General features: G+C 41.6%; 55 protein-coding genes and 3 pseudogenes (2 of these 58 cut by a window edge). 3 read left to right on the top strand and 55 right to left on the bottom strand.

Annotation, left to right across the window (positions count from 1 at the left end; all coding sequences use genetic code 11):
* From CKV62_RS03880 to CKV62_RS03745, 28 genes and pseudogenes are all read right to left on the bottom strand, one after another.
* Window positions 1–121 carry the start of an NCS2 family permease gene (locus tag CKV62_RS03880; protein ID WP_231968375.1) on the bottom strand. 1193 nt of this gene lie to the left of the window's left edge, so the window shows 121 of its 1314 coding nt (coding positions 1–121); its start codon is at window positions 119–121; its stop codon lies beyond the left edge, outside the window.
* Window positions 122–367: 246 nt separating this feature from the next.
* Window positions 368–1540, bottom strand: a complete 1173-nt coding sequence (locus CKV62_RS03875) for a phosphopentomutase (RefSeq protein WP_095065774.1) — start codon at window positions 1538–1540, stop codon at window positions 368–370.
* Window positions 1541–1666: 126 nt separating this feature from the next.
* On the bottom strand, window positions 1667–2200 hold the full coding sequence (locus CKV62_RS03870; RefSeq protein WP_095065773.1) for an NUDIX hydrolase: 534 nt from the start codon (window positions 2198–2200) through the stop codon (window positions 1667–1669).
* 8 nt (window positions 2201–2208) lie between these two features.
* Window positions 2209–3834, bottom strand: a pseudogene (locus tag CKV62_RS03865) (methyltransferase regulatory domain-containing protein).
* Window positions 3835–3973: 139 nt separating this feature from the next.
* Complete coding sequence (dut, locus tag CKV62_RS03860) at window positions 3974–4423, bottom strand: dUTP diphosphatase (RefSeq protein WP_038114706.1); 450 nt, start codon at window positions 4421–4423, stop codon at window positions 3974–3976.
* A 10-nt stretch (window positions 4424–4433) separates the two neighbouring features.
* Window positions 4434–6503 (bottom strand): polyribonucleotide nucleotidyltransferase, encoded by a 2070-nt coding sequence (locus CKV62_RS03855; protein ID WP_095065772.1) that lies wholly within the window; start codon window positions 6501–6503, stop codon window positions 4434–4436.
* Window positions 6504–6656: 153 nt separating this feature from the next.
* Window positions 6657–6923 (bottom strand): 30S ribosomal protein S15, encoded by a 267-nt coding sequence (gene rpsO, locus CKV62_RS03850; protein ID WP_095065771.1) that lies wholly within the window; start codon window positions 6921–6923, stop codon window positions 6657–6659.
* Between the two features lie 130 nt (window positions 6924–7053).
* Window positions 7054–7851, bottom strand: coding sequence for an ABC transporter ATP-binding protein (locus CKV62_RS03845; protein ID WP_095065770.1), 798 nt, complete (start codon window positions 7849–7851; stop codon window positions 7054–7056).
* Window positions 7852–7861: 10 nt separating this feature from the next.
* Window positions 7862–8734, bottom strand: coding sequence for an ABC transporter permease (locus CKV62_RS03840; RefSeq protein WP_095065769.1), 873 nt, complete (start codon window positions 8732–8734; stop codon window positions 7862–7864).
* A gap of 11 nt (window positions 8735–8745) precedes the next feature.
* Window positions 8746–9726: an ABC transporter substrate-binding protein gene (locus CKV62_RS03835; protein ID WP_095065768.1), complete on the bottom strand. Its 981-nt coding sequence runs from the start codon at window positions 9724–9726 to the stop codon at window positions 8746–8748.
* Window positions 9727–9753: 27 nt separating this feature from the next.
* Complete coding sequence (locus CKV62_RS03830) at window positions 9754–10731, bottom strand: ABC transporter substrate-binding protein (RefSeq protein WP_095065767.1); 978 nt, start codon at window positions 10729–10731, stop codon at window positions 9754–9756.
* A 140-nt stretch (window positions 10732–10871) separates the two neighbouring features.
* Window positions 10872–11249 (bottom strand): hypothetical protein, encoded by a 378-nt coding sequence (locus tag CKV62_RS03825; RefSeq protein ID WP_095065766.1) that lies wholly within the window; start codon window positions 11247–11249, stop codon window positions 10872–10874.
* Window positions 11250–11302: 53 nt separating this feature from the next.
* The gene (locus tag CKV62_RS03820) at window positions 11303–12694 is read right to left on the bottom strand and encodes an aminopeptidase (RefSeq protein WP_095065765.1); all 1392 of its coding nucleotides are present in this window, start codon (window positions 12692–12694) and stop codon (window positions 11303–11305) included.
* A gap of 123 nt (window positions 12695–12817) precedes the next feature.
* Entirely contained in the window at window positions 12818–13804 is a 987-nt protein-coding gene (locus CKV62_RS03815) for a 3'-5' exonuclease (protein ID WP_095065764.1), read from the bottom strand.
* Between the two features lie 9 nt (window positions 13805–13813).
* Complete coding sequence (locus tag CKV62_RS03810) at window positions 13814–14854, bottom strand: glycosyltransferase family 9 protein (protein ID WP_095065763.1); 1041 nt, start codon at window positions 14852–14854, stop codon at window positions 13814–13816.
* Entirely contained in the window at window positions 14854–15876 is a 1023-nt protein-coding gene (locus CKV62_RS03805; protein WP_095065762.1) for a glycosyltransferase family 9 protein, read from the bottom strand. The genes CKV62_RS03810 and CKV62_RS03805 overlap by 1 nt, the downstream gene beginning before the upstream one ends.
* 45 nt (window positions 15877–15921) lie before the next feature.
* A complete protein-coding gene (locus CKV62_RS03800) occupies window positions 15922–16419 on the bottom strand; it encodes a D-glycero-alpha-D-manno-heptose-1,7-bisphosphate 7-phosphatase (protein ID WP_095065761.1) in 498 nt (165 codons plus the stop codon).
* Window positions 16419–17384, bottom strand: a complete 966-nt coding sequence (gene rfaD, locus CKV62_RS03795; RefSeq protein WP_095065760.1) for an ADP-glyceromanno-heptose 6-epimerase — start codon at window positions 17382–17384, stop codon at window positions 16419–16421. The genes CKV62_RS03800 and rfaD overlap by 1 nt, the downstream gene beginning before the upstream one ends.
* Window positions 17381–18859, bottom strand: coding sequence for a D-glycero-beta-D-manno-heptose-7-phosphate kinase (gene rfaE1 / locus CKV62_RS03790; RefSeq protein WP_095065759.1), 1479 nt, complete (start codon window positions 18857–18859; stop codon window positions 17381–17383). Before rfaE1 ends, rfaD begins: the two co-directional genes overlap by 4 nt.
* 22 nt (window positions 18860–18881) lie before the next feature.
* Window positions 18882–19451, bottom strand: coding sequence for a D-sedoheptulose 7-phosphate isomerase (gene gmhA, locus CKV62_RS03785; RefSeq protein ID WP_095065758.1), 570 nt, complete (start codon window positions 19449–19451; stop codon window positions 18882–18884).
* Window positions 19451–20377: a dipeptidase gene (locus CKV62_RS03780; RefSeq protein WP_095065757.1), complete on the bottom strand. Its 927-nt coding sequence runs from the start codon at window positions 20375–20377 to the stop codon at window positions 19451–19453. The genes gmhA and CKV62_RS03780 overlap by 1 nt, the downstream gene beginning before the upstream one ends.
* Window positions 20378–20442: 65 nt before the next feature.
* Window positions 20443–20934: a transcriptional regulator NrdR gene (gene nrdR, locus CKV62_RS03775; protein WP_004692976.1), complete on the bottom strand. Its 492-nt coding sequence runs from the start codon at window positions 20932–20934 to the stop codon at window positions 20443–20445.
* 190 nt (window positions 20935–21124) lie between these two features.
* Entirely contained in the window at window positions 21125–24571 is a 3447-nt protein-coding gene (locus tag CKV62_RS03770; protein WP_095065756.1) for a pyruvate carboxylase, read from the bottom strand.
* Window positions 24572–24761: 190 nt separating this feature from the next.
* Window positions 24762–26123, bottom strand: a complete 1362-nt coding sequence (locus tag CKV62_RS03765; protein ID WP_095065755.1) for a M18 family aminopeptidase — start codon at window positions 26121–26123, stop codon at window positions 24762–24764.
* Window positions 26124–26360: 237 nt separating this feature from the next.
* Window positions 26361–27761: an anion permease gene (locus tag CKV62_RS03760; RefSeq protein WP_095065754.1), complete on the bottom strand. Its 1401-nt coding sequence runs from the start codon at window positions 27759–27761 to the stop codon at window positions 26361–26363.
* A 240-nt stretch (window positions 27762–28001) separates the two neighbouring features.
* A complete protein-coding gene (locus CKV62_RS03755; protein ID WP_038114649.1) occupies window positions 28002–28835 on the bottom strand; it encodes an Mrp/NBP35 family ATP-binding protein in 834 nt (277 codons plus the stop codon).
* A gap of 227 nt (window positions 28836–29062) precedes the next feature.
* Window positions 29063–30256: an aminotransferase-like domain-containing protein gene (locus CKV62_RS03750; RefSeq protein WP_095065753.1), complete on the bottom strand. Its 1194-nt coding sequence runs from the start codon at window positions 30254–30256 to the stop codon at window positions 29063–29065.
* Between the two features lie 114 nt (window positions 30257–30370).
* Window positions 30371–31108, bottom strand: a complete 738-nt coding sequence (locus tag CKV62_RS03745; RefSeq protein WP_095065752.1) for a TVP38/TMEM64 family protein — start codon at window positions 31106–31108, stop codon at window positions 30371–30373.
* A 202-nt stretch (window positions 31109–31310) separates the two neighbouring features.
* On the opposite strand from CKV62_RS03745, the gene CKV62_RS03740 reads away from it, so the two are divergent.
* Window positions 31311–31703 (top strand): thioesterase family protein, encoded by a 393-nt coding sequence (locus CKV62_RS03740; protein ID WP_095065751.1) that lies wholly within the window; start codon window positions 31311–31313, stop codon window positions 31701–31703.
* Window positions 31704–31909: 206 nt separating this feature from the next.
* Here CKV62_RS03740 and CKV62_RS03735 read toward each other — a convergent pair whose 3' ends face one another.
* The 21 genes and pseudogenes from CKV62_RS03735 to CKV62_RS03640 form a co-directional block, all read right to left on the bottom strand.
* Window positions 31910–32932, bottom strand: coding sequence for a branched-chain amino acid aminotransferase (locus CKV62_RS03735; RefSeq protein WP_095065750.1), 1023 nt, complete (start codon window positions 32930–32932; stop codon window positions 31910–31912).
* A gap of 167 nt (window positions 32933–33099) precedes the next feature.
* Complete coding sequence (locus CKV62_RS03730) at window positions 33100–33597, bottom strand: methylated-DNA--[protein]-cysteine S-methyltransferase (RefSeq protein WP_095065749.1); 498 nt, start codon at window positions 33595–33597, stop codon at window positions 33100–33102.
* A 17-nt stretch (window positions 33598–33614) separates the two neighbouring features.
* Complete coding sequence (locus CKV62_RS03725; RefSeq protein WP_095065748.1) at window positions 33615–34466, bottom strand: SIR2 family NAD-dependent protein deacylase; 852 nt, start codon at window positions 34464–34466, stop codon at window positions 33615–33617.
* A complete protein-coding gene (locus tag CKV62_RS03720) occupies window positions 34438–35217 on the bottom strand; it encodes a protein-ADP-ribose hydrolase (protein ID WP_095065747.1) in 780 nt (259 codons plus the stop codon). The genes CKV62_RS03725 and CKV62_RS03720 overlap by 29 nt, the downstream gene beginning before the upstream one ends.
* Window positions 35218–35326: 109 nt before the next feature.
* The gene (locus tag CKV62_RS03715) at window positions 35327–36094 is read right to left on the bottom strand and encodes a putative quinol monooxygenase (RefSeq protein ID WP_095065746.1); all 768 of its coding nucleotides are present in this window, start codon (window positions 36092–36094) and stop codon (window positions 35327–35329) included.
* Between the two features lie 13 nt (window positions 36095–36107).
* On the bottom strand, window positions 36108–36593 hold the full coding sequence (locus CKV62_RS03710) for a prolyl-tRNA synthetase associated domain-containing protein (RefSeq protein ID WP_095065745.1): 486 nt from the start codon (window positions 36591–36593) through the stop codon (window positions 36108–36110).
* Between the two features lie 107 nt (window positions 36594–36700).
* The gene (locus tag CKV62_RS09555; RefSeq protein WP_422821979.1) at window positions 36701–37396 is read right to left on the bottom strand and encodes a hypothetical protein; all 696 of its coding nucleotides are present in this window, start codon (window positions 37394–37396) and stop codon (window positions 36701–36703) included.
* Window positions 37397–37471: 75 nt separating this feature from the next.
* Window positions 37472–37891 (bottom strand): annotated as a pseudogene (locus CKV62_RS09550) (SMI1/KNR4 family protein); the annotation flags it as partial.
* Between the two features lie 43 nt (window positions 37892–37934).
* Window positions 37935–38393, bottom strand: a complete 459-nt coding sequence (locus tag CKV62_RS09545; protein WP_095065743.1) for a glycosyl transferase family 4 — start codon at window positions 38391–38393, stop codon at window positions 37935–37937.
* Window positions 38394–38441: 48 nt separating this feature from the next.
* Window positions 38442–38801, bottom strand: a complete 360-nt coding sequence (locus CKV62_RS03695) for a hypothetical protein (protein ID WP_095065742.1) — start codon at window positions 38799–38801, stop codon at window positions 38442–38444.
* Entirely contained in the window at window positions 38794–39213 is a 420-nt protein-coding gene (locus CKV62_RS03690; protein ID WP_095065741.1) for a bacteriocin, read from the bottom strand. The genes CKV62_RS03695 and CKV62_RS03690 overlap by 8 nt, the downstream gene beginning before the upstream one ends.
* A gap of 28 nt (window positions 39214–39241) precedes the next feature.
* Window positions 39242–40001, bottom strand: a pseudogene (locus CKV62_RS03685) (ankyrin repeat domain-containing protein).
* A gap of 137 nt (window positions 40002–40138) precedes the next feature.
* Window positions 40139–40618, bottom strand: coding sequence for a pyridoxamine 5'-phosphate oxidase family protein (locus CKV62_RS03680; protein ID WP_095065740.1), 480 nt, complete (start codon window positions 40616–40618; stop codon window positions 40139–40141).
* A gap of 14 nt (window positions 40619–40632) precedes the next feature.
* Window positions 40633–41271: a hypothetical protein gene (locus CKV62_RS03675; RefSeq protein WP_095065739.1), complete on the bottom strand. Its 639-nt coding sequence runs from the start codon at window positions 41269–41271 to the stop codon at window positions 40633–40635.
* Between the two features lie 360 nt (window positions 41272–41631).
* Entirely contained in the window at window positions 41632–42048 is a 417-nt protein-coding gene (locus CKV62_RS03670; protein WP_095065738.1) for a polyketide cyclase, read from the bottom strand.
* A gap of 484 nt (window positions 42049–42532) precedes the next feature.
* A complete protein-coding gene (locus CKV62_RS03665) occupies window positions 42533–42718 on the bottom strand; it encodes a hypothetical protein (RefSeq protein ID WP_095065737.1) in 186 nt (61 codons plus the stop codon).
* Window positions 42719–42954: 236 nt separating this feature from the next.
* Window positions 42955–43188 (bottom strand): hypothetical protein, encoded by a 234-nt coding sequence (locus tag CKV62_RS03660; protein WP_095065736.1) that lies wholly within the window; start codon window positions 43186–43188, stop codon window positions 42955–42957.
* Window positions 43154–43525 (bottom strand): oxidoreductase, encoded by a 372-nt coding sequence (locus tag CKV62_RS03655; protein WP_231968370.1) that lies wholly within the window; start codon window positions 43523–43525, stop codon window positions 43154–43156. The genes CKV62_RS03660 and CKV62_RS03655 overlap by 35 nt, the downstream gene beginning before the upstream one ends.
* The gene (locus CKV62_RS03650) at window positions 43476–44150 is read right to left on the bottom strand and encodes a DsbA family protein (protein ID WP_095065734.1); all 675 of its coding nucleotides are present in this window, start codon (window positions 44148–44150) and stop codon (window positions 43476–43478) included. Before CKV62_RS03650 ends, CKV62_RS03655 begins: the two co-directional genes overlap by 50 nt.
* 24 nt (window positions 44151–44174) lie before the next feature.
* Window positions 44175–45053 carry a radical SAM protein gene (locus CKV62_RS03645; protein WP_095065733.1) on the bottom strand — a complete coding sequence of 293 codons (879 nt, stop codon included), beginning with the start codon at window positions 45051–45053 and terminating at the stop codon, window positions 44175–44177.
* Between the two features lie 101 nt (window positions 45054–45154).
* Window positions 45155–45469 carry an ArsR/SmtB family transcription factor gene (locus CKV62_RS03640; RefSeq protein ID WP_044919614.1) on the bottom strand — a complete coding sequence of 105 codons (315 nt, stop codon included), beginning with the start codon at window positions 45467–45469 and terminating at the stop codon, window positions 45155–45157.
* A 186-nt stretch (window positions 45470–45655) separates the two neighbouring features.
* Here CKV62_RS03640 and CKV62_RS09510 point away from each other — a divergent pair, with 186 nt between their 5' ends.
* Complete coding sequence (locus CKV62_RS09510; RefSeq protein WP_231968368.1) at window positions 45656–45820, top strand: integrase; 165 nt, start codon at window positions 45656–45658, stop codon at window positions 45818–45820.
* Window positions 45821–46065: 245 nt separating this feature from the next.
* On the opposite strand, the gene rlmD is transcribed toward CKV62_RS09510, so the two are convergent.
* The 3 genes from rlmD to CKV62_RS03620 all read right to left on the bottom strand — a co-directional run bounded on the left by rlmD (window position 46066) and on the right by CKV62_RS03620 (window position 49020).
* Complete coding sequence (rlmD, locus tag CKV62_RS03630) at window positions 46066–47547, bottom strand: 23S rRNA (uracil(1939)-C(5))-methyltransferase RlmD (protein ID WP_095065732.1); 1482 nt, start codon at window positions 47545–47547, stop codon at window positions 46066–46068.
* A complete protein-coding gene (locus tag CKV62_RS03625) occupies window positions 47547–48215 on the bottom strand; it encodes a TerC family protein (protein ID WP_038114615.1) in 669 nt (222 codons plus the stop codon). Before CKV62_RS03625 ends, rlmD begins: the two co-directional genes overlap by 1 nt.
* A 139-nt stretch (window positions 48216–48354) precedes the next feature.
* Window positions 48355–49020 carry a TerC family protein gene (locus CKV62_RS03620; protein WP_095066699.1) on the bottom strand — a complete coding sequence of 222 codons (666 nt, stop codon included), beginning with the start codon at window positions 49018–49020 and terminating at the stop codon, window positions 48355–48357.
* Between the two features lie 284 nt (window positions 49021–49304).
* Between CKV62_RS03620 and CKV62_RS03615 the strand changes: the two genes are divergently transcribed.
* Window positions 49305–50675 carry an MATE family efflux transporter gene (locus tag CKV62_RS03615; protein ID WP_095065731.1) on the top strand — a complete coding sequence of 457 codons (1371 nt, stop codon included), beginning with the start codon at window positions 49305–49307 and terminating at the stop codon, window positions 50673–50675.
* Window positions 50676–50823: 148 nt separating this feature from the next.
* Here the strand turns inward: CKV62_RS03615 and uvrC are convergent, their stop codons facing one another.
* The 3 genes from uvrC to uvrB form a co-directional block, all read right to left on the bottom strand.
* On the bottom strand, window positions 50824–52656 hold the full coding sequence (uvrC, locus tag CKV62_RS03610) for an excinuclease ABC subunit UvrC (RefSeq protein WP_095065730.1): 1833 nt from the start codon (window positions 52654–52656) through the stop codon (window positions 50824–50826).
* Between the two features lie 109 nt (window positions 52657–52765).
* Entirely contained in the window at window positions 52766–55621 is a 2856-nt protein-coding gene (uvrA, locus tag CKV62_RS03605) for an excinuclease ABC subunit UvrA (protein ID WP_095065729.1), read from the bottom strand.
* A 109-nt stretch (window positions 55622–55730) separates the two neighbouring features.
* Window positions 55731–57671, bottom strand: the 3' portion of a protein-coding gene (gene uvrB, locus CKV62_RS03600) for an excinuclease ABC subunit UvrB (protein WP_095065728.1). Its footprint extends 231 nt past the window's final position; only the last 1941 of its 2172 coding nucleotides appear in the window; its start codon lies off the right edge, out of view; the stop codon is at window positions 55731–55733.

Genomic DNA, 57671 nt, shown 5'->3' with positions numbered 1-57671 from the left:
ATACATAAGAAACACAAAGAAACGTCGTAGCCCCCGCAAATAACTCCCTTGATACGGATGAGCCCCGTTCTGAAATCTTGAATACTTTGTCCCATACACTACCTTGTACTTGTTCTCTCATAATGATTCCTCCTCTCGTACTTACAATCATGGGTGTATTCATACATACTTATATATTTCCACATCTATACAGGAATATCCTTTTTATATACAAAAATATTGTCTATAAAAATACCGCAGCATGGTTAACTCAAATAGAGTCATATATGCTGCGGTATGTTTAATATGTAATTATCCATACAATTTTATAAGGACAATATTATGAAAATATATTCAATTATACATAAGAAATAATTCCTATACAAAGCTACGCTTTCAAAGAATCAAAGAATGACGTTCCGATGCCCCACTGATCTAATCCGAAGTTTTGGAGTACCGTTTCTCCGACATCCGCAAAACTTTGTCGATCTCCTAAAACTAGTGAATGATTCATACTTGGGCTATAAGCAAGTAAAGGTACCATTTCCCTCGTATGATCTGTTCCCTTCCAGGTAGGATCATTCCCGTGATCCGCCGTGATGAGGAGCAAATCATCATCCTTAAGTAAATCTAACAAGCCGCCCAATTGGTAATCAAAATCTTCGATAGCACGCTTATACCCGTCTACATTGCGCCTATGACCGTAAAGGCTGTCAAATTCGACAAGATTGACCATCATAAGTCCCCTTGTAAAACTTCGTCCCAACAGATACGGCACCACATTCATACCGTGAGCATTGGACTTTGTCGGATATGACTCATCCCAGCCGACGTGAGCATAAATATCGCCAATCTTGCCGACTGCCACTGTCGGAATATTAGAGTCTTGTAACGCCTGTTGCACCATTTTCTTTTCAGGCATGCGACTGTAATCATGGCGATTCGAGGTGCGTACAAAATGTCCCGGTGTACCGACAAAAGGTCGAGCAATGATACGTCCTACATAATAATCACCGATACACACCTTATCGCGCGTAATTTGACACATCCGATACAAATCCTCTAATGGAATGACATCCTCATGCGCGGCAATTTGAAAGACCGAATCCGCCGATGTATATACGATAGGCTTGCCGGTTTTTATGTGCTCTTCACCAAGGCGTTCAATAATTTCCGTTCCCGATGCGACCTCGTTGCCCAAAAATCCATAACCCGTTTCTTTTGTGAAAGTATCCATCAGTTCCTTCGGAAAGCCTTCATAAAATGTCGGAAACGGTACTGTGACGGGGTGCCCCATCATCTCCCAATGACCGCTCGTCGTATCTTTACCGGTACTCATTTCAGCCATGCGACCGTAAGCACCGATAACAGGCTCATCGGACTCTGAAATATCAACAATATGGGCTAAGCCTAAACTTTTTAGATTTGGACAGCGTATAGGTCCCGCTACAGATTCAATATGACCCAATGTATTCGAACCTTCATCGCCGAATTTAATTGCATCAGCCGCATGTCCCACACCGACACTGTCCATCACTAATAGAATAATTCGATTATACATATGTACTCCTAAATTCATATGAAATACGTTACCTCATATAATGTAAATATTTCATAGTAAATTACAATCAAGCATCATGACCATGAACTAGTAAAACATTTGACGTAAATCGAGATATGTTTAATACTACTTAAGGTACGGCATAGCAAGCATGAGTGCCGCCAAAGACTTGCTATCCTTGATATTCTCATTTCTGATAACCTCCAGCAGTTCCGGTACCGTGTAGTACTCCAGCTCCACATATTCATCGGGATCCCAATTGGTTTCCCCCAAGGTAAGATCCTTGGCAAGATATAAATGTAATACCTCATTGCAGAATCCCGGACTCGTAGCGATAGCTCCTAACGGAATCCACTGAGCAGCACGATACCCTGTTTCCTCGGCCAATTCCCGCTTAGCGCAGACGATCGGCTCTTCATTGGGATCAAGTTTTCCTGCAGGTACCTCCAGTAGCGGCTGCTGCAAAGCATATCTGAATTGACGCTCCATGACGATCTTATTATCCTCTGTAACCGCCACAATCGCCGTGGCCCCCGGATGATGCACAACCTCACGCCATGCCTCCTTGCCGTTCACATCGGCTATATCATAGGTAACTTGAATCAACTTACCGTTAAATTTCATTTCACTGGATTTCTGTATTTCCTTACTAATTGCCATATGTACCTCTAATCTTCTATTCTATGTAAAAACCCGAGTATTCGGATACGTTGTAAAATTTCCTCTAAATACACTTCATTAGGAACAATAAAGTCAATATTGTCCTGCGTATGACGCTGAACCGTAATATTGTCATCCATAATAGCAAGAATCTTTTCTTTTGTCGTAGGCTCCGCCATTTGCTTTATGATAAAAAGAAACCCGTTATCTATATCTTGTTGCACTTTATTGTACATATCCCCTATACCGATATAGGAGCTGCCTTCTTTTTCCACTATGGTAGCAATAAAATCTATAAATCTTTGCGGTATATATACCTTATTATCCTCAAAAGCGATTCTTTCATATGGTTCAGCATACATATCAAGATTATCTACGATGATCAGATACAGTAGACGAGAGTACACTCTGTCCATTTCTATAATATAACCGGGCAACTTTCTATGTATATGATCCACTATATCCTGAACAGTAAATACATCCCCTCGGTCCATAACCTCTTTAATAGCAATATGGATGCTATCCGTCATATTAGAAGGAATGCCTACATTAACGATACTGCAAAAATACAATTTTGATAATACATCTATACCGACCCGTTCATTACGAATGATGTCGTTACTATGTTTTTCTTTCGTCAATAGGGACATTCTGAACTGCGTATCATAAATGTAATCATAATACTGTTCCTTAGCGATATAATCGTCATTAGCCAATTGAGCTATATTATCATTGATATCCTCGGGTAACCAGCTTATATAAGACCGTGAAAGAAACACATCTCCTATATATGCGCAACCTTGATCATTGGCACGTTTTATAAATTCATGTACATATACAGGATCATTAAATGGCTCCAAATATTCATGAGCCACATAATAATCATTAGAACTCAATACCTTTTGGATATTATCAATTTTATAACTCGCCTTCTGACTCATCCGATTATCCAATCCCATCGTATCGGCTATGAGCTTCAATATGTTCTTTGTATATAAAGTCCGTTCCATCAAAGGCATCTCTAGCGCTTTTTGCTCCGCATACTGCATAATTTCTCGATATTGCTCTAACCGTTTCCATCCGGGATAGGTATTATATGATACATAAGCAATCCCTTTATCGGATAAATTCTTATTGCAGATCGATAAAATTTTATCTTTTACCACATCCGGAACCCACGACCAAATCCCATGTACAATAATATAGTCAAAAGTACCGAAGGATTCGTCAATATCTAAAATATCCTTCTCAATCAAATGAATATTGGTAAGCCTCATCGACGCAATCAGTTCATTCCCCATCTCAATCTGCGAAGATGATAGATCGATGCCCGTAAAGGAAGCTTCAGGATAATATAAAGCCTGAGAAATAATATTTCCCCCAAAAGAGCAGCCCAGTTCAAGAACGCGAGCCTTTTTTTAAGGTACAGGCTCCAATCCATATAATAAAGCTCGTGCTGCTAATGTATTTAGAGAAGTGGCTCCAAAGGGCTGAGAAATATACACTACATCCTCATAACTCTTTTTTAGAACCTTATTTTCATCCAATACGTGCGCAGTATTCTGTGTTGATTCGACATCATTCCCCATAATTGATGTACTTATATTCCTTTTTTGTTTTGACTCCTGTTTCATAACGCCTCCCGAATTCTTCTTCTATAAGAATTATTATATAGTATTATGAAAAAGAATTGTAGACAAGTCATAATAACACATAAAAGCCGCCCAACCAAGTTGAGCGGCTTTCACCATTCTATTATGAATCATATAGACTTTACATTGTCCCCGTACTGCCGATACCGCCTGTTCTTACACCTGTAGCATCGTCATCATTGGTAATAAGGTATTTGGAGAATATACCTTGAGCAACGCGTTCACCTTTTTCAAGGGTTATCGGTTCTTGGCCGAAATTCAGGAGGGCAATCATAATATGACCTTCATTGTCCTCATTATTATAATAATCGCTGTCGATAATGCCCGTGCTGTTCACAAGTGCCAAATGACGCTTAACGGCCATACTGGAGCGGATATGAATAGCAAGGTATTCATCATATGCCATAAAAGCCTTAAGGCCTGTAGGCACAAGTTTTATTTCACCCGGTTCCAATGTAACGGCTTCAGCACATTCTATATCATAGCCTGCACTTTCCGTCGTTTTACGGGTCGGTAAATTGATATCTTGTTCTTCAAAGGCAGTTACTACCTCAAATCCGCGAATATCCATGAGACACCTCTTACTTTAAACAATCCTTACGGGATAAGTTAACACGGCCTTGTCTATCGATTTCGATAACTTTCACCATGATTTCATCCCCAACGTTTACAACATCCTCTACATTTTCAACACGTTCCTTCGCCAATTTCGAAATATGCACAAGACCTTCTTTACCAGGCAATACCTCTACAAAAGCTCCGAATGCCATAAGACGTGTTACTTTTCCTAGATATACTTCCCCTACTTCCACTTCTTTAGTAAGGTTCGTAATGATTTCTTGCGCTTTCGCAGCCCCTTCTTGTTCCACGGATGCGATAAATACGGTACCGTCATCTTCAATATCGATCTTAGCGCTTGTTTCTTCAATAATACTGCGAATTACTTTACCGCCTGTACCGATAACATCGCGAATCTTATCAGGATCAATTTTCATCATAATGATGCGCGGTGCGTATTGAGACATTTGTTTGCGCGGTTCAGCGATAGTATCAAGCATGATACCCATAATATGCATACGACCTTTATGGGCCTGTTCCAATGCTTCATGCAAAATTTCACGGGACAAGCCGGAAATCTTGATATCCATCTGGATTGCCGTTACCCCTTTAGCAGTACCGGCCACCTTAAAGTCCATATCGCCAAGAGCATCTTCCATACCTTGAATATCTGTTAAAATCGTGTAATGTTCACCTTGAGTTACAAGCCCCATAGCGATACCCGCTACAGGCGCCTTAATAGGCACACCGGCATCCATCAGGGACAATGTGGATCCGCATACGGACGCCATGGAACTGGAACCATTAGATTCCAATACTTCAGATACGAGACGCAATGCATACGGGAAATCCTCTTCACTAGGAATTACGGGAACCAATGCTCGTTCAGCCAACGCACCATGACCGATTTCCCGACGTCCCGGACCGCGGGAGGAACGTGTTTCCCCTACGGAGAAAGACGGGAAGTTATAGTGATGAATATAACGTTTTTCAGTTTCAACACCAAGACCGTCGATAGTTTGTTTTTCGGATAAAGGTGCTACGGTTGTAACATTCAATACCTGAGTTTGACCGCGTGTAAATAATCCGGAGCCATGTGTACGCGGCAATACGCCTGTACGGCAGGAAATCGGACGAACTTCATCGAGCTTACGACCATCCGGACGGATTTTTTCAACGGTAATCATATGACGAACAATTTCCTTCGTCATCGCATCAAATGCTTTATTAACGTCAGAAAGATTATCCGGATAGATACTTTCAAAATGGGCCAATACTTCGGCGCGAACTTCCGCTTCTTGAATATCACGTTGTTGTTTATCAGCACAACGAACAGCGGCATCTAATTTATCATGGCCGTATGCACGTACTGCTTCTGCGATATCCTGAGGCACTTCTTTACTTTCAAAGACGCGTTTTTCCTTACCGACTTTAGCTTTAATCTCCTCCTGGAAAACTACGATTTTTTTAATTTCTTCGTGAGCGGTCATGATAACTTCAAGGATTGTATCTTCCGGCACCTCCTGTGCACCGCCTTCAACCATGAGGATAGCATCCTTCGTACCTGCTACAACGATGTTAAGATCGCTTTCATCAGCTTGGGCTTTAGTTGGATTGACAATGAATTCACCATTAACACGACCCATGCGAACGCCTGCGATAGGACCGTTCCAAGGAACATCAGAAATAGAAAGCGCTGCAGAGGCACCGATCATACCGCATATAGCAGGATCACAGTCGTGATCTACGGACATAACCGTTGCCACTACATGCACTTCATTGCGCACACCCTTATTAAATAACGGACGAATAGGACGATCAATCAAACGGCTATTCAAAATAGCGGATTCCGGTGGACGTGCCTCACGTTTGATAAATCCTCCAGGCAAACGACCGACAGCATACATTTTTTCTTCATAGTCTACGGTAAGCGGGAAGAAATCGATATCCTTCGCCTCTTTAGAACCCGTAGCGGTCACGAGTACACGAGTATCCCCATAACCAACCATTACGGCACCGCCGGCCTGTTTTGCAAGTTCCCCAGTCTCAATCGTAAGCGTACGACCGGCTAGGTCCATTTGGAATTGTTCCATTCCTATTCCTCCTATAAATCATCTTTTTCATATACTTTATTATTATATATCATCATATAAAAATAAGCCATGTATTTAAAGACTTTAGTTGTTGATACCGCTTATCTGCAAAGATATAAATAAAAAAGCCGTCCCGGAGGACGGCAAATTTTATTATTTACGAAGACCAAGTCTTTCAATAATGGAACGATAACGTTCGATATCCTTACGACGAAGGTAGTCAAGCATATTACGGCGTTGACCTACAAGTTTCAACAAACCACGACGGGAATGATGATCTTTTTTATGTTCCTTCAAATGTTCTGTTAAGTACTGAATACGGTTTGTTAAAATCGCAATTTGTACTTCCGGAGAACCCGTGTCACCTTCGTGTGTAGCATATTCTTTAATAATTGCCAATTTAGCTTCTGTAGTTAACATTTCTGTTACCTCCTATAAAATAATAATCTCGCTAAGCTTAAGTAACCGTCGGAGAGTCGAATACTTCGCTTACGATGTGTCTAATGACTTCATTTAGTATACAGTATCTGCCTGATGTTGTAAAGGAAAACTATTTCGTCCCTAAAACCATGCGATCGCTCAATGCATTTTCACCGGCCACTTCGAATTTTTCAAGAAGATCCTGAACGGTGAGCTTTTTCTTTTCTTCCCCTTTTACATCATAAATGATACGACCCGCATCCATCATGATGAGGCGATTACCGAAACGCAATGCGTCACGCATATTGTGAGTAATCATAAGGGTCGTCAAATTATGTTCAGATACGAGCTTTTCCGTCAACTGCAGTACATTTTCCGCTGTCTTGGGGTCAAGTGCCGCCGTATGTTCATCGAGCAGCAAAATTTCCGGGCGAAGCATGGTCGCCATCAACAAGGTAATCGATTGACGCTGACCACCCGATAATAACCCCATACGAGCCGATAAACGTTCCTCTAAACCGAGGCCAAGTAGGGCGAGGCGTTCCTTAAAAAACGCCTGTTCGCTGTCTTTGAAAGCCCACTTAAGGCCCAATCTTTTACCGCGGCGCATGGCGAGAATCAAATTCTCTTCAATCTGCATATTGCCCGCAGTCCCTACCATCGGATCCTGAAAGACGCGACCGATATATTTAGCGCGTTTATATTCAGCCATTTTCGTCACATCAATATCATTGATTGTGATTTGTCCCTCATCTACGGGAAATACTCCGGCAATAGAGTTCAACAACGTACTTTTACCGGCACCGTTTCCACCGATAACCGTACAGAAATCACCTTCTTCAAGTCTAAGATTGATACCCTGAAGAGCGGTTTTTTCATTAATGGTGCCCTTAAAGAAGGTTTTTACCATATTTTTTACTTCTAACATAGAAACCTCCTTAGCGAGCCAGCCATTTTGCTTTCAATGTAGGCAAGGAAAGCGCAATGGCCACGAGAATAGCGGTGAATAATTTCAAATCGTTCGGCGGCATACCGAGATAAAGAACGGTAGCAATTACGATACGGTATACGATAGATCCGAGCACTACGGCAATAAGACTCTGTACAAAAGATTTTGTACCGAATACAACCTCACCGATGATAACAGATGCCAAGCCGATTACGATTGTACCGATACCCATCCCTACATCAGCGAATCCCTGCGCTTGACCGATTAAAGCTCCGGATATACCTACAAAGCCGTTGGATATCAACAGGCCAAGGACAATCATATTATCCGTATTCACACCTTGAGCGCGAATCATTTGCGGATTTACACCGGTCGCCCTAAGAGCCGTACCGATTTCAGTACCGAAAAACCAGAATAAGAACAGACATACAACGATAGCCACCAAAATGCCTACAATGGCCGCAGACCACATATTCGGTGTATGTAATACACCGCCGAGCATGCTATACACAGTATCCATACGAAGTAAGGATACATTAGCCTTGCCCATGATATGAAGATTAATGGAGTATAAGGCGATCATCGTTAAGATACCGGCTAAGAGAGCAGGTATTTTTAATTTTGTATGAATCCAGCCTGTTACAGCCCCTGCCGCCATACCACCGATGCCGGAAACTAAAATGGATACAATCGGATTCATACCATTGGTAATCAAAATGGCTGAAATAGCCGCCCCCATAGGAAACGTTCCTTCCACCGTCAAGTCCGCCACATCAAGAACGCGGAATGTAATGAATACACCAATCGCTAATAAAGACCACAAAAGGCCTTGTGTTATGGTGCCTACCAATAAATCAAACATCAATATCTCCTCTATTTTTTCATATCTTTTCGAAGTGCCTCCGGAATAGTAATACCCAATTTATTGGCACGCTCTTCGTTGACAGTTAATTTAATTTCTTTTTGTGTTTCAACCGGCATATCCCCGATTTTAGCTTCCCCGGACAAGATTTTTGCAGCCATCAAACCGGTCTGATAACCTAATTGATAGTAATCTACAGAATAGGTTGCCACACCACCGGTCATAGTCATACCTTCATCCGCAGCGAATACAGGAATCTTTGCGGCATCTGTAATTTGCGCCAGATTGGCCATCGCCGATGCGATTACATTATCCGTCGGCGTATAAATGGCCTGCACATCCTGATTTACGAGATTGGTTGCCGCTTGTTGAATATCGTTGACATTAGATACTGTCGCTTCTACTACAGTTATCCCCTTTGTCGCAGCATAAGCTTTCATTTTTTCCACCTGTAGCTGGGAATTGATTTCCGAAGATGTGTAGATAGCGCCGATTCGTTTAACATTCGGTACCAATGCTACGATAAGATCCACCTCTTTTTCTACAGGTGTCATATCCGATGTACCCGACACATTACCGCCGGGATGTTCATTAGATTTAACAAGCTTGGCCGTCACATAATCGGTAATAGCCGTTCCTAAAATCGGCATATCATGGGATGCATTAGCCATTGTCTGTGCAGCCGGTGTTGCAATGGCAAGTACCAAATCATTTTTATCAGATACAAAACGTTGTGCAATACTATTTAAATTAGATTGATCGGCCTGTGCATTTTGTTGATCAATTTTGATATTTTCGCCATCCTTGTAACCTTTAGAGGCAAGGCCGTCAATAAATCCCTTATTTGCTGCATCAAGAGATGGATGCTCTACCAGTTGAATAATACCGATTTTCTTTTGATCTCCGGATGCCGTATTGGAACCGCAACCTGCGACCATAGCCATTACGGTAATGGCGCTGAGGGCCATTACAATACCTTTTTTCCAGTTCATGTAACATTACTCCTTACCAGTTGCGTATTAAATCATAGATGCTTTGTTCATCAATTCCTCTGGCAAGGTGATGCCCAATTTTTCCAACTTGTCTTTATTCACAACTAATTTAAATTCTTTTTGCGTTTCGATAGGCATATCTTCAACTTTAGCTTCACCGGTTAAGATTTTTGCAGCCATCAAGCCCGTTTGATATCCCAACTTATAATAATCTACGGATAAGGACATGAGCGCTCCGCCTTTAACATGATTATCTTCACCACCGAAAACCGGGATTTTTGCAGGATCTGTAATAGCGACAAGATTGCTCATCGCAGATGCTACCACATTATCTGTCGGTACATATACCGCATCTACATGTTGAGATACGAGGTTTTGAGCTGCTTGTTGAATATCGTTTACGGTGGATACCGTAACCTCTTCTACCTTAATCCCTTTTGTAGCGGCATAAGCCTTCATTTTCTCTACTTGAATCTGAGAGTTCACTTCACTGGAACTGTAAATAGTACCGATTGTCTTCGCATTCGGCATAACTTGTAATATCAGATCGACTTGTTGTTCTACCGGATTCATATCACTCGTACCGGATATATTGCCGCCCGGATGTTCATTTGATTTAACGAGCTTTGCCGCTTCATAGTCGGTAATGGCCGTCCCCAAAATCGGAATATCATGAGTCGCATTAGCCATCGTCTGTGCCGCAGGTGTAGCAATCGCTAAAATCAGATTTTTACGATCCGATACAAAACGTTGAGCAATCGTATTCAAATTTGATTGGTCAGCTTGAGCATTTTGTTGATCAAAGGTAATCTTGCTATCTAAGCCTTTTTCCTTTAATGCATCAACAAAACCTTTATTTGCTGCATCCAAAGCAGGATGTTCGACAAGTTGAACCACACCTACCTTGTAATTACCTCCATCACTTGTTCCATTTGTACCACACCCGGTAACGGACATAAAAGCTGCCGCAGTCAGTACCAAGGCGATTCCTTTTTTCCAGTTCATAGGGATTCCCTTCCTCTTCGTCATAACTAATAATATATTAATTATAAACGACTTTATCCACTACATCAATGTAGCAGGCTAAAGTATTTTACATTTGTTCATATTGAATATACAGAAAATGATGTTTTTATGAGATAAGGTTATCGATTTAAAGACGCCAACATTTCTTCCGTCAATTCATTTGCGGCAAGAATATACTCCTTAAGCATTCCCTTATCGAGGGCCATCTTCATAACAGGAACTTCAAAGGGGTCCAGAATAACACACATCAAAATCTCACCTGTCACATAGTAACCGACAACGGCTTCACCTTCATCCATCTCAAGTGTTTCACGTTTTACCGCTACGCAGTATGGTTTCATAACCTCTGCGGCAGCCTTTGCCACTTCCTCCCGATTTGCAATGTATTCATCCGCCTTCAATTCAGGAATATCAAAGATATCGACTTTTACGGTCTTTACCTCTGATGCATTGTCTTTAGCGGCTGCAATAGCGGCGCCCAATTCCGTTTGACTCATAATCCACCTCATACATGAATTGGACTTTCACCACCGGTGAAAGCCCTCTATCATTAGATTGTTTCATCTGCCGCATTAAGGAACGCGACATAACATTGTTTAGCTTCGTAAATATCCGCCTTGGAGGTAACTTCCCAAGGAGCATGCATGCTGAGTACAGCCACACCGCAATCGATGACATTCATACCGTACAAAGCCATGATATATGCAATGGTTCCGCCACCACCGAGGTCGACTTTACCGAGCTCAGCTGTTTGATATGTGACATTATTGGATTCCATAATGCGACGAATAAAGCCCATATACTCCGCATTGGCATCATTAGAGCCTGATTTACCGCGAGCCCCTGTAAATTTATTGAACACAACGCCCATGCCCAAGTAAGAGGCATTTTTCTTTTCAAAAGCGGAGCCGTAAAGAGGATCATATCCGGCGCTTACATCGGAAGACAGCATACGGGATTTTTCCAATGTACGGCGAACGCTGACAGAATTCGGTTTCCCCATAAGTGTTAAAATTTCAGCAACCGCATTTTCAAAGAATCGAGATTGCATACCCGTAGCGCCAACCGAACCGATTTCCTCTTTATCCACAAGCAGGCAGCATGTAGTTCGTTTTACCTGATTCACTTCGAGCATCGCTACCAATGAAGTGTAGGCACATACACGGTCATCTTGACCATAAGCCATAACCATGGACCGATCAAAACCCATATCGCGTGCTTTACCGGCAGGAACGATTTCAAGTTCTGCGGATAATAAATCCCGTTCCTCAAAACCATATTCCTTTTCAAGAAGGGCGCTAATAAATTTAGCAACCCCGTCCTTCTCTTCATCTTTCACGGGACGGCTGCCGATGAGCAGATCTAACGCCTCCCCTTCGATAACCTTCGCCGCATTTTTCTGCATCTGTTCCTGACCCAAATGTGGCAATAAATCGGTAATACAGAAAACAGGATCCGTGTCCTTATCGCCGATATTGATATCGATACGGGTACCGTCGGTCTTCACAACTACACCGTGAATAGCCAAAGGCATCGCAACCCAATGATATTTTTTGATTCCTCCGTAATAATGAGTATCCCAAAATAACAGATTGCTGTCCTCATATTGAGGATTTTGTTTAACGTCGATACGCGGAGAATCGATATGAGCTCCTAACAGATTCATCCCCAATTCGATATCATCCGTACCTATATTAAAGAGAGCGATGGATTTATCCATGTGGGTATAATACACCTTATCCCCCGCCTTAATTGATACATTCGATGCAATCAAATCCTGTAAGTCAACATAGCCTTTCGCTTTTGCCATCTGTACAGCCTGAATCACACATTCCCGTTCAGTTTTTCCATCATCTAGAAATTGACGATATCCATCACTTAACTCATATACTTTGGACATGGTCGCATCATCATAATTGTGCCATGCATATTTACGTTCCATACAATTATCCTTTCTAACATATTCTATGCCTCAATACCCTGTATAAAATAAGCCTCTAAATCTACAGAATACAGCTTCAATACAGATTCATAGAAATCTTATTCGATTAACATTAAAATCATATCATTCGATTGCATGCTGCTTTTCCAGCTCCGCTCTGCGATGTTCATGATATAATCTTTCTTTCTCCCGATTAACCTCGGATTTGTTTTTATATAATAAACGAATCTCATCGGTACAATATGTCAGTACTTTCGTTACGTAAAACTTTGTAATTCCCGATCTGATCGTATATTTTCCAACCTTTAACTGCACTGCAAAATCACCATGTTTCGGACAAATACCGAGTGCAAGATATTTATCCCCCTGTAGCCGTTCCGGCTGCGTCATATCCAATCTATTCTGGCAGTACGGACAAAACGACAGTCTAACCCGTTTATCATGGACAATACGCTTCTTTTCGGAAAAGTTCTCATACATAAAAAACGTCAGAATCGGCGGATATAACAATGGATTTGAACCGGTCTTACGGATCTCGTCATACTGCCGAATCCCTTCATAAATATCCAGTTTCTGACAAATATGTGCCGTAAAAACCGCGTCATGCAACGCATTGTGTGCCGACAAATGCTCTGAGGAAATTCCTAAATCCTCCATGGCATGGGATACGGAATACTGTTGATTCGTTCCATACCGTTGATAGGCATAAATCATCTGCGCATCCACCCACTGATCATAGGATAGCACTTTCATACTGTGCAGCATGAGATTTTCCCGTAAAATGAGAATATCATCAGAGCCCCACGATAAAAGCATATATTCATCGCCGCACCAGGATTGAAAACGATGCATGGCCATCTTAAACGGCACGCCATGATTCAAATCCAACGATGTAATCCCCGTCAATTCACGCACGTGTTTATGCATGCGTGTTAAATATCGAGGTTTGATGAACATCGTAAAATGATCCACGATATCCATCCGTTCATTCAATTTTACTGCTCCGATTTGAATAATCTCCCCCGTCAACGGCATCTTTGTGCGTTTCATAAAACTGATATCGTTACTGTACGGTTGATTCCATTCCAAATCAAATACAATATAATTCATAACTGGCCTTTATTTTGTTTCTGAAAGCAACGTTTCCGCCGCTTTAATCACTTCATCTTCGGATATTACGGAAATTCCCGCGTAATGACCTTCCTTGATGATCTGTTTCATACTTTTACCGATTTCATATGTATCCATCGATTCAAGAACAATAGATTCAGCTTGATACGGTCCATAAAAAAATGGATTTGATGGTCCGTATAGTGCCACCACGGGCACATGTTGACTCACAGCGACGTGCATCGGTCCCGAATCATTAGTGATGAGCAGAGAACACCACCCCATAGCCGCAGCCAAAGGCCCTAACTGAAATGCACCGGTCGCGACAATCGGCTTTGTTTCCATCATCTTTACAACCGGTTCTACCATATCGATATCCATAGGGCCTCCAAAGAAGATCGTCTTATACCCTTGCCGCCCGAAATAATCCGCCACATGGGCAAAACGTTCGGCGGGCCACCGTTTTTCAGGGACGGCACTACCGATATTGAATCCGATAAGCTTATCTTCATCCTTTACGCCATGATCAGTATAAAAATCATGTGCCTTACGACGCCAAGCTTCACAGATTTCTATGTGTAAACCGGAATTTGATAAATCCGTGACCCCTAACTGCTCCAAAACATTGATATACATATCCGCAGCATGACGCGTCTTGCGGTCGAGACGTGTATACTTCGTCATAAAGGGTCTGAATAAAAAATGACTCATCCCCGTTGTAACAGGTGCATGAATCTTCCACGCTAAATAAGATGTACGTTCATTGGGATGCAGATTAATCACGATATCCGGCTTACCCTTCGCATTGATCTCACGCGCGACAGCATTGAGGCCTGAAATACTGTTATGACGCCCTTTTTTATCCACAACGACAAGTTCATCAATATTGGGATTATACTGCATAACCTGCTGTAATTTCTCATCTATTACATATGTAATATGACTATGAGGTGCCGCCTTTCGCAATACCTCTAAAAACGGCGTCGTCAGGATAACATCCCCCAGATGCATGAGAAAGGTCACAACAATTCGCTTATTATCAAGTTCCATTACAGTTCCTTTCCAAGCACTTGCTCATATACGGACCACACCGCATCCACCGGAATCTGAGCCATGCAGTCCGGATCATCAACCAACGGTGCCTCCGGTGTCGCCTTTGAGGTAGGAGAAATGATGAGATGTACGTGACTGCCGCCATAAGGACCTGTCCGCTTGGGTGATGTCGTGCCGAATAAGGCAATGAGAGGCCGCTTCAAGGCATTCGCAATATGTAGCGGTCCCGTATCGGCGCTGATAAATACTTCACATCGACGAATCAGTTCTATCAGTTCCTCCATCGATGTAGCCCCAACGAGATTTACGAGATTATCATTTTTTACATAATTTTCTATGAAAGCACCCTTCTCAATATCCTCCGGTGCACCGGCGATGACGACCTTCTTACCTGATTCACAAAGACGAATGCAGAGTTCGCCAAAATTGAGAAGAGGCCATTCCTTTACTATCCATCGTGCGCCGGGTACTACTACGACATATTCATCATCGGAAATCCCAAAGCATTGAAGCCGATATTTAATCGATTTTTCCGCATTCCCGTAGACGGGCATAGGAAATTCAACACCTTCCACTTCGCCACCCAAGGCGCGAACGGTATCTAAATATCTCTCGATAACATGATCGTACTTGTGCTCTCCTACAAGGGCTTTATTCACAAGATTACTGCCTTCGCGCAGTTCCCAGTAACCGTATTTTTCAGGTGCGCCTGATAGTAGAGACACTATAGCACTTTTTGCAATACATTGTAAATCTAAGGTCATATCAAAATGACGACTATGTAGCTCTTTTCTAAGCTCCCAAAGATATGCCGGTTGTTTCAACTTCTTCTTGTCGATAATGATGACGTCATCGATCCAAGGTGTACCGGGCAGGAGGCTGGCGAACTGTTCATGAATAGCCCAGGTGATACGCGCATCGGGCCAGTTCTTACGAATTGCATACAAGGTAGGCAACGCATGTATAACATCACCTAAGGAACTCATCTTAATAATGAGTATATTCTTGTATTCTTTCATACCATCACCTCCGTCATATCTATATCAAAATATAAAATATACATGCTAAATAATCGTTTTTATAAAATTCAACAAGTTGGTGGTACCCGTAAATAAGTACCCTTTTATACCGGCCGCCTCGGCGGCCTCAATATCACGCTGACTATCTCCTATGAGAAAGCTTTCACCAACATTCACATCATAATCCTTAATGGCCTGATATATCATACCGGGTTTCGGTTTGCGACATTCACAATCAATAGCATAGCGAGACACCGTGCCCTCTACATGATGAGGACAATAATAGAAACGTAGAATCGGAGCCCCGCAGGCATCCAGTTCACGCCCCATGTAATCATGCAGAATCTGCACGTCATGTTCCTTATAATACCCCCGGGCCACGCCGCTCTGATTTGTCACCACAATGAGGTCATACCCTTTACTGTAGGCATACGCAAGCGCCTCTTTAGCACCATCGACCCATTGCAAATCGTCAATCTTGTAAAGATAGTTCACATCCTTATTGATGACCCCGTCCCGATCGAGAAATAGTACTTTTCGCATCAGCGTAAATATCCTTCATTATGTTCCAACAATTCACAATATTCTTTAACGGCATCTTCCATCTTTGTAAAGCCTTTATCATAACCGGCAGTCATCAATTTAGTCGTATCCGCTTCGGTAAAGCTTTGATATTTGCCCTTTAATACCTCAGGGAACGGAATGTATTCAATTTTACCCTTGCCATTGTAATCGATAACAGCCTGCATAAATTGATTAAAGCTATGTGCATTACCCGTGCCGCAGTTAAATATACCGGAGATTTCAGGATGTTCCCAGAAATAAAAATTTACATTGACTACGTCTTTTACGTAGATAAAATCTCGTGTCTGACCGCCATCTTCATAACCGTCCGTGCCTTCAAACAAATTGATTACACCGGTCTCCTGATTTTTATAGAACATTTGACGAACCAGCGATGCCATCTTATCTTTATGCGCTTCATTAGGACCGTATACATTAAAGTAGCGAAGTCCTACCACCTGTGTGGTGTATTCACCTTCAAATTTACGCACATAACGGTCAAACAAGAGCTTGGAATACGCATATGGATTAAGTGCTTCTTCCGCTTCGGGTTTCTCTACGAAACCGTTGGTACCATTACCGTAAGTAGACGCGGATGATGCATAAATAAATGGAATGCGACGATCCTGACAATAATGAAAAAGGTTTTTAGAGCCTTCATAATTGTTTTTCATCATATATTTGCCGTTATATTCCATCGTATCTGCACAAGCGCCTTCGTGGAATACGACGTCAATAGGCCCTACATCAAAAGATCCGTCAGCAATAGCATAATCAAAATCATCACAATCGATGTAATCTAAAAATTCCAAGTTTTGAATATTTCGAATTTTACGCCCATCTGTAAGGTCATCAACGATAATAATATCCGTACGACCACGCTCATTCAAGGCTTTCACAATATTACTGCCGATAAAACCGGCACCACCGGTTACGATAATCATAATTTACCCTCCTTAGCCATCTCGGCTATTTTTCCTACTATATCCGATGTGGAATAGCCTTCTTTGAATGAAAGCACCTCTACATCATCAACGGACTCGCGCCCTACGATATCTTCTTTTTTATAGTCTCCGCCCTTAACGAGTATATTAGGTCGCAAATAAGCCAATAGTTCAGCAGGCGTATCCTCTTCAAACAGTACAACGCCGTCCACACAGCCCAAAGCGCTGAGCAGTGCAGCACGATCATCCTCACTTACGATGGGACGTGTTTCGCCCTTCAAACGACGGACGGAACCGTCTGAATTAAGACCTATGATCAGATGGTCGCCGAGTTGAGCCGCCTCTTGCAAATACGTAATATGTCCGCGATGCAGAATGTCGAAACATCCGTTTGTAAATACCACGGTGTCCCCTTTTTGCTGCCACCGTTTCACGAGATTTAACATCTCCTCTTTCGTGTATAGAGGCTTATCCTGTGAACCCCGTTGCAAAGAATGCCACAGCTCTATCAACTCGGAGCGGTGGATCGGATAAGTTCCCACCTTCGCTACGACGATACCTGCCGCACCGTTCGCAATATGAAGCGCTAATCGCATCGATAATTTACCCGCAAGACAGGTGATAATCATCGACACCACCGTATCTCCGGCACCACTTACGTCAAATACTTCCTGCTGTGTCGCAGGATTATGCCATGTACGGCCATCCTTCGCGATAACGGTAATCCCTTTTGCGGAGCGAGTGGCTACAATATAATCTAAATCAACAGATTGCAGAATCTCCTTCGCCGCATTAGAGATAGATTCATCATCATTCACCAACGTACGACCCACGCATTCACCGAGTTCTTTCACATTCGGTGTAATGCACGTAGCCCCGTTATATTTAGACCAATCAGCCCCCTTAGGATCCACGATAGTCTGTACATTGTATTGTTTTGCCAACGCAAAGACCTTTTTTAACAAGCTCGGTGTACATACGCCCTTACCATAGTCGGAAATGACAATACCGTCGATACCCGATTTGCAAAGGTTTTCCAACCATATTACAAGTCGCATTTCCTCATCGGAGGTTAAATCGATAATTGTTTCAAAATCAAGGCGCATCATCTGTTGACGATCACCTAAAATACGCATCTTTGTAATAGTGGAGCGATTATCATCGATGATGAGTCCTGAAGTATCAATATGATCCGCCTCCAAGAGGGATTTCAATAGGCGGCCATGATCATCATTGCCCGATAAAGCCCCTAAGTATACATGACAGTCCAAGTTTGCCAAATTGGACGCCACATTACCGGCGCCACCGAGGACCTCTTTTATTTGAGAAACGCGATTTACCGGAACAGGAGCTTCCGGTGAAATACGACTCACATCGCCGAATACATATCGGTCCACCATCACATCACCGATGACGGCAATGTTAAGATTTGGCAATGTATTCATTAAAAATTGATTAATTGTGGTATTGATCATAGCTTAAATTCCTATCTACTCATCAATAGTCTTCTTCGATTAATTCACAGACGATATGACCTGCTAAAATATGCATTTCTTGAATGCGGGCCGTCACCTTGCTCGGAACGGCCAATGTAATATCACAAAGCTCCGCCATCTTGCCGCCGCCTTCGCCGGTAAATCCGATTGTATGCATACCGATGGAGCGTGCCATTTCAACAGCTTTCAGAACATTTTTGGAGTTTCCCGACGTAGAAATCCCGATGAGAACATCTCCGGAACGGCCAAGTCCCTCCACCTGACGAGCAAAGACAACATCGTAATCATAGTCATTGGCAATGGATGTCAAAATAGACGTATCCGTCGTAAGTGCAACAGCCGCCAAGGAACGGCGTTCCTTTTTAAACCGGCCGATCAATTCAGCCGCCAGATGCTGAGAATCGGCTGCAGATCCGCCATTGCCGCAAAACAATATTTTATTTCCATTTTCAAGAGCTGTCTTACAGCGAGTTCCTATGTCCTGGATAATCTCCATCTGTTCCATGGTCTTCCCAAAAACATCTAAATGCTCAGAAAATCGCTCTGCAATCATAGGATTTAAATCATTCATCATAAAAGCTCCTTTAACAGTCTGTCCGCATTTTTCCAAAATATCTTATCCCGTTGCTCCACGGTCAAACCGGCCATTCCAAACGCGTCATAGAGACGGCTCATCTGAGACGTATCCGCAATTTCCGTTTCCGGCGGAATACCGTCAAAGTCAGTGCCCAACGCCAGCACATCTTCACCGCCCTTATCGATAAGGTATAGTCCATGTTTAACAATATCCTCGATACGACTGACTGGGGACGTGCCCAGGAAATTCTGCGCAAAATTTAGCCCTATAACCCCTCCCTTATTAGCGATAAGCTTAATGAGGGTATCAGGCAGATTACGCGTATGGTTTCTCACTTCCCGCGCATTTGAATGAGATGCGACGAAGGGTACATCAAGAATATCACCTAACTGCTCCGTTCCAGCATCATTGAGATGTGAACAATCAACAATAATCCCCATATCCTGCATGGCTTCAACAAATTCAACACCCTTAGGTGTCAATTTTTTGGATTGATCCCCACAATGAGGTTCGCCCAATCCGTTCGGATAATTCCAGGTCAATGTGATAAGACGTATGCCGTCCTTATAGGCTTGTGAAAGTTTCTGTAAATCACCACCGAGAACACCGCCTTCCTCAATGGAAAGAAGAGCCCCGATTTTACCGGATTCATATACACCCTGTATATCCTGATAAGAGAGCACATGCTCTATGTGCTCTCCATAACGCTCAATTTGCGATATACATAAATCACGCATATCCTCATAGCGACCATAAGGATCATTTGTTTCATGTAAATCGATATAAAATGCAAAATCTTGCACCTTGCTGTGGGCCTTCTGTAATTTTTCTATATCTATTTTCCAACGGTTTCGATATAAATCACCGCTGTCAGGATGATCCAGCAGCTGCATCATCGTATCACAATGTAAATCTATCATGGGGCCTCACACATCGTATACATCATAATCTCAAAAATCATATATGATCAGTACTACGAAAATAATTATTCTTCAACGACAGGTTTACGTTTCGGCTTTTTGGCGTCTAGCTTTTTAAGGGCCTTTAACTCTTCCATAAAACTGTCAATATTATCAAATTTACGATATACACTGGCAAAGCGAACATAGGCAACTTGGTCGATATCCTTCAATTGTTGCAATACCAGTTCACCGATGCGATCCGTAGTTACCTCTTGATTGATTTCGTTGCGGATATCGCGTTCCACATCGTTAACAACCTGTTCCATCACGGACATCGGCACAGTTCGTTTATCACAGGAGCGCAATAAGCCGTTTAATAATTTACCGCGATCAAAGAGTTCGCGGCGTCCGTTTTTCTTTAATACCATAAGCGGCACTTCTTCTATAATTTCATATGTAGTAAAGCGACGGCCACAATTGATACATTCGCGGCGACGGCGAATACTATTACCTTCATCAGTCGTTCTCGAATCTGTCACCTTCGTGTCTGTGTGTTGGCAATAAGGACATCTCATCTGTTACTACTCCTTTTCTACTAAATATTAAGTGAAACAGGCATAATAAGCCCATTTTCTACACTATATATAGTACCATGAAAACCGCTAAAATACAAAGAATCCCTAGGATTTCCTAGGGATTTCTTCATTATTCCCACGATTTTCAAATTATCCAAACAGGGAATGAACTTTCATTAAGTTATAGACCTTATCGTTTTAAAGCATCCTCGATACGGAGCAAGCAGTCACCGGATTCAATACGGCTGCCTTCTCGAACGAGAACCTCTTCGACAATACCGTCGATTGGAGCCGTAATCGTCGTTTCCATCTTCATAGCTTCCGTTACGATTAACGGTTCACCCTTCGTTACGGACTGACCATTCTTAACGAGAATCTTGACAACAGATCCGGATAATGTGGCTCCGATTTCACCAGGGTTCGATTCATCCGCTTTACGACGAACAACACCGGTGGTTTTTGCATGTTTATCATGCACCTTAATGCTACGCGATTGACCGTTAAACTCAAACAGTACAATGCGATTGCCATCCTCATCAGGTTCGGAATAACCGTTCATTCTGATAATAAGGGTCTTACCCTTTTCAATGGTTACCTGAATTTCTTCGCCGCGCTTCATACCGAAGAAGAATGTCGGCGTATCAAGTACGGACACATCGCCGAAATCACTTACAAATTTATTGTAATCCTGATAAACCTTAGGATATAGGCAATATGCACTTACATCTTCATCAGTGGTTTGCGCACCCATATCGCTCAATTCATTGCGTACATGTTCAAAATCGGTCGGAGGCAATACGGCACCCGGGCGAACGGTTATAGGGCGTGCTCCTTTCAAGATGATCTTCTGTAACTTTTCAGGGAATCCCTGGTACGGTGTGCCGAGGCGACCTTCAAAGAATTCCACTACGGATTGAGGGAAATCAAGAAGCTCTCCTTTTTCGAAGATATCCTTTTCCGTCAAGTTGTTTTGTACCATATACAATGTCATATCCCCTACAACCTTGGAAGACGGCGTTACTTTAATGATATCTCCGAACATCATATTGACCTGATGGTACATTTTCTTGATATCCGTCCAACGGTCGCCAAGACCTACCATCTTTGCCTGTTGCTGCAAGTTGGAGTATTGTCCGCCCGGCATTTCATGTTGATATACCTCTGTATTAGGATATGCTTCGGCTTTATCGACACCTCTATAGTAAGGTCGAATACTGCCGAAGTAATGGGACATTTCCTCCATGTAATCGATATTCATTTCAGGCTGACGTTCATGACCTGCCAACGCATAGTACATGGAATTCATGCTCGGCTGACTTGTACCGTTAGCAAACGCGGAGTACGCCAAATCGATAACGTCCACACCGGCATCTACTGCTCGGCCATATGTATAAATGGAGTTGCCGGAGCCTTCATGTGTATGCAAATGAATAGGAACAGATACCGCATCTTTTAAGGCGGATACCAAATTATAAGACGCCTGCGGTTTCAAGAGCCCCGCCATATCTTTGATGGCGATAATATTCGCCCCTGCTTTTTCAAGTTCTTTCGCCATGTTCACATAATAGTCCAAATTGTATTTTGTACGTTTTCCGTCCAAAATATCGCCCGTATAGCATAGAGCCACTTCGGCTATTTTATTCTGAGCACGAACTTCATCGATAGCTACATGCATATTATCCAAGCTGTTCAAGCTGTCAAATACGCGGAATACATCGATACCGTTTACAGCGGCACGTTGAATAAACTGACGTACCACATTATCCGGATATGAAGTATAACCTACCGCATTAGCACCGCGAAGCAACATTTGCAACAATGTATTCGGTACTTCGCGACGGAACATACGCAACCGTTCCCATGGATCTTCATGCAAGAAACGATAGGATACATCAAAGGTAGCACCGCCCCAACATTCAAGAGAAAATAAGTTAGGAACACCTTTTGCAGCATGGCCGGCTACACGTGCCATATCGATGGTGCGTAGGCGAGTCGCAAATAAGGATTGATGGGCATCACGCCATGTAGTATCCGTAAAGAATACTTGTTTTTGTTCGCTCAACCATTTGGAGAATTTATCCGGACCTAATTTATCGAAAGTCTGTTTTGTTCCAGCCGCAGGGCTTATATCCAACGCAGATGGCATCTGAATCGGATCAAAGTCAGGAACTTCCTGATGACCGGCACCGGAATAGCCGTTAATCGTCACATCCGCAATGTAACGCAATAATTTTGTACCGCGGTCACGATCCGGTTTCAATTCAAACAATTCAGGATGTTCTTCAATGAAGTTTACATTGTATTGCCCACTTTGGAATTCGGGATTTTCCAATACATTGATCAAGAAATGAATATTAGTTTTTACGCCCCGAATACGGAATTCCTTTAAACAGCGCAACATTTTGCGAATTGTTTCGTCATTATTAGGACCGAATGCGGTCGCTTTCACAAGCAAGGAATCATAATACGGTGTTACGACAGCACCCGTGAAAGCATTTCCCGAGTCAAGGCGGATACCGAAACCGCCGGAACTACGGTATGCAAGGATTTTACCCGTATCGGGCATGAAGTTATTTTTCGGATTTTCAGTGGTAATACGACATTGAATAGCCGTTCCTTTACAAGGAATTTTATCCTGTTCAGGGATTCCCACCTCAGGACTATGTAAGCTGTAGCCTTCAGCAATGCGGATCTGAGAATGTACAATATCAATATCCGTAACCATTTCCGTTACAGTATGTTCCACCTGAATACGAGGGTTAACTTCGATGAAGTAGAAACTGCCGTCCGCTGTTACCAAAAACTCAACTGTACCAGCATTGACGTAGTGAACATTCTTCATGATCTTAACGGCTGCATCACATACAGCTTTGCGCGTTTCCAACGGTAACGCAAAGGCAGGCGCCATTTCAACGACCTTTTGATGACGGCGTTGCACGGAGCAGTCACGTTCATGGAGATGAACCACATTACCGTGTTCATCACCCAGAATTTGTACTTCAATGTGTTTAGGTTCTACGATGAGTTTTTCCACATATACATCGTCATCACCGAAAGCGGCTTTCGCTTCAGACTTAGCGCGATCATACGCATCGAGAAGATCTTCCTTACGATGAACTTCACGCATACCGCGGCCGCCGCCGCCGTTGACGGCTTTAATCATCAACGGGAAGCCATGAGTATCGGCAAATTCTTCCAATTGAGCAAAATCTTTAAGCGCTCCATCAGACCCCGGAATCATAGGGATTTCAGCCAATTTCGCCTGTTCACGAGCATTAACCTTATCACCGAACATATGAAGATGTTCAATTTTAGGTCCGATAAAGATAATCCCTTCTTCTTCGCATCGACGGGCGAAACCTTCATTTTCGGATAAGAATCCATAGCCCGGATGAATGGCGTCGATGTCATGTTCTTTTGCAATACGGATGATATCTTCAATATCAAGATATGCATCAACAGGTTTCTTACCTTCCCCTACGAGGTAGGCTTCATCAGCTTGATTACGATGCAAGGACAAGGTATCCTCTTTAGAGTAAATGGCTACTGTTTTAATACCCATTTCGTTACATGCGCGAAATACGCGAATTGCAATTTCACCACGGTTGGCAACCAAAACGGATTTGATTTTTTTCATGTATTGCCTCCTACCAGCTTCGACGGATGTGAACCTTCAGCTTTCAATTTTATTAATATATAAATACTAATCGGATATACATTTAGTTATAAGCATATATAGATATGACTCATCAAAAATAACGATATCCTTGTATTCATACTGATATACACTTATTATACAATATTTTCACCATAATAAAAGATAGTATTTATTCATCTCCGAGGAAATAATTCATTAAATGATTCAGTTGATTTTGGTCAGCGGATCCCATTGTTTCTCGCGCGGAATGCATTGCCAAAATCGGCAAGCCGATATCCATGGTGCGCATCGGTAACATAGCGGAAGAAATCGATCCCACCGTAGAACCGCCCGGAACATCGGACCGATTTACGTAAATCTGATACTGTACATCTGCCTCCTCACAAAGCCCCTTAACAATGGCAATCGCCTTCGCATCGCCCGCATAGGATTGACTGGATGCCATTTTAAGCGCTAGGCCTTGATTGAGTACAGGTATATTCGTAATATCATTTTTCTCCGGATAATTCGGATGTAATCCATGCGCTACATCGGCTGAAATCATAAAACCTTTTGCTAAATCTTCATCCATATCCTGCCCAGTAAAGCCTAATACATCATAAATACGTTTTACCAGATTCGGTAATAACATACCGGCTCCGCCTTGTTTAGTCCGGCTTCCCACCTCTTCATTGTCAAATAAAATAGCACAACGAATGCCGTCGACTTTATTTTTATGCGCCTCAATAATTCCCGACAATACACCGAAGCAGGATGTCAGATTATCTAATCGCGGTGAGCTGATAAAATCACCGTCTATCCCTAATGTACAGCCTTGCTCGACAGGATATAACGTCATTTCATAGGATAAAATTTCCGATGGATCACAATCGACCTCATCCGCAAGAAAGTGCATCCATTCATCATAACATTCAATAGTTTTATCATCCTTATCAGAAGTTGACAGGGCTTTAACATGACTATCCGCGTTGTGAGTTCCGTTATCGGCACCACTTTTCTCCATCATGAGAATCGGCAACATATCTTTCTGACGGTTCAGCTTTACCCCGTCATTAACGGTGCGATTCATATGAATCGCCAAGTTCGGAATGATGGCGATGGGTCTCTTTGTATCCACCAATACGGAATCCACATCAAATGCGGATTCGCCTTTAAGCACAACAGTCCCGGCAGCTCCCAAAGGTCTGTCGAGCCATGTATTTTCGATGAGGCCGCCGTACATTTCCACGTTTAATTTTTTATAACCTTTCACGGATACAACGGGATTCGGTTTTACACGAATCGCGGGAAAATCCGTATGTGCCGATGCAACCCGCAATGTCTGACGAGGGTGCTTGCCGATATGAAAGGCAAATAATGTCGTGCCGAATACATTCACCACATAAGAACCGGGATGCAATTTCCATGTATTCTCCAATGAAAGTTCGGTAAATCCCGAGTCCAACAACATTTGTAAACTCGTATCTACCGTATGATACGGTGACGTACATGCACCAATATATTTCAATAATTGTTGATTATCAAACTTCATATGTACCTCCTATGCAAAAGCATACATGTAATCATACAATCATAATGAATACTTTCACTATTCATATAATCTATAATAGTATTACAGATTAATCACATATGATTACTGCTCTTATTTTATCACAAAAAGCCGTCCCCAACGGGACGGCTTCATGTATACATAGATCGTTTACATCAATAAAATTGGACTGTAATTATACCATGTAAATCTTGATTTATAATAACAATTTATACGAGCTTACCACATACCGATCAGTTTCATCCATGCGGAACCAATGCCTATAAAGATAATCAAGTTGATTACAGACGTGAAGAAACCGAGTTTCCACCATGTATTTTGAGGAACATAACCGGTATTGAAGATTACCGGAGACGGACCTGCCGCATAGTGAGTCAAAGACATACAGAGATTAGATGTGAAAGCGATCATCAACAATGTCAACATCGGCGGTGCACCTGCGGAAATTGCAATCGCAGAAAAGGCTACGAACATTGCGGAAATATGCGCCGTTAGCGATGCAAATACATAATGTGCATATGTATTGACAACCACGGCTACAATAAATGCAATAACCCAGGAACCTTCCGGAATATAACCGCCAACTAGTACGGTAGCCCATTTGATAAAGCCCAGCTTGGAAAGGAATCCGGCGAAAGCCATCAAGGTACCCATCCATACCAATGTATCCCAGGCACCTTTTTCACTTTTAACATCATCCCAAATCAGCACCCCCGTAGCTAATAAAATAGAGATACCAATAAATGCTACAACAGTTGCATGAAGTTGTGTAAACTGAGATGTAGCCCACAATACAAGCGCTAAAATAAATACACCAAGCATGACCCACTCCTGGAAGCTCATAGAACCCAATGCTTTTAATTCTTGACGAATCATTTGTTGTGCTTCACGGGCATCTTTAATTTCAGGTGGATATGCTTTATATATAAAATATGGCATAATTAACAATGCAATTAACCCCGGAACAATAGCGGCCATAGCCCAGTCCCCCCAAGTGATACCGATACCAAAGGATTGTAAGGCTAATGCAGCGACCAGTGTATTACCGGCCATTGAAGTTTGGAACATGGCAGATGTAATGGTATTAACCTGATAAATAGATTGCATCAAGAAAGATCCAATCTTACGTGCGCCATTTTGCGGTTCAGAACCGAATGCTTTTGCCAAACTCGTTGTAATCGGCATGATAACACCGCCTACACGTGCCGTATTAGATGGTGTTGCCGGCGCCAATATCAAATCAGATAAAGCCAATGCATAAGCCAAACGCAAGCTTGAGCTGCCAAAAGCCGAGATTAAATTATACGCAATACGCTTCCCTAAACCTGTTTTAATAAAACCACGAGAGAATAAGAATGCTCCAACAATTAACCAAATTGATGTATCAGAAAAGCCGGATAAGCCTTCACTGATCTTTAATGTTCCCGTCAATGCAGCAACTGTGATAACGATAATAGACACGCCACCGATCGGCAACGGCTGCGTAATAAAGCCTGCGATAGTAGCGACAAAGATGGCGAATAAATGCCAGGACTGTGGGGTTAACCCTTCCGGTGTAGGCACAAACCATAGCCCTACACCTAAGATGATTGGAATTAACCAATTAATAAGTTTCTTCATTTACATACCTCCTACTTAGGGACTTCAAAAAGCCTAACAATCCATTATTAAAGTTTCAGGATATTATAGTAACAGCCATACCATATCGTCTATAGCTTTCATTATATTATCTTTAGTATAAATCCATAATATATAAAATAGAAATATAAATTTATTTGCGTATCATAAATAAAATCTATTATAAAAAAAGAAAGCTGCACACACACCGATTGCATGTACAGCTCACATGTAGAATATAACCTATTGCGGTAAGGATACATCCTCCAAATTTGTCTTTTCAATGGATTCAATATCGCCTTGATCACAAAGGTTGGCAATGGTAGGATCAATCGGCAAACGACCCAATAAAAGTAAGCCGTACTTCTGAAGAATTTCTTCAATATGGCTTTTACCAAAAATCTCATAATCCTTGCCGTTATCAGGGCAATGGAAATAAGAGTAGTTTTCTACTACACCGATGATCGGCACTTGCATGAGATCAGCCATTTTTACGGCCTTTTCAACAATCATGGATACCAAATCCTGAGGAGACGTAACGATGATAATACCATCCAACTTCAAGGATTGATAAACGGTAATCGCCACATCACCTGTGCCCGGAGGCATATCAACAAATAAATAATCGATATCCTTCCAAATAACATCACTATAGAATTGTTTAACCACATTACCTAAAATCGGACCACGCCATAAAACAGGATCCGTATCGTTTTCCAGGAGGAGATTTACGGACATAACATCGATACCGCCCTTGGACTTCACAGGATACATACCGATTTCATCGGCATATGCTTTTTCCTTGATACCAAAAATTTTAGGAATGGACGGACCTGTAATATCCGCATCTAGAATACCGACTTTATATCCTTTACGAGCCATCGTAATGGCCATCAAACTCGTAACCGAGGACTTGCCTACGCCGCCTTTACCGGAAACAACACCGATAACATGCTTAACGGAACTCAATTCATGTAATGGAGCCGTAAGATCTTGCGGTTGTTGTGGCGCGCCACCACCGCAGGAGGATTGAGATGGGCATCCGCCGCAATCGCTGCCACTGCTACTGCAACCCATAGTAAACACCTACTTTCTTTAAAGGACTTGCCTTTATAATCTATATAAAAGTTTAATTTTTACACTGTAAATACAACGTATCTACAGTAACATTAGTAACATTGTATCATGTTATATCAAAATTTATCAATATATAGATATACCATAATGATTACAATATAAGCAATCCGGTTTTACATTCCATATAATATAAAATCTATGGAGTAACTATTGGACAAATTCAAATCTTATTCGCCACAAAATTCTTTCGTTAAGGCGCCTAAAATCTCCATCCCTTTTGTGATTTCCTCAACAGTCGGCACCGTATAGCTCAAGCGGAATGCATGACCCTCACCGGCTCCGTCCGCCGCGAAGGCTCCGCATTTAATTATGCCCACATTCTTATCCATGCAGGCTTCAAAGAATGCATCACAGTCGACGGATTCCGGCATCGTCATCCATGCGAACATACCGCCTGTGGGCTTTGTAAGATGAACTTTAGAGCTTGCATATGTATCGAAAGCGTTAAGCAATGCATCGCACTTCATTTTATATACCTTGCGTACATTATCGAGGTGTGCATCATAATCAATGGTATCTAAAACGTATGCCACTACCTTCTGTGTCACTAACGGCATCTGCCCGGCCGTATTATTTTTAAGGGCCTGAATCACCTCGATAATCTTCGCCGGCCCGAACAAGAAACCTACCCGAAGACCTGCCGATAACGTCTTGGAATAAGAACCTGCATAAAGGACACGGTCCTCCGTATCAAAAGACTTAAACGTCGGAATATATTCACCGGCAAAGCGAATTTCACCGTAAGGATCATCTTCATAAATAAATAAATCATATTTTGAGGCAACGGCGTAAATCTCTTTCCGTCGCTCCAGTGGCATCGTAATCCCTGTAGGATTTTGAAAATTAGGAATGAGATAGATATATTTCCCCTTTCCCGATTGAGCAGCCTTTTCCAGCTCAGCCGGAATCATCCCGTATTCATCTGTTTTAATACCAACAGCCTTACCGCCCATATTACGCACCGAATTAATTGCACTGGTAAAGGTGAACTCATCCATGTACACTTCGTCACCCGTTTCAATAACGGTAATAGGCACAAGTCCTAACAGTTGTCCCGCTCCATTAGAAATGATGAGACCTTGGCCTTCCGGATTCATATGATGCGCTTTAACCAAGCGCTGTAAAGTCAATTCAGCAAGTCTGGCATCCCCTTGCATCGGTCCGTATTGCAACAGACTCATAGGGTTTGAATGTACCACTTCATCAAAAGCTTTTTCAATAATTTCAACGGGAATCGCCTCGGGAGCGGGATTACCGATACCGAAACTGATAAAACCATCTACGCCTACACCACGTTCAAAAACTTCACGAATAAAATTAGGACCTTTCAAGGTCACCCGTTCAGGAAGAGAAAAGCTCATAAAATCGCCTCTTTCACATAATAACAATATCTACGTTCTATTACGCTATGCATTCAATAGCATCATTACAAATCACACGCTGCTCTGTAACTCGACATTAACTAGCTGCGATTATTACACATTCGGATCATGGTCCTGCTCGGCATTTCGTTTATTGATGTAATATTTATATACTTTCCACAATATAAAATATACAATGCCTGCCACGACGACGATGATACCGAGTCGAGACATATTGTCCTGAAAATTAACGATATCCGTACCGATGGCGACTTCGAGCGCCGTCGAAGGAAACTTACCGATTAAATTGGCCAAGATATAATCACGAGGTTTAATCTTACTGATAGCGCCCAAAGCCGTGATAACACCGGACGGGAAATACGGTAACGACCGTGCGAAAAGCATAACGACAAAGCCGTTTTTACCGGAAAAATCATCTACTTTCATCAGCACGCTGCTCTTGGCAATCAGTTTATCCGCCGTATCGCGCAAGAAGTATCGCATGATATAAAAGCTGATAACGACGCCAATCGTTTCAGCGAGCCAGGAGATAATAATACCAGGCCACATACCGAAAACCAAACCGTTAGCCGTAGAAATAAAAATGGATGGTAAAAAGCCGACCGCATTAACAAAAATGTCGAGAACCATGCTGATCAACATCGCCATAGGCCCGAAGCTTTGAATATACTCTGCGATTTCCTCCATCGATCCATCTGTAGCCAGATGCCACATGGTCGGATAAAATGTAGGATCTACTATATTAATGGCAATTAATAGGGCAATAAAACCGATGCCTGCTATTAACTGAACCCAGCCTTCACCGGAAGGCTTTAACTGTCTTTTACTCATATATACCTCGTTTTATAAAAACTAGTTCCATTATATCACGGATTCTATAGAACCGTTATAACCAGTTATGCAGCATAAAAAATATGATTCTAATAACACTAATAACATAAAATTTATTTACCATAAAATGGTATAAAAATTGTTTAAAGATGTATAATACAATTATTACAACAATATTCTCAACGAAAGAAGGTATACTACTATGATATCAGCAGGTCAAACAGCAACAGCCACTGTCGTCGTTACAGAATCTAATATCGCAAAAACAATGAAATCCGGCGCTCTAGACGTATTCGCCACACCCGCTATGTGCGCCCTCATGGAAGAAGCCGCACAGGCAGCCGTACAACCACATCTGGAAGCCGGCGAAGGCACGGTGGGGATTTCCCTATCCATCACTCACGAAGCACCGTCACCTCTCGGCGCAACGATTACGGCAAAAGCTACCGTCAGCGCAGTCGAAGGTCGCAAAATCACATTTGATATTGAAGCATCTGATGGAATAGGTATCATCGGCCGCGGTACGCATGAACGATTCATCATCAACAATGATAAATTCATGGTTAAAGTAATCAGTCGCGCAAAATCAAATTAAGATTTAGAGTTATAAAATTACACAATAATACGCGTTACCCTATAATCCCCATACGACGCAAATCAAAACTGAATGATATAACAAACGGCATCTACCATACGATAGATGCCGTCATTTTATATACACGCTATTTACTAATCTCTTCTGTACTAATGCTTTTTAATAAGCCATTTTTTATGAGCCGTTAAATAATCAGCGCATTTTTATTAACAGATTTTCACAACCCAGCCTTCAGGTGCTTTAATTTCACAATGTTGAATGCCAAGCAATGTATCATATAATTTTTTCGTTACAGGACCCATATCATCCATACCGGCAGGGACATTGATATCACCCTTTTCAGTATGAATCAAACCTACCGGAGAAATAACCGCTGCAGTACCGCAGAGACCGATTTCAGCAAAGTCTTTCAACTCATCTACATGCACCGGACGATGTTCCACCTTCATGCCGAGATAATGTTCAGCCACATGCATCAAGGATCGACGTGTGATGGACGGCAAAATACTATCAGATTTAGGCGTTACAAGAGTACCGTCCTTTGTAATAAAGATAAAGTTTGCACCACCGGTTTCCTCTACATGTGTGCGTGTAGCCGCATCAAGATACATATTCTCCGCATAACCCGCTTTGTGAGCATCGGTAATCGCATACAAGCTCATCGCATAGTTCAGGCCCGCTTTAATATGACCGGTACCATGTGGAGCTGCACGGTCAAAGTCAGTGATACGGATTTTAATCGGTTTAGCACCGCCTTTAAAATAAGGCCCTACGGGTGTCGTAAAAACGCGGAACTGATATTCATCCGCCGGCTTTACACCGATAACGGAATTTGTGCCCATCATATAAGGACGAATATAAAGACTTGCACCGTGACCATATGGAGGTACGAAATCTTTATTTGCTTCTACTACTTTTTTTACGGCTTCTACAAATCTGCCTTCAGGCAATATAGGCATCACAAGACGTTCTGCAGAATTATTCATGCGTTCCGCATTCAAGTCCGGACGGAAGCATACGATATGACCATCTTTTGTATAATATGCTTTCAATCCTTCAAAAACAGTTTGCGCATATTGGAATACACCGGCACATTCATTTAAAACGACATTGGCATCTGTAATCAGTCCGCCTTCATCCCATTTACCATCTTTATATGTAGATAAATAACGGTAATCGGTTTCCATGTAACCGAACCCGATATTGTCCCAGTCGATATTTTTACTCATAACCATAACCTCCAAAACATTCATGAATATATGAATAATCTTAACACTATACGCATGTAATTTCAATAGATTCTATAGAATTCAATTCAACACAGTACAATCACCGCAACAGATACTTTATCTGAAAGTAATCCTGCATCAATCATTTATACTTTGATTCCCATCTATCATTTATGCTCTTGTTCCAATCGAAGCATATATTCTTTACGAGCGATGCCTCCTGCATACCCCGTCATCTGTCCGTTAGCCCCCACTACGCGATGGCATGGAATGATGATGGATATAGGATTATGACCTACAGCTCCTCCTACCGCCTGAGCGGACATACTGTCTTTACCTTGCGCCTTTGCAATCTGTTTTCCAATCGCACCGTATGTAGTCGTTTCACCATATGGTATCGTTTGAAGTATAGACCATACTGACCTTCTGAACGCAGAACCTTCCAATTGCATCGGCGGATATATACGTGGTCTCTGCCCTTTAAAATAATCATTGAGCCACATAACAGTCACCTCAAAAGGACCGGTCAACTGATCGATATACTCCGCATCATCATAAGACGGTGCGTGACTTTCATCAACAAAAAACAAATCTGTTAAGTAAGTCAATGTACCAAGCATAATCATAGTTCCTAATGGGCTTTCATAGGTGTATTTATAATTCATAGTACATTAACTCCTTCTTAAACTAACAAATCATTCAATACCTTTTGTATGTCATTATTAAATGATATTGTGTTTCGCTGAATATCAAATGGAATCGATTGTTTTTCAATATTAACCGGTACATATAGTGTGTCTATATTGTCATGTGCCATCCGCATAAATGGATATTTGATAATCATCGGCGTATTATAACCAACACCAAGTTCTAACAATACAATTTTCTTATCTTTATAATTCTCTATAAAACTTGCATATCGTTTTTGAGTCGCATACCAACCTTCGTCTTGCACAAAGGCACCGTCGACACGTAAATTCATCGTCATTAGTTCGCCACATCTAGGACAGTGAGGAATTAATTCTGTGGGAATTTTCATATCCTTTTGTTCTTTCACCATACGACGCACTTGTTCTTCATTATCATAAGTCTTTTGATGACATGGCTCAGAGCATTGCCACAAGCCATAATCACCTTGCATATAATAAAATCTATTTTTATCCACTCCAGCAAATTGCATTTGATGATCTACATTAGTGGTAATCACAAAGTAATTCTTATTTTGTAACAACTCCATCAACCGAATATAAGGTTCACCTGTTGAAATATCATAGCGATTATAGTAGATATGACGGCTCCACCACGCCCAATATTCTTCCATGCTTTCAAATGAATAGAATCCACCAGAATACATATCTGTGATACCATACTTTTTGTGAAAGTCATCAAAGTATTTATGAAAACGTTCCCCACTATAAGTCAGACCCGCTGCAGTAGACATACCGGCCCCAATACCAACTAATACCGCATCAGCAACATTAATAGCTTCTTTTACACGTTCTATATTATCCCAATAATTTGTTGTAGATGTCATAATCTATATCCTTAAATACGTTAAATACCACTTGGATTTTACCATTTGTTTCTTTTAAATAGGTTCTCACAGTATCGATAGCAATCTGTGCGGCCTCTTCATTTGGAAATCTAAACTCACCGGTAGAAATACAACAGAATGCAATGGAGTGTAAGTTATAAGCATTAGCCAACTCTAAGCAGGAACGATAGCAAGAGGCTAGTTCATTTCGCTCTTTATCTGTTACCGCTTCATAAATAATAGGTCCAACAGTGTGAAGTACATGCTTTGCCGGTAAATTATACCCATAGGTCATACGAGCCACACCGGTCTTTTCAGGCATATCTAAATACTCTATCATTCTTTCACACTCCATACGGAGCTCAATACCTGCAAAGGTATGGATAGCATTATCGATACATTTATGATTAGGCGCAAAGCATCCAAGCAATTGATTATTAGCCGCATTAACAATAGCATCCACAGCTAGCCGTGTAATATCACCTTGCCACAAATATATCTGAGGTTCTCGCGCTTCCATATCATGAATCGTGACAATACCCTTTTCATGAGCCAATGTATTTAAATATTCATCCTCTACCTTCATCCATTCAGCGGACATGGCTCCTGCAGGACGAATATTACATAGTGCTCTAAACAGAGTAAACCGTTCTTCTTCATTTACGGGAATATCCATATGTTCCTTATGTTTCTCTTTATACTCTGCTACTAATCCCTCTAAAAGATAGCGCAATCGTTCTTGCTGTGTCATATATAACTCCTAAATAGAATTAACTAGATTATAAACCTATTATATAGTAAAAAACTGCTAGCACATAATATGCTAGCAGTAACTTTACTGATTAGTATTATATCAAAGACTAAGGTCTGACAAAAGCTTGACCACCATGATTTACAAGGATATCCCCCTCTAATACTTTAGTAGTAACCCCTTGTAGACTACCTTGGATTTGACTCATCATAAAGCGATAACCTGGGCTATTCAAGTGTTTAGTAAGGGCTTCCTGATCGCTATAGATCTGAATGACATACCAGCGATTTTTTGCGTTTCTTTCACGAAGCACATAACCAGCCTTATACCCCGCATCATCCCGAACGGCACGTTCCATATCGAGTTGATACTGTCGTTGTACCGTATCGATTTCATTGCTATCAACAGTAAACTCAGTTAAGGTAACTACTGCCTTACCATCGTTTACGATAGATAATGCATCTTTCTTTTCAAATAAAAGTACAGACTGTACATCGTACATCTTACGATTCGTTAATTTAGAACCGACTTCATTAACAAATGCTTGATAATGGTCAGATTTGCGATGTGCTTCAATAGCAGCTAAATCTTTATAGATTTCAACTACATAAGACTCAGATGGATTCCCCTTTACATGAGCCACATTCATGGACAATGTATTAGGTTCTTTTTCCATAGATGCAGTCAGATTAGCTACACCTACACTATTATAAGTTCCTTGTAGTTCTACAGGTACTTCGAAACGATACATACCCACACTAGGTGCTGTATCTACAGATTGATCTCGCTCCATAACAAGAGCTGCAAAGGATGTGCTTACACCTAATACGGCAATTGCAGATGTTAGTACAATACGTTTTAATAAATTTTTATTCATACATACTCCTAAATCACAATGTAATATATTCTACTATTGTACCATGCTCTTCAATAAGTTTAACTAGTTCTTTGCCTTGAAGCCACACGGTCGCATCATTTTGGTTCGGATGGATACCGATTAGATTATCCTTGTAATCCGCATCAATATAGTAACGTACCTTACTCTCTTCATCATGAAGCAAACAGAATGGAGATACATGACCTGGTTTAATCTTTAATATATCCCATAGCTCTTCTTCGGAACCAAAGGAAATCTTTTTAAGCTTATGGTCCTTACGGAACTGTTTTAAATCTACACGCTTCGATCCACGAACGGTAATTAAGTAGTAATGCTCTCGTTTATGATCTCGTATAAATAAATTCTTCGCATCCCACTCAGGATATGGCAACTCTACATTGGGCTTATCGTCCATACTAAATAATGGTGCGTGATCTGTAATTTCAAAATCGATATGATGGTCACGCAAACAATCATATACGCCTTGTTTATCTAACATGTAATACCTCTGATACATCATTCCTACCTAGTAAAAGTAGATAACATAATAAAAGCGATTAACATAGTAAAAGTGCCGATTATATCTTATTAAATATATCACCAAACTTATTCTGGAATCGTATAGGTTCCATCAAATACAAATAATTGAGGATTCTCGTGAACAAATACATCTTCAAAGATTCCATCATATTCATATACTGCATCATCTTTTTCATCTAGGAATTCAATTGTCCACATATCATCTGTAGCTTGAATTTCTTCCACTGTAATGGTGCGATGGTGAGGAATACTTCGTTTATTTCGCTTCTTTTCCGCCACATACTGGCTATAAGCTTTACACAACTCAGGATACTCTGCTTCACACTGTTCAAAATCCATCTGCATATAGCACATATCCATAATTTCAAAGCAGTATTTCCTTATATCATTCCGATTTTCCTTAGCAGCTAATTGTACACCATTATCTACCAAAGCTAACATCTGTTGCATATTGTCAGATGTATAAGCCTCATGATTACTATAAACAATAGCTCCATAAGAATAAGCGCAGCGATAATGCCACACTGCATCTCTATACTCTTCGCCTATAGAGTTTAATACCTTGATGGCTTCTTCCGGTTTATCATTATTGTTATAGATACGTCCTAAAATCCCTAATAATATAGGAGACAAATTCTCAATGCCTATATTTGTTAAAAGCTCCATGGTACGATCAATATCTAAGTCCTCTTGTTCTTTAAGGAACTTAACCTTTTCCTCATCACTTAACGCTTGAAACTCTTCGTCTGTAATTTCTTCTATGCTTATATATAAGCCCTTAATAAAATCACCAAAGTTATCTGCTAGAACTGTGATAGCGTAATCCCCTTCTTGGTCTATGCGAACAACCTTAGGTTCGCCTATAGGACCACACTCACGATAATCGAGAAAAATCATATCATGACCACCTGAAATGGTATCAGCTACAACCACACCAATGGATGGGTATTTCCATTTAGAAATCCAAAACTCATTTCCAAACTCTCCACAGAGAGAGTTCTTTTTACCTCTATCGATACCATATATACCAGTCACGTATACGCACTCGCCATTATCGTTGATAAAACAATTTCTATTTAATACACCTCCGCTGTGATTTTTTAATAATTCAATATATGCTGAAGGTAGTTTATACCCTAACTCAACTTCAGTAGCTTTAATATCTTCATCGGTAATAGCTTTACCTATATAAGACTCAAATGCATAATCACAATCATTCCAAAACCCAGTCCAATTAAAATCTTTCAGATTACTCATAATACTCTCTCCTATCTTAAACAGATATAATCCAAATTTATAATTACTCATTCATAGAATATGTCTTTATTAAAGCTTTTACCTCATGTTGTATCAATATGGTATCTACAATATAGGAAATAATTATATAAGGAATTGAATTTATAATCGCTATAGGAGCTAATATGACTGCTACCCGTAATAGATCTAAGGAATATGCGTACCACTTAATATCTATGGTATTTAAAATGGGTATGACATAATCAATGACTCTTACTTCCCATTGCATTAACGGATTTAGTTCTGTACTAGTTCCTACTAGCCAAGCGAAGGTAACCCCAAAAATCAAAAAATATAATATACCAACAGGAATTAATATCTTCGCCCTCTTTTTTAACAGATTACGATAAATCTCATCTTCTTCCTCTGGTGTTACCTCATATACCATATTACATTGAATCTGAATCCGTCTAAATCGATAGCGAATATACTTATACAAAATGTTATTAGGTGTATATAACATAATAGGCTCCGCATATGAGTCACAATAGCCAAATCATGGAAGAATATATCATCCATCTATGGCAAAATGATGTAAATCTTTAAATTCATCATCCCAAAATGTAAAAGAAAAGATATGGGTATCATCAAAGGTTTGCTCGCAATAGGTCACAGCATCACGTTCTGGTTCAATAATAGGCATACCAATGTGTGTTTTCACCTCATCAATAGTTACATCACCATACCAATCTCGTATTTCGTTATAAATGAAAGTTGCAATTGTATCTATATTCTTATGGTAATTCATAGCTAATAACTTTGCCGTATCTAAATTAGCATCTATTGGTTTCTCATCCCAGCAAAACTGTATTCCTTCGTAGGATATAGTATATTGCCTTAACTGTTCATCATATATTGCTGGATTAGTCATCGTTTGTACCCTTTACATAGCTTTCCATCTTCGATCTTAAATCTAACACGATTTCCCAATCTTCTAATGATGGAGCCTTATGATGTGCAATAAATTCTTCTATTATATTTAATACCTCTTGATGTCCCAGCTCATTTTTACCATATATAATAGCGCCCTGTTCGCCATCATTAATTGCACTAATCTCTATATGTAATAAATCAGTATCTTGATCACTACAAACTTGTACAAAATTATACTTTTTATTATCTATTGAGATTGCATTTGATGGTGATATGACTACAAAATCTTGCTCTTGATCCTCAATAGCATATAGATTTTGCTCAACTTCTTTCAATGTAATCCCTTCATATTTATACTCACCCACATCGATTGACCAATCTGTATATGTTTTCTCAAAGGTATCTGTCATCTATTTCATCTCTCCTTTACGATGTACATTAGAATAAAGTTTCCAATTGACCTGCCATATCTGCTATAAAATCATCAAACTTGCAGAGTTCTCTTAACTCTAAATGTTCTATATCATAACAACCGATCTTTTTAGATTTAGGATTCCATACAATTCACCAATGATCATATTCTCCTAACTCTTTTGATAAACGCAATAGGTTACGGCAGCCTACTTTAAATGGAATTGTATCAATTAGAGGAAAAAATTCTATGGATATAAAATCAGAGTCTGGCAATTCAAAATAAAGATGATCTCCCTTTAAAAATAATACTAACGCCCTTGGAAGTTTGAGTGGTTTTAATTGATCTATTTTATTCTGTAAATCATGATACTCAGTAAGCTCTAGATTTTTAAAATACTCAGCCATTTCCATATCGCCTTTTTCTATAGCTATACTATAAGGGCGCATGCCATCTTTTTCCGTGATGATCACATCGGCACCATGTTCCACAACGTATTCAATAATATTTTTTGTTCCATATCGTACGGCTAATAAGAAACTAGGATTTTCTTTATCATTTAGTTCTACTCCATGCTCAATTAGCCATTGAATACTTGTGAAGCTACACATCACCAAAGCAATTTCTATAGGTAAATGCTCGCTGTACCCATCTATTTCTATGACTCGATTAATCTGCCAACCAGCCTCTAACTCTGACTCAAGCGCAGGCAGATTCCCCCTTAATAATATCCGTCACTATTTTAGGCACAGATTCAAAAGTACCTAAATCTTTTAACTGTATCATGTATATCTCTCCCATTAACTATATTGTTAAATTGACTATCTATAATATCAGAATACAACTATTTTAGTTTAATTATATTACATTTATAAATATGAGTGTATAATAAAAGCCCCTCGCATAAGCGAAGGGCTAATCTGTTATTTCTCTTGTACTTCTTTTCCACTCATATGTTCAATGGTGATTTCAAACATTTGTGCTGCTCTCCCACTACGAACAATTTCTTCATCAGCTAAAGTTTTATCAGGATAATATTTCATAGCAAATTCTTTTAATCGCTCTATAGATTCTGGTCCAGCCTCTAATAAACGACATCTCCCAAACACAACTACACTTTGTACATACGGTGCCCAGGATTCAGATTCATCAATACGCTCATTACCATATACGGTAAAACATACCTTATCTGAAGTTTTCAATGCATCTACTTTATGACCAGCCTTTGCTCCATGAAAATAAATTTTTTGCTTATCGCAATCGTAAAAATAATTAATAGGAATAGCATAAGGATAACCATCATCACCATTCATAGCAATAATTCCACGACGATTAGATTGTAATAAAGCTTCTGCAGTACTATGGTCTATTTCATTTATTCTTTTTCGAACTGGTTTAAACATATATGCCTCCTAATTTATTTATTAATAGTATTTACAAGATACATAAAACTACCACTATTAGTATCATCAACTTTAGAGTATTCTTTCCAATTTATAGGATACATACCAGTTAATACTATAGGTGCTTCCATTCCACGCATTGTTCCTTTTCCTGTGTTAGTAGACCAATTCATACATCCAGTTTTAATAGAACCATTGTCAATAGAAAATTCAGCGTATGTACAATTTTCTTTTATTGGAGGTTTTAAATAAGACATCTCACCAGTTATCTTAATAGTATAACCTTCAATAAATGTATCAGCCTTATCCCTAAACTCCTCTATACGCATAATATCTTTTAAATAGTTATAACAACCTAAATCTTTTGCACCTTGCTCCTTCAATACATATGTTTCATTCTTTATATTTTTAATGCACTTTTTAGTAGTATATTTTAATTCAATAGGAATCCATTTGCCATCTAATATAACAAGAATATCTAGATGTAAGTTTGGATTAAACTCTGGTACAAACTCTAATCGTATTTCACAATCAGGATATTTCTCTTTAATGATCCAAGCCAAGGAAAACTGAAAGTCTGCTTCTGAGTGAAATATTGGTCTCCATTGACTCAATTGGCGCATTATCTCATGAATATCTAACATTAACCCCATAATATATTCCTCGTTACACAATCTACAACAATTTATTTTTATTATATTACATATATAAATATGAGTGTATAGTAAAAGCCCCTCGCATAAGCGAAAGGCTATCCTATACCAAATACAATTCTAAAATCTCAATTTATCTTTTTCTTAACGAAGTAACAATAACATTTATAAATTTTAATCCATGCACATTTAAAAATTGCATTCCACAGATATTCTATTTACCATGACGCTTTGCAACTTGACAAATAATCTCTTCATCACTTTTCTATCATGCTCTTTAGAAGTTTTCGAAGATTTTCAAATCTAATCTCAGCCACAAAACGCACCACCTTCTATTTTGATAAAACTAATCTATAAATATTATCTAACAGCGTCAAACTCTTCACAATTCAGTTTCGCTTTTAAATCTCTAAAATATATTTTTTGTTGTCGTTTCAAATATAAACTTATAAATGGCTTAAATATTAATTTTTTAGAGACAACGTTTTCAGTAAAGTCCAGAATCGTTTTATCTCCCTTTGCATAGAATTTTCCAACCCAAGTGCCTTTAATATTTTTATTTTCCATCTCAAATATCCATGATTGGTATGTAACGCATTCTGTTACTTTAAAATGAGTTTCAATTCCGTCCTTGGTAATCTCTATAAAGTTATGCTCATCTATAATTCTTACATCTTTTAAATCACTTCTCCAGGAAAAATCATTTAGATTCGTGACCACATTCCACACGATTTCTACAGGACATAAAAGAGTAACCTTCATATTAAAAATTGCCATAATGATTACCTCACATAGATTCTTGAACATCCCGGATTATGATAACTCTTACCGCTTCACTTGATTCCTTATAAGTAAAGCTACTACCTCAGCCGTAGGCTGTTTCCAACCATTCTTCACTTCGTTCGAATCCTTGGACATCCCTGACATAAGTAGTGCTAATACTCACTGCGTCGCTTCACTCCTAGTGAGCAAAGCCACGGCCTCAACATGGCACGAGACAAGCACCTGAATGTCTGGATTCCGTACACATTTCCGCCCGTTCGCGGGAACTGCTCTAAGCCGAAAATCGACGTTTTTACACCTGCTCTCCGTTTGCGGTAACTGGTCCACGTGCTTTTCTACCTATAATACGGCGGGCAGGAGGGAGGCCATCGTCTCGACCTCCTCTCCTCTGCTCAATCGGTTTATGATCAAGGTCTAGGCCCAATATGCCGTTAACTTGGTCGGTATCTTGGTCGGTCACCGATCAAGTTGTTGCTTATTAAACCTGCTCCGGCATGATTCCAATGTCCGGTTTTCTACCATCGCAGATTCTCGGCTGGCATTCTGCTACTGGCTCCGCGACACCCATCGTTAAAAGATTCAAGCTGTACATGACATCTAATCCCGACACTCGCGCCGTATCTGTTGCCCTTCTATATCTGATACAATGTAACTTTTCCGGCATTTACACTCCTTAACCCAAAATGCACACTGGGTCTGTATTTCCTCGTTTCATACAGATGGGTGCACTGGGTGTATGCAAACTATCACACCTGCTGATCTTCGTTTTCCAGGCACAAATAGACCTGGAAATCCTCAATTTTCAACATTATAACATTTCGATTAAAATGATTCCACTCTGCCACTCAACACAAAAACACCCCGCCGGAGCGGAGTGTCTGTCGCCTGATTTATGTTCAGTTATACCTCTATCTCGGTACCGTCCCGAAAGGTGAAAATCATCTCCTTCCGGCGGCCTACTGTGACGAAATCCACCATGCAGGCCCACAGCCACGGATCAAATTCCTCAATCACACCGTTCTGTTCTTTCAGCTTCCCGATGAAATCCTCGATCCGTTCTGACCTTGCGTTCTTTTCCGATATCTGGCGGTTCGCTTCATCAAACTGCTTTCGTGCCTTGTCGTACCGTTCCACCAAGCTGTCGTAACGGCTCTATCTGCCTATCTTCCCAAAGACCTGCCAGTGTTTTCGATACCCCCGCAGTCCTTGTTACGGCAAAATCCTCTGTGATGATGATCCCATATCCGCCCTTTGCCTTGTGTTCATGATAAGCCATGAATTTTTCAGTCGGCGTTCCGTCTTCGTTACAGTAATTCGTGACCATAGCGGAGACCACCATGCGGTTTTTAAACTCCGTCTTGCTGATCGTGATTGGTTCAAATATTTTCGTCAGTTTCATAATGCCTTCAAATAGCTTATGATCAACCTGTACCGTCGATATTACAGGCAACGGGCGTATTGTATCCATCATTGAGGATCCCGCCCTTTTCCTTAATGATATTCAGATTTTCCTCTAAATCATTGAGGGTAATCGCACTTCCTTTTAAGTCATAATGCTTCCCATTTATTTCAAGAAACAGCGTCGGGAAGGATGTGACTCCTATTTTTCTTGCCTCATAAAAGTCCGGATGGTACTTGCCCTCTTCAGAAATACGGATGAACTCCTCTGCGATCTTGTCTGCAGGAAGGTCATAGGATTTGGCGATTGATCCGATCGTCTCCACGTCAGAAAGTGATTTACCATCCAAATAGAATGCTTCATGCATCTTTGACGCAAGATTAACATGTTCTCCTTTAGGTAAGAAGCTCCTGAGAACTCCAAATCCTATTGCGGCATCATTCGAGTCAGGAACCATACTTCCCGTCTCTAACAGGTTCAGATATGGCTTGCCGAATTCCACTCCAAACATATCTGCAATTCTTTTATTCGTATCACTCATATACGGAAATACCGAAAGCGAATGACCGTCCATAAATAATCCACCTGATAACGCCGTTACTTCCAATTCCGAATGTGCTTCAATAAACGGTTTAAGAATTGTTTCAAACCCATAGCACCATCCACAATAGCTGTCAAAAATATAATACACTTTCATCTAAATACCGCCTTTTTATCCTGGTCACAGGCTTCTCATGCTGTCTCTTCGCATCCGCAATCGCTCTTCCCCCTGTTCGTCTGCCCCCTGTTTGAGCATCGCCAGTATCTTCTCTTTGTCCTCCGGAAGATGTCCATATACCGGCATCATGTTGGAGACATTCGTCGCATCCAGCAGAGTGTGGATATCAAGCGTCTTCACAAAGGTATACAGTTCCTGTATCTTCTCTGTCTCTGTAGCCTCTACGAACTCACCTCTTCTTACTTCCTCCATAAGCGGTGTGTCAGGGAAGATCGAGAGCCCGGAAGCCAGTACTCTGACGGGCGACAGGTGGTTTAACACTTCTGCTGTTTTGACGGCATGCCCCAGACCATACTCATGACCTCCCAGCCCGTATAAGAAGATGACAGAATAATGCATTCCCGCCTCATCCATCTTGGAGAGCTGTTCCACTATATCACTAGCATGATAGCCCTTGTTCATCTTATCGAGGACAGCATCATCGCCCGACTCGATCCCGAATACGATCATGTCGTATCCCATCTCTTTCAACGACTTCAGCTCACCTACAGACTTGTTCCTTACACTATCCACCCGGCCATATCCGCCGACGGAAACACCCCAGGGCAGGTATTCTTTTATCAGGTCCATGATTCTTTTAAGCCTGTCGTAGCTCAGCAGGAAAGGATCTGCCCCCTGCAGAAAAATCCGCTTTACCTTCCATCCGGAATCCCGGATCTCCTGAAGATCCTCCCGTATCTCACTCTCCGGAGATACGGAAAAAGGTGCTTCCTTGTAAAAGGTGCAAAAGCGGCACTTATTATGCGAACAACCCGACGTTACTTGTAAAAAACAGGAACCAGCCTCATAAGGCGGTCTGACGATTCCACATGAAAAATGCATACGAATTCCTCCTCGTTTCTATATATCCTTATATCTCGCTTTGTCGATATGTAGTGGTTTAAATTAAACGGGATCTTCATCCCGTCTAATCTATGCACAACTTAAATTTCGTGACCGAAGTAGTCTGCCAGCGCAGCGAGGGTCTCTTCATTCCGTCTGTAATATGTCCACTTTCCGTGCCTTTCGGAAAGAAGCAAGCCTGCTTTTTGCAGCATATCTAGGTAATGAGATACGGTTGACTGTGATATCCCGGCTTTGTCGCGGATGCTTCCAACACACACACCGCCTTTCAGATCCACCACATCATCAAAATGTCCTCCCTGCGGCGGAAAGTTTTTCTCCGGTTCCTTCAACCACTCAATAATACTGAGCCGGGTTTCATTTGATAGTGCTTTAAAAATTTCAATCTTATCCATACATTTATTATATCCATCTTTCGCGATATGTCAATGCTTATAAGCAAAAAAAATGGCTGATAGAGAAATATATTTACTCTATCAACCGCCACATCAGAGCCATACAATGCCATCGCTGATGAGATTTTCCGGCTCCGCGACCAAAAAGAAAAGTCCGAGGTCGATAGTTATCACCGGGAAGAAGCCATGAACCGGATCAAGGAGCTGCAGGACTTCATCGGAAGTCAGCAATCCGAAATCACCGAATTCGACGAAAGCCTCATCCGAAAGCTTATCCAACAGATCACTGTTTACGATGACCGCTTCACCGTCCGGTTCAAATCAGGGCTTGAGATCGACATCAACGAATAAGAGCAGACTTGCTCATGGGAATTGCTCCCGGAGCAGCCTGCTCTCTTTTTATCCTTTATGACATCCAACTGGAACACTACATCCAATCACGAGTCTCAACCTACCCAATATCTAATCACGAGTCTCGACCCTATAAAACAGCTCATTCGATAAGTTCCCCCAGAGAGTTTTTTCTTAGTTGAACCATCCTTTTGCAAAAAGGTCAGGTGTGCAGGAAAGGCTTAAAATAAGGCTTTTCTCACCCCTTAGTCCCTGACCCTTGACATCAATACTACCGTCTCAACGTGCGCAGTCATAGGAAACATGTCCACCGGCTGCACTTCTTTCAGTTCATAGCCGTAGTGTGTGAGAATTTCAATGTCTCGAGCCATGGTAGCAGGATTACAGGATACATAAACGATGCGTTTCGGTTCCATGCCCGCTGCGGAGGTAAGTACCTCTTCTTTACAGCCTGCACGGATCGGGTCGAATACGATAACATCCGGTCGTACACCGGCTTTATATAATTTCGGCATTTCCACGGCCGCATCAGCGACGATAAATTCCGTATTTTCATAACCATTGCGTCGCGCATTTTCACGAGCGTCGATAATGGCCGGCTCTACAATCTCTATGCCGATAACATACTTCACCTCGCGCGCAAGAAACAACGAGATAGTCCCCGTACCGCAATAGGCATCAATGACAGTCTCATGACCTTTTAAATTCGCATACATTAACGCTTGATCGTATAATACCGTCGTCTGTTCCGGATTAACCTGAAAGAAGGAATGCGGTGACAAGGTAAATCGCAAATCCTTAATGTGATCCGTAATCGTACCGTCCCCGTAAAGCACATGATTCGTAGGCCCTAATATAACATTTGTCCGCTTTCTGTTCACATTATGAACGATGGTTTCCACTGATGGCACCCGCTTTGTCAGCCTCTCAATCCATTGGTCCTGATCCGGCAAATAATCAGTTGCCGTTACAAAGATAACCATATATCCGGATTGACCGATACGACCGATGATATGGCGTAATACACCCTTACCCGTATGTTCGCCATACGGTTCTATACCAAGTTCCTCCGCAATTTCATAGCATGCTTGAGCAATCTGATTATTTCCGTCCATCTGTATAGGGCAGTTTGTGCCGTGAACGATATCGTGAGACCCCATGGCATAGAAACCCATCCGTATCGTTTCTCGTGTGCCTCCTACAGGCATTTGCATCTTATTCCGATAGGCCCACGGGTTCTTCGGTCCCAATGCGGGTTTTACAAGATCCGGATTCTGATGTCCGATTCGTTCAATAACATCCTTCACTTTTTGTGTTTTTAGCGAAAGCTGTCCCTCGTAGGTTATGTGCTGTAATTGACAGCCGCCGCAAACGCCGTATAATTCGCAGTTCGGCGCAATCCGATTATCCGCTGCGGTTATGACCTCTAAAAGCTTACCCGTAGCATATGTCTTTTTCACCGTTGTTATAGTTACTTTCACAGTCTCATTCGGCAAAGCAAATGGTACAAAAACGGTAAAGTCCTCAACACGACCTACGCCTTCACCGCTGCTGCCGATGCCGTGAATTGATACGAGTACAGTATCACCGACCTTAACGGGAGCCGACGTAACAGCCTTCTGTTTTTTAGAGAGTTTTAATATATCCTGAGATTTCTGACGCTGCCCTTGATTATATTTGTTTCCACGCTTCGTGGATTTACGAGATATATGATTTCTGTCCCTCATTACGAATCTCTCTTCTTCCAAATTTTAATCATGCCGGTCACGATGAGAACAAAGAATACGGTACCAATTTTAACCAACAGTTCTTCACCTTGAATATATGGTATTAAAAGAGGATCCTCTACGATCATTTCCCCTGCAACCCATCCGAGCAAGGCACCTCCGGCCCACAGAATAGCGGGAAATTTATTGATAAGACGGGCGAATAATGTGGAACAGAATACGATAATAGGTACCGTAATCAGCATACCTACAATCACTAATTCCAAATGCCCCTTCGCTGCACCGACTACACCGATAACGTTGTCAATACTCATCATGGCATCCGCCACAATGATGGTCCAGACAGCCCCGAGCAAGGAGTCCTTCGCATCGATATGAGCCTCTTCATCGCCGCCCTTGAGTAATTGGATGGCAATCCACAAGAGAACAAGTCCGCCCCCTAAATGAATGAGAGGAATCAGGGTTAATGCCTCCACTAAAATCGTGGCGAACAGCAACCGCATGGCAATAGCTCCGACAGTGCCCCATATAACGGCTTTTTTTTGTAATTCCGGCGCTAATTTTCCCGCCGCCATACCGATTACAACGGCATTGTCGCCGGCCAATAAAATATCTATCAAAATAATTTTACTAATGGTAAGCCATGTAGCCGCTTCTAAAAATTCCATGATTATATTACCCCAACTATACGTTCATAAACTTAACAACTATCTATTAACTATATCATAATTTTCATCGTCTTTCACAATAAAATGCCACTGATATAAAAATTCCCTCCCTCGATCATGACGAGAGAGGAAATGAATATTAACGATTATTTTTCAATTTATTTGTTAGTAATGATGCCCCTACAATGATAATAACAGCCGTAATCTTAATAAATAATACATACGGTTCAACCACATGTGCAATAAGTTTATCTTCTACACTCATCGCAGCACCGACCCATGCGAGAATACCGCCGCCGATATAAAGAATAATCGGGAAACGTTCGATAACTTTCACAAACAATGTACTACCATAAATGATGATAGGTACCGTAATCAGCATACCGATCGCCACCATCATCATATGACCGCCGGCAGCGCCTACGACACCGATTACATTATCTATCCCCATAACGCCGTCGGCAATTACAATTGTCATAATAGCGGAGCGTAAATTATCTTTAGCCTCGATAGTATGCTCTTTTCCGTCATCAGCCACCAATTTATAACCGATCCACAATAAGAGAATACCACCGACTAAACGAAGTGCGGGAATATTGTTTAAGGCCTCCACAAAGAGAAACGCCATAACGAGACGCAAGATAATCGCCCCCGCAGTGCCCCAGAAAATAGCCTTTTTTTGCAAATCAGCAGGCAAATTACGAGCCGCCATACCGATTACGATAGCATTATCACCGGCCAATAAAATATCGATAACGATGATTTGCAGCATCGCCAATAATCCCTGTGCAGATACTATGTCCAACATATCCTCCTATACAAATTTCAACATAACACGGAATATAATATATTTATTATATTCGATTTATATAGAGAATGTAAAATTCAATTATTAAAGTATATATTCATTTTTATCATAGCCGTTAAGTCCTATCATATCGTCATGAGTGATACCACGATTGACGTATAAATAAATGCATAACTACAATATCTCCGTATTTCATAATTCTTAATCCCTCAACGACAAGGATTTAACTATCAAATTACCATACTTTATGGTATACTATATCATCAACTAGGGAGGTCATCATGTATCAGACATATTCTATATTGGAAAAATTATGGTTATTTATCAGACTATTCACCCCCATGTGCATCACTCAGTTCTCCCTCGTAGGAGGCACGTTCATCGCTATATTCCTGACCGGACAATATAGCACGACGGATTTGGCCGGTGTTGCGACAGGATATAATTTATGGATCTTATTCTATATCTTCGCTATGGGCATACTGATGAGTATTTCGCCGATTATATCACAATTATTAGGAGCAAAACAGACTTCCTCTATCGGCATTATCATTTATCAAGGTTTATTTATCGGTACCGTTTTAGGCTTAATAATCCTATTACTCGGTATTTTCGGTCTCGATCCGTTATTGACATATCTCAATTTGGAACCGGCGGCACGCGATGTGTGTATCGATTATCTGAAAGTTTTCAGCATCGGTCTATTTCCTCTATTATGGGTCAACACGTTGCGTAATACAGTGGATTCTCATGGGCTCACTCACTACTCTATGCTCATTGTAGTTACCAGCTTTATGATTAATGTATTCCTAAACTATACCCTTATTTTCGGTCACTTCGGTTTTCCGGAACTGGGAGGCGTCGGTGCCGGCTATGCAACGGCAGGTGCATGCTGGACTAATTTTATACTCTTCAGTGCCATGATGCTGTTTCATCCCAAGCTTAAAGGATATCAGGTCTTTAAAACTTGGCATGGTCTTAAATGGATTTATATTCAGGAGCAACTGCAAATCGGAATTCCAATCGGTCTTTCCACGTTTTTAGAGGTAAGCATATTCAGTATCGCCGGACTTTTGATGGTTCACTTCGGTTCCGCCGTCGTTGCAGCCCATCAATCGGTTATTTCCTTTACGAATGTATTCTATTGCTTACCGTTGAGTGTTTCCATGTCGGCAACTATTGCGGTAGCTTACGAAGTGGGGGCCATGCGCCCGAAAGATGCGATTGAGTATTCATACTTATCCCGTATACTGGCCATCATTATGGCTGTACTTATCTGCAGCTTTACCTTTACCCATATGGATACGCTTTCATCGCTTTTCACAAATGATCCGGAAGTATATAATCTGATATACAGCTTCTTGGGATACGGCGTATTCTTCGCCGCGATCGATGCCATCGGAACTCCGTTACAAGGCATTCTAAGAGGATATAAAGACGTAAAAATGGTCTTCTACATTTCCTTTATCTCCTATTGGGGCGTCTGCTTTCCTATGGCTTATATCCTATCTAAAAATCCTGCATACGGACCATATGGCGTATGGATCGGCCTATTATCAAGCGTAGCAGCTGCCGGTATATTATTTACAATCCGAGCATGGTATATTCAACATTACAAACCAAAATCCGTAAATAATACAGCCGCGCAATAATTCAATCTCTTAAAAGTATAAACAGAATTTATATTATTACAAGAACTATACAATACGAAGCCCCTAGCAGTAGATTAAAATCAATCTACGCTAGGGGCTTTCAATATGAAAAATATTATTCATATCGATACTATTTTAGTATCAAATTTTATTTACTATTCAACAAGTTATGTTTATCTACCTTCGACATACGGAAAAAATTATACAATGTTTCCGCCGTCTTATAATTCATTGATTCAACCTGCGCCAGCTCATCGACAGAGGCGGCCTTCATGGCTTCAAGGCTGTTGAAATGAGCCCATAAAGCCTTACGTCGTTTTGGACCGATACCTTCAACATGGTCAAGGATAGATTCGAGATTTCTTTTACCTCGCAATTTTCTGTGATATGTAATAGCGAAGCGATGAGCCTCATCGCGGATTTGCTGTAACAATTGCAGCTCCGGCGTATGATGACTCAATATTATGCTGTCGGACTGTCCTTCTACAAAGACCTCTTCAATGCGTTTTGCCAAAGATATAACAGGCACATCCGTAACACCTACGGCTCGAATAAGAGGGATAGCCGCATTGAGCTGCCCTTTACCGCCGTCAATGATGATGAGATCCGGCATAGGCCAGTCCGTTTCATTTCCGTAGCGACGCTCCATAATCTCCGCCATCGACTTAAAGTCATCCGGCTTGCCCTGAGTTGTTTTCAACTTAAAGCGACGATACTCCTTCTTTGCCGGCTTGCCGCCTTCAAAAACAACCATGGATGCAACGGTTTCAGCACCTTGAGTATGAGAGATATCAAAGCACTCCATGCGCTCCGGTAAGCGCGGCAGGTCGAGGACTTCCGCCAATTTCTTAACGGCTCCGCCTGTCTTGTCAATTTGATATTGCCACTGACGACGCCGCTCCTCCAGGAAGGCTTCCGCATTTTCACGGGCCATCTTAATCATATCCATCTTATACCCGCGATGCGGCACGGATACATCCACATGCTGTCCTTTCAGCTGTGTAAACCACTCACTGAGCAACTGACGGTCCGAACTTTCTATCGGCAGCAGCAGTTCTTTCGGAATAAAATTCGTCTCTCCATAATACTGTTTAACGAAGTCCGTCATAATCGTTTCCGGAGCATCCCCATCGTGCTGCACAAAGTAGTTTTCTCGGCCTAACAGCCGACCTCCGCGAATGAAAAGCAACTGAACACAGGCCATTGAATGATCTACAGCCATACCGAGTACATCCAAATCACCGCGCTGTGTTACCATCCGTTGTTTTTCCTGAATCTTTTCGATGCTTGTCAGCTGATCCCGGTATCTTACGGCATCTTCAAAGCGTAATTCCTCAGCTGCTGTTTCCATCTTCTCTTTAAGCTCTTTCAACAGTGGAATCGGTTTACCTTCAAAGAGCTGTATAATCTCCTGAATATATACATCATAGACTTCCTTCGTAATTTTTCCCACACAAGGGGCCTCGCAATAATGCATATGATATTGTAAACAGGGACGTTCAACCTTCATGGACCTACATGTACGGAGCGGATAATAAAGGCGTAGCAGTTTAAGCACTACATGGACGGAGGTAACATCCGTAAAGGGGCCGAAGTATTTAGCACCATCCCGCTCAAGTCGTCGCGTCATATATACACGCGGAAAATCTTCCTGAACGGAAATTTTTACGTATGGATAAGTCTTATCATCTCTAAGTCTGATATTATACTTCGGATGATGCTCCTTGATGAGCGTATTCTCCAAAATAAGAGCTTCCATTTCCGTCTTGGTCTGGATGACCTCTACATCGACAGCCCGTTTCATCATAGCCGTCACCTTAGGCGCCCTGTTTGCATCGTTCCGCACATAAGAACGAACGCGATTGCGTAGGTTGATAGCCTTTCCTACATAAATAATACGGTTATATTGATCACGCCAGAGATAAACGCCCGGCGTTGTCGGCAGATGACTGACCTTTTCCAGTAATTCCTCTGATGCCATAGGTCCTCCTTTCCATGTAGAAATAATTTGTAAACACCGTCTATATCAGCTAATGTTATTCCTATACAATCGTATTTTAACCATGCCAGTATTTTTTTAATCTTAACATTTACTTTTTGCTCTTACCGGCCGCTTTCATAAATGCATTGGTCTGATCCAATACGGGTCCAAGGAATTTTCCCGTATAGCTCTCTTTCACCTTTGCAATCTGCTCAGGTGTACCGGTAGCCACAATCGTACCGCCTCGATTACCCCCTTCAGGACCTAAGTCGATAATATGATCCGCCATCTTGATAACGTCCAAATTATGTTCAATGACGATAACCGTATCGCCTGCATCTACGAGTTGCTGTAAAACATGTAACAACTTGCGAATATCCTCAGCATGGAGCCCCGTCGTAGGCTCATCTAAAATATACAGAGTTTTACCTGTACTGCGACGAGCCAGTTCCGTTGCAAGCTTAACACGTTGAGCCTCCCCGCCGGACAATGTCGTAGCGGCTTGCCCCAAGCGAATATATCCAAGACCCACTTCTTGTAGAGTGACCATTTTACGATGAATTTTCGGAATAGCACTGAAAAATTCCACCGCTTCATCAACGGTCATGGCCAACACGTCGGCTATGGATTTGCCCTTGTATTTAACCTCCAAAGTTTCCCGATTATAACGGTCTCCCTTACACACTTCACAAGGAACATACACATCGGGCAGGAAGTGCATTTCAATTTTAATAATGCCGTCACCGCGACAAGCTTCACAACGACCGCCTTTCACATTAAAGCTGAAACGGCCCTGTTTATAACCGCGCATCTTCGCCTCCGGCGTTTGACTGTACAATTCACGAATCGCGTCAAACACCCCCGTATAGGTAGCGGGATTTGAACGCGGCGTACGACCGATCGGACTCTGATCGATGTTGATGATCTTATCGATATGTTCTAAGCCTCGAATTTCCTTATGAGCTCCTACCTTATGATAGGAACGATATAAGTTATTAGCTAACCCCTTGTATAAAATCTCATTAATCAATGTGGATTTGCCTGATCCGCTGACACCGGTAACAACAGTAAAGAGACCGATTGGGAACTTTACATTAATATTCTGTAAATTGTTTTCCTTAGCCCCTCGAATTTCAATATAGTTTTTACTGGCTTTACGACGTTTTTCAGGAAGAGCGATAAATTTACGGCCGCTCAAATACTGACCGGTAATGGAGTCCTTTACCTTCATCACTTCATCTACGGTACCTGCCGCAACAACCTCACCACCATGTTCACCGGCACCGGGTCCGATATCGACAAGATAATCAGCGGCGCGCATTGTATCTTCATCATGCTCTACGACGAGCAATGTATTACCTAGGTCACGAAGTCCCTTTAAGGTATCGATGAGTCTGTCATTATCCCGTTGATGCAGACCGATAGACGGTTCGTCAAGAATATAGAGGACCCCCACTAAACCAGAACCGATTTGAGTAGCTAAACGAATACGCTGCGCCTCTCCGCCGGATAATGTGCCCGCACTACGATTCATCGTTAAATAATCAAGTCCTACATTATTGAGGAACCCTAAACGAGCGTTAATCTCCTTCAGAACTTGGGCCCCGATAACTCGCTCCCGCTCCGTCAATTTGAGATTCGCAAAGAAATCCAAAGCCTCTTTGATTGTTAGCTGCGTCACTTCATTGATATTCTTATGTCCGACGGTAATGGCGAGAACCTCCGGTTTTAAACGCGCTCCATGACAGGTGGTACACGGCTTGATGGACATGAACTTTTCAAATTCCTCCCGCATGGAGTCCGTCGATGCTTCACTATGACGGCGCTTCACCATAGGCAAAATGCCTTCATATTCGGTAAAAAACTCTTTCACTTCACCGCGCATGTTCTCATAAGTGAAAGATACCTTCTCCGTAGTACCGTACATGACCTTCTTCTGTAATGCCTTCGGCAGTTCATCATATGTAGAGTTCAATGAATACCCGTTTGCTATGAGAAGTCCCTCCAGTTGACGCATAAACCACGCATTAGGATTCGAGCTCAAAGCCTGTACACATCCGTCAGCAAAGGATATGGATCCGTCCGGGAGAACCCGTTCCTCGTCAACCTCCATGGTCGAACCGATACCGAGACATGCGGGACATGCACCAAAGGGACTGTTAAAGGAAAACATACGAGGTTCAATCTTCGGTAGTGAAATATGGCAATCGGGACAGGCGAAATGTTGACTGTACATATGGTCAGGGCCGTCGATTTCCTGAATTACGACGATGCCTTCCGCCCATTTGCCTGCCGTTTCCATGGAGTCCGCTAAACGGGATTCTATTCCGGCTTTCACAATGAGACGATCCACGACAATATCAATGGAATGTTTCTTATTTTTCTCCAAACTAATATCTTCATCTAATGTGCGTACAATCCCATCTACACGAGCCCGTACGAAGCCTTCCTTACGCAGTTGTTCGAAAACTGATTTATGCTCCCCTTTTTTGCCCTGTATCATAGGCGCCAATACCAAAATCTTTGTGCCTTCCGGGAACGACATGACGTCATCCGTCATCTGTTGAATCGTCTGTTGCGTAATCGGTTTACCGCACTCAGGACAATGAGCATGACCGACACGGGCAAAGAGAAGCCGCAAATAATCATAAATTTCCGTCACGGTGCCCACCGTAGAACGCGGATTACGGCTCGTCGTTTTCTGGTCGATGGAGATGGCCGGTGACAATCCTTCAATATAATCTACATCAGGTTTATCCATCTGCCCTAAAAACTGACGTGCATATGCCGACAGAGATTCCACATATCTTCGCTGTCCTTCGGCATAAATCGTATCAAACGCAAGTGACGACTTGCCGGATCCGCTGAGGCCCGTCAAGACGATAAACCGGTCTCTGGGTAAAGCGATATTTATATTTTTAAGATTATGCTGACGCGCACCTTTAACTATTAATTGGTCTTTCATACTTTCCTTTCTATATAGCAACGATGATACCCGTAGGTATCATCGGCATACGTATATACCATATATCCATACTACTATAGTATCGCACATATGAGCTATATAATCTATATTATTTTTTACTTTTCGGCGCTTGTTTTTTCACAGTTCGCTTCGATTTCTTCAATTTACTGTTATCGGCGCTGTGCATATCCGACCATTGTTGACGTAAAACTCCCAACTGATCGCGTAATGCTGCAGCTTTTTCAAATTCCAACTGCTTAGCGGCCGCCTTCATTTTTCGGTCTACATCCTCAATCTTATTATACAATTCTTCCGGTGTAATATCCGCCACCTTGGTGGATTGTGTATCTTGTACATATGGCTCATGACCGTGATCCATCACATCGGATTTGGTCTTGCCTTTGCGTTTTGCCTGTGAAAGGCCCTGTCCATCCGTCACCATATCATCTTCAATCTTGGTTAATTCAATTAATTCCTTAACCTCTTTAGCTACCGATTTCGGTGTAATATGATGTTCTTCGTTATAAGCCTCCTGTACGGCACGACGACGGTCCGTTTCATCGATAGCGCGCTGCATGGAGCCCGTAATACGGTCAGCATACATGATAACATGACCATTTACATTACGAGCTGCACGACCGATCGTCTGAATCATGGCCGTATCGGAACGCAGAAAGCCTTCCTTATCCGCATCGAGAATAGCCACTAAGGATACCTCAGGCATATCGAGGCCTTCTCTTAGCAAGTTAATTCCTACCAGCACATCGAATACGCCGGCACGCAAGTCCCGAATAATCTCAGCCCGCTCAATGGTAACGATATCCGAATGAAGATAGCGCACGCGAACGCCCATTTCCTTCAAGAATTCTGTCAAATCTTCCGCCATCTTCTTCGTCAATGTCGTAACGAGAACGCGTTCATTCTTTGCGGCTCTTGTATTGATTTCCCCAAGCAAGTCATCCATTTGCCCCTTGATAGGACGGATTTCAATAGACGGATCTAAAAGGCCTGTAGGTCGAATGATTTGCTCCGCCACATTTGTTTGCACATCCATCTCATATGGACCCGGTGTAGCCGATACGTAAACAATTTGATTGATTCTCTCTACAAACTCATCGAATTTAAGAGGTCTGTTATCCAATGCGGACGGCAAACGGAATCCATATTCGATAAGGGATTCCTTACGGGCCCGGTCTCCATTATACATGGCCCGCACCTGCGGTATTGTTACATGTGACTCATCCACCATAATAAGAAAATCATCAGGGAAATAATCAATCAATGTATACGGTGCTTCCCCGGCCTTGCGATTCGACATATGACGGGAATAATTTTCGATACCCGAACAATATCCCATCTCCTGCATCATTTCAATGTCGTATCGCGTCCTCTGTTCCAATCGCTGCGCTTCCAAAAGTCGATCAGCCGCTTTTAATTTCGCCAACTGTTCGTCCAGTTCGGCTTCAATACGCTCTACGGCAATATTCATTTTTTCTTTCGTCGTTACATAATGAGAAGCCGGATAGACAGCAACATGCTTGCGTTCCGCAATGACTTCGCCGGTCAATGCATCCACTTCCACGAGGCGGTCGATTTCATCGCCGAACAGTTCAACCCGCACGGCTCTTTCACTATAGGCGGCAGGGAAAATATCAATCGTATCCCCCTGTACGCGGAATGTACCACGTACGAAATTCATATCATTGCGCGTATATTGAATATCAACCAATTTTGATAAGATTTCATCGCGACTCTTCGTCTGACCTAAGCGCAACGATAACACGAGATCCGAATAATCCTCAGGGTCCCCCAAGCCGTAAATACAGCTTACAGAAGCGACAATAATGACATCGCGACGCTCAAATAAGCTCATCGTAGCACTATGTCGTAATTTATCGATTTCATCATTGATGGAAGCATCCTTTTCAATATAGGTATCGCTGGACGGAATATATGCTTCCGGCTGATAAAAATCATAATAAGATACGAAATATTCAACCGCATTATTAGGAAAAAAGCTTTTGAATTCACTGGCTAATTGAGCCGCCAA

It is taken from the genome of Veillonella rodentium, from assembly GCF_900187285.1.
In the GTDB taxonomy this organism is placed as follows: domain Bacteria; phylum Bacillota; class Negativicutes; order Veillonellales; family Veillonellaceae; genus Veillonella; species Veillonella rodentium.
Note: the sequence above shows the minus strand (reverse complement) of the source record. Positions and strands in the feature narration are given on the sequence as shown.

What these genes read in the sequence shown, in the direction of transcription:
- CKV62_RS03875 (WP_095065774.1), bottom strand. Translation starts at nt 1,540, where the DNA reads ATGTATAATCGAATTATTCTATTAGTGATGGACAGTGTCGGTGTGGGA.
- CKV62_RS03870 (WP_095065773.1), bottom strand. Translation starts at nt 2,200, where the DNA reads ATGGCAATTAGTAAGGAAATACAGAAATCCAGTGAAATGAAATTTAAC.
- dut (WP_038114706.1), bottom strand. Translation starts at nt 4,423, where the DNA reads ATGGATATTCGCGGATTTGAGGTAGTAACTGCCTTTGAAGAACAAGAT.
- CKV62_RS03855 (WP_095065772.1), bottom strand. Translation starts at nt 6,503, where the DNA reads ATGGAACAATTCCAAATGGACCTAGCCGGTCGTACGCTTACGATTGAG.
- rpsO (WP_095065771.1), bottom strand. Translation starts at nt 6,923, where the DNA reads ATGTTAACTACAGAAGCTAAATTGGCAATTATTAAAGAATATGCTACA.
- CKV62_RS03845 (WP_095065770.1), bottom strand. Translation starts at nt 7,851, where the DNA reads ATGTTAGAAGTAAAAAATATGGTAAAAACCTTCTTTAAGGGCACCATT.
- CKV62_RS03840 (WP_095065769.1), bottom strand. Translation starts at nt 8,734, where the DNA reads ATGTTTGATTTATTGGTAGGCACCATAACACAAGGCCTTTTGTGGTCT.
- CKV62_RS03835 (WP_095065768.1), bottom strand. Translation starts at nt 9,726, where the DNA reads ATGAACTGGAAAAAAGGTATTGTAATGGCCCTCAGCGCCATTACCGTA.
- CKV62_RS03830 (WP_095065767.1), bottom strand. Translation starts at nt 10,731, where the DNA reads ATGAACTGGAAAAAAGGAATCGCCTTGGTACTGACTGCGGCAGCTTTT.
- CKV62_RS03825 (WP_095065766.1), bottom strand. Translation starts at nt 11,249, where the DNA reads ATGAGTCAAACGGAATTGGGCGCCGCTATTGCAGCCGCTAAAGACAAT.
- CKV62_RS03820 (WP_095065765.1), bottom strand. Translation starts at nt 12,694, where the DNA reads ATGGAACGTAAATATGCATGGCACAATTATGATGATGCGACCATGTCC.
- CKV62_RS03815 (WP_095065764.1), bottom strand. Translation starts at nt 13,804, where the DNA reads ATGAATTATATTGTATTTGATTTGGAATGGAATCAACCGTACAGTAAC.
- CKV62_RS03810 (WP_095065763.1), bottom strand. Translation starts at nt 14,854, where the DNA reads ATGGAACTTGATAATAAGCGAATTGTTGTGACCTTTCTCATGCATCTG.
- CKV62_RS03805 (WP_095065762.1), bottom strand. Translation starts at nt 15,876, where the DNA reads ATGAAAGAATACAAGAATATACTCATTATTAAGATGAGTTCCTTAGGT.
- CKV62_RS03800 (WP_095065761.1), bottom strand. Translation starts at nt 16,419, where the DNA reads ATGCGAAAAGTACTATTTCTCGATCGGGACGGGGTCATCAATAAGGAT.
- rfaD (WP_095065760.1), bottom strand. Translation starts at nt 17,384, where the DNA reads ATGATTATCGTAACCGGTGGTGCCGGTTTTATCGGCAGTAATATTGTG.
- rfaE1 (WP_095065759.1), bottom strand. Translation starts at nt 18,859, where the DNA reads ATGATCAATACCACAATTAATCAATTTTTAATGAATACATTGCCAAAT.
- gmhA (WP_095065758.1), bottom strand. Translation starts at nt 19,451, where the DNA reads ATGAATGATTTAAATCCTATGATTGCAGAGCGATTTTCTGAGCATTTA.
- CKV62_RS03780 (WP_095065757.1), bottom strand. Translation starts at nt 20,377, where the DNA reads ATGATAGATTTACATTGTGATACGATGATGCAGCTGCTGGATCATCCT.
- nrdR (WP_004692976.1), bottom strand. Translation starts at nt 20,934, where the DNA reads ATGAGATGTCCTTATTGCCAACACACAGACACGAAGGTGACAGATTCG.
- CKV62_RS03770 (WP_095065756.1), bottom strand. Translation starts at nt 24,571, where the DNA reads ATGAAAAAAATCAAATCCGTTTTGGTTGCCAACCGTGGTGAAATTGCA.
- CKV62_RS03765 (WP_095065755.1), bottom strand. Translation starts at nt 26,123, where the DNA reads ATGAAGTTTGATAATCAACAATTATTGAAATATATTGGTGCATGTACG.
- CKV62_RS03760 (WP_095065754.1), bottom strand. Translation starts at nt 27,761, where the DNA reads ATGAAGAAACTTATTAATTGGTTAATTCCAATCATCTTAGGTGTAGGG.
- CKV62_RS03755 (WP_038114649.1), bottom strand. Translation starts at nt 28,835, where the DNA reads ATGGGTTGCAGTAGCAGTGGCAGCGATTGCGGCGGATGCCCATCTCAA.
- CKV62_RS03750 (WP_095065753.1), bottom strand. Translation starts at nt 30,256, where the DNA reads ATGAGCTTTTCTCTTCCTGAACGGGTGACCTTGAAAGGTCCTAATTTT.
- CKV62_RS03745 (WP_095065752.1), bottom strand. Translation starts at nt 31,108, where the DNA reads ATGAGTAAAAGACAGTTAAAGCCTTCCGGTGAAGGCTGGGTTCAGTTA.
- CKV62_RS03740 (WP_095065751.1), top strand. Translation starts at nt 31,311, where the DNA reads ATGATATCAGCAGGTCAAACAGCAACAGCCACTGTCGTCGTTACAGAA.
- CKV62_RS03735 (WP_095065750.1), bottom strand. Translation starts at nt 32,932, where the DNA reads ATGAGTAAAAATATCGACTGGGACAATATCGGGTTCGGTTACATGGAA.
- CKV62_RS03730 (WP_095065749.1), bottom strand. Translation starts at nt 33,597, where the DNA reads ATGAATTATAAATACACCTATGAAAGCCCATTAGGAACTATGATTATG.
- CKV62_RS03725 (WP_095065748.1), bottom strand. Translation starts at nt 34,466, where the DNA reads ATGACATCTACAACAAATTATTGGGATAATATAGAACGTGTAAAAGAA.
- CKV62_RS03720 (WP_095065747.1), bottom strand. Translation starts at nt 35,217, where the DNA reads ATGACACAGCAAGAACGATTGCGCTATCTTTTAGAGGGATTAGTAGCA.
- CKV62_RS03715 (WP_095065746.1), bottom strand. Translation starts at nt 36,094, where the DNA reads ATGAATAAAAATTTATTAAAACGTATTGTACTAACATCTGCAATTGCC.
- CKV62_RS03710 (WP_095065745.1), bottom strand. Translation starts at nt 36,593, where the DNA reads ATGTTAGATAAACAAGGCGTATATGATTGTTTGCGTGACCATCATATC.
- CKV62_RS09545 (WP_095065743.1), bottom strand. Translation starts at nt 38,393, where the DNA reads ATGTTATATACACCTAATAACATTTTGTATAAGTATATTCGCTATCGA.
- CKV62_RS03695 (WP_095065742.1), bottom strand. Translation starts at nt 38,801, where the DNA reads ATGACTAATCCAGCAATATATGATGAACAGTTAAGGCAATATACTATA.
- CKV62_RS03690 (WP_095065741.1), bottom strand. Translation starts at nt 39,213, where the DNA reads ATGACAGATACCTTTGAGAAAACATATACAGATTGGTCAATCGATGTG.
- CKV62_RS03680 (WP_095065740.1), bottom strand. Translation starts at nt 40,618, where the DNA reads ATGTTTAAACCAGTTCGAAAAAGAATAAATGAAATAGACCATAGTACT.
- CKV62_RS03675 (WP_095065739.1), bottom strand. Translation starts at nt 41,271, where the DNA reads ATGGGGTTAATGTTAGATATTCATGAGATAATGCGCCAATTGAGTCAA.
- CKV62_RS03670 (WP_095065738.1), bottom strand. Translation starts at nt 42,048, where the DNA reads ATGGCAATTTTTAATATGAAGGTTACTCTTTTATGTCCTGTAGAAATC.
- CKV62_RS03665 (WP_095065737.1), bottom strand. Translation starts at nt 42,718, where the DNA reads ATGCCGGAAAAGTTACATTGTATCAGATATAGAAGGGCAACAGATACG.
- CKV62_RS03655 (WP_231968370.1), bottom strand. Translation starts at nt 43,525, where the DNA reads ATGATGGATACAATACGCCCGTTGCCTGTAATATCGACGGTACAGGTT.
- CKV62_RS03650 (WP_095065734.1), bottom strand. Translation starts at nt 44,150, where the DNA reads ATGAAAGTGTATTATATTTTTGACAGCTATTGTGGATGGTGCTATGGG.
- CKV62_RS03645 (WP_095065733.1), bottom strand. Translation starts at nt 45,053, where the DNA reads ATGCATTTTTCATGTGGAATCGTCAGACCGCCTTATGAGGCTGGTTCC.
- CKV62_RS03640 (WP_044919614.1), bottom strand. Translation starts at nt 45,469, where the DNA reads ATGGATAAGATTGAAATTTTTAAAGCACTATCAAATGAAACCCGGCTC.
- CKV62_RS09510 (WP_231968368.1), top strand. Translation starts at nt 45,656, where the DNA reads ATGAACCGGATCAAGGAGCTGCAGGACTTCATCGGAAGTCAGCAATCC.
- rlmD (WP_095065732.1), bottom strand. Translation starts at nt 47,547, where the DNA reads ATGAGGGACAGAAATCATATATCTCGTAAATCCACGAAGCGTGGAAAC.
- CKV62_RS03625 (WP_038114615.1), bottom strand. Translation starts at nt 48,215, where the DNA reads ATGGAATTTTTAGAAGCGGCTACATGGCTTACCATTAGTAAAATTATT.
- CKV62_RS03615 (WP_095065731.1), top strand. Translation starts at nt 49,305, where the DNA reads ATGTATCAGACATATTCTATATTGGAAAAATTATGGTTATTTATCAGA.
- uvrC (WP_095065730.1), bottom strand. Translation starts at nt 52,656, where the DNA reads ATGGCATCAGAGGAATTACTGGAAAAGGTCAGTCATCTGCCGACAACG.
- uvrA (WP_095065729.1), bottom strand. Translation starts at nt 55,621, where the DNA reads ATGAAAGACCAATTAATAGTTAAAGGTGCGCGTCAGCATAATCTTAAA.